Here is a 48863-nt window from a genome sequence, read left to right as displayed (position 1 = left end):
CCCCGCCCGCCGCGGCCCCCCCCGCCCCCCCCCGCGCCGCCCGCCGGGGGGGGGGCCCGCCCCCCCCCGGCGGTACGGCGGGAGCAGCCGACGGGCGGGCGGGGTCAGCTGACGCTGACGGCGCTCCAGGCCGCGGCGACCGCGTTGTACTCGGCGCTGCCCGACCCGTACAGGTCCTTGGCGGCGCTGAGCGAGGCGACCCGCGCACCCTTGTAGTTCGTGGTGGAGGTCATGTAGACGGTCAGCGCGCGGTACCAGATCGCCGCGACCTTCTGGTTGCCGATGCCGGTCACCGTGGAGCCGTTGCAGGTCGGGCTGTTGTACGCGACACCGTTGACGGTCTTGGCGCCGCTGCCCTCACTGGCGAGGTAGAACCAGTGGTTGCCCACGCCCGAGGAGTTGTGGACGTCCAGCTGGGCGACCTTCTTCGACCAGCAGTCGGCCGAGGCGCCGTCCAGCGAGGGCTTGTCGAACCGGCGCAGCCACGGCGGGGTCGACTGGTCGCTGAACAGGTAGTCCGGGGTGTCGACGGCGTTGGCGGCGTACCACTCCACCATCGTGCCGAAGATGTCGCTGGTGGCCTCGTTCAGCCCGCCGGACTCGCCGCTGTAGCGGAGGTTGGCCGTGGCGCTGGTGACACCGTGGGTCATCTCGTGGCCCATGGTGTCGAGGTCGACCTGCTCGGGGTCGGTCACGCCGTCACCGTCGCCGGTCATCATGCAGAAGCAGCTGTCGGACCACTGGGCGTTGTCCCACTTGGTGCCGACGTGCACGAAGACGGTGGCGCCCTTGCCGTCGTTCTTGATGCCGCTGCGGCCGAAGGTGTTCTTGTAGTAGTCGTACGTCCAGGCCGTGTTGGCATGGGCGTCGACGGCGGCCGTGGCGCGGTCGGTGGAGAACTTCCGCCCGTCGCCCCAGGTGTTGTCCGCGTCGGTGAACAGCACTCCCGAGCTCGCGTTGATGGAGTTCGCCGAGACGTTGCGCGCATCCTTGGTGGTGTGCTTGCGGACGGGGTCGATCAGCGCGTAGCCGCCGCTCTGCGCGGTGGTGTCGATGCCGACGGTGCCGGTGTACTCCGAGCGGCCGGTGCCGGTGGCCTCCTGCTCGGAGTCGTACGCCTCGATCTGCTCGCCGGTGGTCGCGTCGGTGACGACGACCCGGCCCGCGGGCTGGCCGTGCTCGCCGACGCCCGCGACCGTGGTCCGCCAGGCCAGTCGGGGGGTGCCGTCGGCGGCCCAGACGACCAGTTCGGGGGTGCTGGTGGCGGCCGTGATGCCCGGGGCGCTCTGCAGCGCGCGGCCGGCGCTCAGCTCGGCGGGGACGCCCGGGACGGTGGACCGGACGGCGGCGTCGTGCGCGGCCGCCCGGGAGGAGTCGGTGAGGCGGCCCTTGGCGCTCTGGTGCACCACCAGGTCGCCGCCGACGACGGGCAGTCCGCGGTAGGTGCGGTCGAAGCGGACGTGCTGGGTGCCGTCCTGGTCGATCACGACGTCCTTGACCTGGAGGTCCTGGTCGGCACTGAACCCGAACAGGGACGCGTTGTGGGTGACGTTGGCCCTGGCGTGGGCGATCGCCGTGTCGCGGGTGGTGACGGGGGCGGCCGATCCGGTCTGGACGGTCGCGGCGAGAAGCGCCGCGGTGGCTGCGACCGCTATCGCTCCGGGTACGGGGCTACGGCGGCGCGCGGAGGTGGGGCTCACTCGGACTCCTGTGGGGGGTAGCTGCAGGGATGGAGCTGCGTCCGAGCTTGACGATGAGCAGACAATTTGCGCTATCCACCGGAGCGAATCTTGACCATTTCGTAGCCAGGAACGGTCACATTCGGTCAAGAAGACGCCAGCGGACCGGACCTGACGCCCGACCGGCAGCCGACCGCGCCCCGAGGTCCGCCGCCACGGGAACAGGAGGTGCCGCCGCCGCCACGGGAGGGGACACCGCTGCGGAAGGGCACGGCGGCCACGGGCGCGGCGCCGCCGACACGGGCGCGCCCGCTACCGGAACCGCCTGACGTAGCGGCGCTGCCAGGGCGTCTCGACGGCGTGCGCCGAGTAGTGCTCACGGACGTACCCGACCGCATCGCGGGGCGCCACCCCGTCCAGTACGGCCAGGCAGGCCAGTGCCGTGCCGGTCCGGCCGCGCCCGCCCGCGCAGGCCACCTCGACCCGCTCGCCGGCGGCCCGCTCCCACAGCTCGCGCAGGGCCTCGGCGGCCTCGACGCGGTCGGCCGGCAACCGGAAGTCGGGCCACCGCAGCCACCGGGCCTCCCAGGCGACCGCGGGCGGCGGGTGGCCCAGCAGGTACAGCCCGAACGCGGGCACCGACCCGGGCGGCAGCGGGCGGCTCAGCCCCCGGCCGCGGACGAGCCGGCCGGAGGGCAGGAACAGGACACCGGTCGCCGAGCGGTCCCAGGTCGTGGTCACCGGGTGAGCGTAGCCCCCGTCACCGCCCTCGGGTCGCCGTCGGAGCGCTCGGACGCCGGGCCGGCCTCCGACCGCCGCCGGCGGCGCTCCCGGACGGTCCGGACCACCTCCCGGTGATGTTGACCCGTCAGTAACGCCTCCCTATGCTCGTCGGCGTTCACCGTCCGGTGCCCAGGCCCGGCATCAGCGGGAAGGCCCCTGCGATCCGTACCAACACCGCCCACGGCGAGCCCGTCGGGCGCCGCAGGTTCCTCACCTACCTGCTCGCCGCACCCACCCTGACCGTCGCCGCCCGGCTCGGGGCCGACGCCGCCGAGCCGTCGGTCGCGGCGGCGGCCGAGCCCGCCGCCGGCGCGCTGCCCGGCCTGCCGGGGGTGCCCGACGTCGTCGACCTCGGCGACGCGCTCATCCTCGCCGGACTGCCCACCGCCCACCTGCTGGTGCTGGAGGTCACCGCCGCCGGGCGGGTGGTGCTGCACCTGCCGCGGGCCGAGGTGGGCCAGGGCCTGACCACGGCCGTCGCGATGCTGGTCGCGGAGGAGCTGGACGCCCGGCTCGGCGACGTCGACGTGCCGCTCTCGGACGCCCGGCCGGACCTGCTCTTCAACCAGCTGACCGGCGGCTCCAACTCGGTCCGCTCGCTCTACGACCCGGTGCGCGCGGCGGCGGCCGCCGCGCGGGCACGGCTGGTCACGGCCGCGGCCCTGCTCTGGGACCTGCCGGCCGGATCGCTGCGGACCGAGGACTCCGCCGTCCTCGCGCCCGACGGACGCCGCGCCGGCTTCGGCTCGCTGGCCGCGGCGGCGGCGGCCGTCACCGTCCCGGCCGTACCGGGCACGCCCAAACCGCCGGACCGGCAGCGTCTCGTCGGCACGCCCACCGGGCGGATCGACGCCCGTGACATCGTCACCGGGCGGGCCCGGTACGCGGGCGACCTCGACGTCCCCGGCGCAGTGCCGACCGTGGTGGCACGGCCGCCGACGATCAACGGCGGTGTGCAGTCCTTCGACGCCTCGGCCGCCCGCGGCATGCCCGGGGTACTGGCCGTGGTGCCGCTGCCCGGCGGGGTGGCGGTGCTCGCCGAGACCTTCGACCAGGCGATCAGGGCCCGCGACGCGCTCCAGGTCTCCTGGCGGCCCGGCCCGCTGGCCGCCCTCTCGGACGCCGACATCCGCGGCCGGCTGCGGGCCGCCAACCTGCCGTTCCTGGTACCGCCGCTGCTCACCCTGCACGTGGACGGCGAGTTCGACTTCGCGTTCGTCAGCCACGCCCCGATGGAGGTGCTGACCGCCGTCGCCGACGTCCGGCCGGACCGCGCCGAGCTGTGGTTCTCCTCGCAGTCCCCGATCGTCGCCCAGCAGGGCATCGCCGCCGCCCTCGGCCTGCCGCAGGACGCGGTCACCGTCCACGTCGTGCGCGGCGGCGGCTCGTTCGGCCGCCGACTGTTCTTCGACGCCGCCCTGGAGGCCGCGCGGATCTCCCGGGCGGCCGGCCGGCCCGTCAAGCTGATGTGGACCCGCAACGACGACATGCGGCACGGCCGGATGCGCCCGGCGAGCCACCACCGCGTCCGCGCCACCCACGCGCTCGGCCAGGTGCTCACCTACGAGCACCGGGTGGCGACCGTGCAGACCGACTTCCGGCACGGGCTCGGCGAGGCGCTGACCGCCGCCGGCTTCGGTGTCCAGGTCGGCGGGCTGACCCTGAGCCAGGGCTTCTTCCTGCTCACCGAGAAGAACCCGTACCAGCTGGGGGTGACCACCCAGCTGCTCGCCGAAGTCCCGCTCGACGTCCCCACCGGGAGCTGGCGCTCGGTGTACTCGGGCACCGTCCGGGTCGCGGACGAGATCATGGCGGACGAGATCGCCCGCGCCCTCGGACAGGACCCGGTCGCCTTCCGCCGCGCCCGGCTGGGCAGTGCGGGAGCCCGCGCGGTGCTGGACACCGTCGCCGCCGAGGGCCGTTGGGGCCGGCCGATGCCCGCCGGGCACGCCCAGGGCGTCGGATTCCACGAGGAGCACCGCTCCTGCGCGGCCTACCTGGTCGAGATCGACGCCACCGACCCGGCGCAGCCGCGCGTCACCAAGGCCGTGATCGCCGCCGACGTCGGCCGGGCCGTCAACCCGCGCGGGTTGGAGGCCCAGTTGACCGGCGCGCTGATCGACGGCATCTCGGTGATCCTGCAGGCCGGCAACCACATCGACCGCGGCGCCGTCCGGGAGGGCAGCTTCGCCGACTTCCGCTACGCCCGTCAGCGGCACAGCCCGCCGGTCGTGGAGGTGCACCTGATGCCGCCCAGCGGCCCGCCGGGAGGCGCCGGCGAGCTCGGCGTCCCGGCCGCGTCGGCCGCCGTCGCCAACGCGTACGCGCGGGCCACCGGCCTGCGCCCCCGTTCCTTCCCGATCAGCTTCTGAGGGGCCCGAACCGATGCCCAGTCACACCTTCGTCCTCAACGGCCGACCGGTCACCGTGGACGCGCCCGACGACATGCCGCTGCTCTGGGTGCTGCGCGACAAGCTGGGCGTCACCGGCCCCAAGTACGGGTGCGGGGTGGGCGTCTGCCGGGCCTGCACCAGCCACCTCGACGGCGAGGAGTTCCAGCCCTGCACGGTGGCGGTCGGGGCGTGCGCCGGGCGGCGGGTGACCACGATCGAGGGGCTGGCGGACGGTGACGTGCTGCACCCCGTCCAGGAGGCCTGGCTGGAGTGCGACGTGGCGCAGTGCGGCTTCTGCCAACCGGGGCAGATCATGACGGCCGTCGCCCTGCTGCGCCGCAACCCGGCGCCGACGGACGCGGACATCGACCAGATCCAGAACATCTGCCGCTGCGGGACGTACCCGCGGATCCGCGAGGCGATCAGGAGGGCAGCGGCGGCGGGCTGAGCCGGCCCGCGGTCAGCGGCCCTGCGGACGGCGGCCGAACCAGGCGGCCAGCCGGTCGTACAGCGGGGCGTCCGGCGCGATCGGGACTTCGGGGCCGAAGGCGTGTCCGTCGCTCTCCGCGCCCCGGAACTCCGGACGCAGCGCGCCCCGGCCCCAGTCGAGGACCGCCCGGCCGACCGTCTCGTCCAGCTCGTCGGTGGACTGCCCGGTCGCCGTGGCCAGGTCCCAGGTGTGGACGGCGAACTCGGCGGTCTGCTGGTCGACCGCGAACCGGGCGGGCAGCTCGCCCGCACCAGGGACCTCCACGACCCCGTCGAGGTCGCCGGCCCGGCGCCAGGCGGCGAGCAGCTCCGCCGCGCCGGCCGCGAAGGCCGGCTGCCAGCCCGCGGTGACGCGCTCCGCGGGCGCCTTCCAGTCCGGAGTGCCGCCGTTCGCCCGGACGGTGGACTGCTTCAGGTCGTCGAGCAGGTGGCCGACCAGGTCGGTCACGTCCCAGGACGGGCACGGGGTCGGCAGGCCGCCCTGCTCGGGGGTGGTCGCGGCGACGACCGCGCCCGCCTGGCGCAGCGCCCGGGCGAGGAGCTCGACCGGGTCGTCGGAGTCGGGCATGGCTGACCTTTCGAGGCGGTTCGGTGCCGGCCCCACGATGCTGCCACCGCGGCGCCCGCCGGCGGTGGAACGACAGGCCCATGGCGCCGTGGCGCCGCCCACCGCCTACGGCCGACCGGCGGCCGGTCGGTGCCGGGCGTCGAGGGTCGGCCGGGCGTGAGGGGTCAGCCGGCCGTGCGGCGACGGCGTGCGCGCAGCGCGACCACGGCGGCGGTGCCGAGCACGAGGGCGGCGACGGCGGCGACGCCCCGGCCGATCGTCGCGCCCTTCGCCGGCCGCTCCGACGCCGTGGTGGTCACCGCCCGGGCGGTGGCGCCCGCGGGATCCGCCCCGGAGGTGACCGCGGCGGGCCCGACCGGCCCGGCCGTCGCCACCGGGGGCTGCGCCGAGCCCGGGGGCGCGGTCGCGGTCGGCGCCGGGTCCTGGACCACGTCCACCGTCAGCTCCGCCTCGCCCCGCCCCAGCGCCGGGAACCCGGACTCCACCGTGACCGTCCACCGGCCCACCGGCAGCACCTCGCGGGTGCTGAAGGTCGCCGGACTCCCCTGGACCGGCACCAGCCGCCACGGGCCCAGCGTGCGCCCGTCGGGGGACACCGCGCTGAGCGTGGCACCGACCTCCTCGTCCACCGGGTCGCCGTCGTGCTCCCAGCTGGCGACCGCCCGGGGGTGCCCGTCGGGAGCGCCCGCGATCCGGAACCGGATGGTGTCGCCGTGGGCCGCGGCCGGACCGGCCGGGCCGAGGACGGCGAGGGCGGCCAGCAGGGCGGCCGCGGGAAGGGCGGTGAAGCGCTTGCGCGTCGGCAAGGTGACTCCTCGTCGAGTGGTCAGGGGGCAGGGCCCGCCGGGGGTCGGGCCCTGCCGGATCGGACGCCGGCCGTACGGAGGGGGAGCCCCTCCGTACGGCCGGGTGGTGCGTCGGCTCAGGAGGCCTGCTGCACGGTCCAGTTCTGGTAGCCCTGGCTGTCGGGCTGCTGGAGCTCCAGCAGGCGGCCGCCGTAGTACCAGCGGCTGCTGACGCCGAGGACGAGCGGGCCGCCGTCGGCCGTCAGGGTGTAGCTGCTGCCGGCGGCGGTCAGCTTCCACCGCTGGGAGGTCGCGGCCGTGTTGCAGGTCTGCTGCATCACGTACTGGCCCGGCACCAGCCGGCCGCCGGTCTGCAGGCACTTGCCGGAGACGGCGGACTTGATCCGCACGAAGCCGTCACCGGCGTCGTCGAAGAGCCAGCGCTGGTTGGCGTAGCCGGTGCGCTGGTAGCCGATCAGTACGGCGCCGTCGTTGGTGGAGCTGCCCCACATGTCGGCCGACTGGCCGGTGAGGCTGTTGAGCAGCAGGTAGGACTTGCCGGGCACGGTGGGGCCGGTGCCGCCACCGCCGGCGGCCGGGGTGCGGAAGGCCGCCGGGTGGCCGGGCTTGGTGGTGGCCCCGCGCTGGTCGCGCACGGCGACCGCGAAGGAGTAGGCGGTGTCGGGACGCAGCTGGACGACCCGCACCACGGTGGAGCGGACGGTGGCCAGCGCCTTGCCGTTCAGCTGGATCTCGTAGCCGGCGGCGGAGGCCACGGCGGGCCAGCTGAGGACGGCCGAGTTCTGGGTGATCTGGCTCGCGGTCACGTCCGGACCGGCCGTCGGCGCGGGCGAGGAGGTGGGGCTGGGCGAGGCGGTCGGCGTCGGCTTGAGGGTCGGCGACGGGCTCGGGCTCGGCTTCGCGCTGGTGCTCGGGCCGGGGCTGGGCTGGGCGCTGGTCGAAGGGCTCGGCGAGGGGCTGGGGCTGGGGTCGGGCTTGGTGCCGCCGCCCGCGATCAGGAACTGGTTGTTGGCGACGTTCCAGTGCGTGGTCAGGTAACTACCGGGCTGCGGAGCCGTGTTGTAGTAGTCGTCGTGGTTGCAGTCGAGCCGGTCGTCCTTGGCGCGGTCCGGGCAGACCGTCTGCATCTTCGGGTAGTACGGCGCGTCCGAGTAGCACATGATGTCCCACTCGTCGACGCAGTGTCCGGCCTTGCTGGTGTGCGGGGCGCTGTTGTTCACCGCGCCGAGGTTGTGGCCGAGTTCGTGCGCGGCGGTCGATCCGCCCCAGCACCCGGTGTCCGTACGGCCGTACGAGGGGCCGAAGTTGCTGCGGTTGTCCTGGCCGGGCCGCTCGTCCCCGTTGAAGGTGCCGATGCCGCAGTAGACCTGGGCGTCCGCGAAGATCATGTACTTGCGGTCGCGGCGGTTGTAGCCCTGGGCCGCGAGCGCGTCGTTGGCGGAGCCGAACTCGTGCAGCGCCGCCGCCGAGATCTCCACGTCGAGCACCGACACCGTGCAGTCGGCGGCGGTCACGTACCGGACGTGGCGCACGCCGCCGGTCTCCCCGGCACTGGCGTTGTAGATCGCGTCGGTGTCCGCGGCCCACTTCTTGAACGAGGGCAGGTACTGCGCGAAGCGGTCCTGGCCCGGTGCGTGCAGGTAGAGCACCTGGACGCGGTTGCCGGTGGTCCCGTCGCCGTCGCAGACCACCGCGGTGCCCGCCGGGGCGGCGGCGGGAGCGGAGCCGGCGGCCGGAGCGGCGGCGGCAGCGGCAGCGGCGGGCTGGCCGGTCGGGGCCGCGCCCAGCACGCTGCCGGTCTGCGCGTCGATCACCGGGGGCTCACCGGCCAGCAGGTCGGCGGCGGACGGCGCCTTGGCGTCGCCCTCCCCCGGCACCGCCGGTGCCGGGTCGACGGCGGCCACCACCGGCGCGGTGTCCTTGTGGACGTCCACGCCGGCCGGCGGGGCGTCGGGGCCGTGCGTGCAGAGCGCGGCCTCGGAGACCGTGTACACGCCGACGCACGGGTCCTCCTTCGGCGCCGGGCTGAGACCCGTGTAGACCAGGCCACGGGCCGGGTCGTCCTTGGGTATCTCCTTGATCGGCGTGGGCGGCTCGTTGTGCTGCGGCTTCGACGCCGGGGAGGGCGCCGCGGTGCCGTTCGCCGCCTGCCCCACGACGCCGGCGTCCGCCAGCGCGTCGGCGGAGGCCGCCGCGGGGCGCTGAGCGTCCGTCACGGTGTTGACACCGATCACGCTCGCCGCCACCGCGGCGGCCAGGGCCGCGGCGGTGACCAGCAGGGTGCGCGGACTGCGTTTGGGAAGGGCGCGCCTTCGTGACATCTCGATCGTCCTGTCTGCTTGTGCGGAATCGGCTCAGGGCATGCCTGAGCGGGGGTTCGCCGACGAAGGGGTCTGGCGTGGGGGAAGTCGGCCTTGCGGCCGGAGGGTCGAGGGTGTGGTTCGGCCGAGGGTGTGGTTGGGGGGTGCCGTTCGGGCGGAGTGGTCCGGGCGCCGGCCGTCGGTCAGCGGGCCGCCCCGAAGTCCTGCGTCCACCACGGCCCGCCCGGGCCGAAGCGGGCGCCGACGCCGATGTCCTTGAACGCGCAGTTCAGGATGTGCGCCCGGTGGTCGGGGGTGTTCATCAACTCGCCCACCACCACGGCGGCGTCGTCCCGGCCGAAGCCGATGTTCTCCGCGTAGGTGGTCCAGCGGTAGCCGGCGGCGGTGATCCGCTGGGGCGCGGTGACGCCGTCGGGGTCGGTGTGGTCGAAGTACCCGCGGGCGGCCATGTCGTCCGAGTGCCGCTGCGCGGCCTCGCTCAGCCGCGGGTCCACCCGCAGCGGGGCGCAACCCTGCTTCACCCGCTCGCCGTTGAGCAGATCGACGAGGGCGCGCTCGAACGGGTCCAGCGCCACCGCCGGCGCCGGCGCGGCGACGACCGGCGCCGGTGGCGGCACGGTGGCGGGGGTTCGCACCGGCTTGGGACCGGGCGGGGCGGTCGGCGGCACGGTGGCGGGTGCGGACTCGGCGGCGGGTGCCGGGCCCGCGGTCTGCGCCGGCACGGGCGAGGGCTGCGCGGGGGACGGGGTCCCGGGTGCGGTCGGTGGCACGCTGAGGGACGGCTGCGGCTCGGCGGGCGCGGCCACCGGCCGCACCTCGGCGGGGCGCGACCCCTCCGGCACCACGTACGCGAGGCAGGCCACGGCCGCCACCGCGGCGATGCTGCCGAGCACCGCGGGCGAACCGGGCACCTGCCGCAGCGACCGTCGGGCCGCCTGCCGGGCCGCCGTGGCGCCCGCGGTCGGCGCCGGCACGGGGGCGGGCGGTGCTGCGGGGGTGGGCACGGGCGGCGGTGCTGCGGGGGTGGGCGTCGGGGCGGACGGGATCGGGTCGCCGCCCGGGGTCGGCGCCGGGCCGGCGGGCCCGGTCCCGGGGGCCGCGCTCCCGGCCGACCCGAACCCGGTGGGCAGCGCCCCGCCCAGGTGCTCCGGCACCGGGACGAAGGCCAGGCCGGCCAGCAGCCCCTCGGCGGGGACCAGGCCGTTGCGGTGCCCGCCGCAGGCCACGCAGTCCCGGGCGTGACGGGCTATCCGCTTGCGCCACAGCGGGCCGGGCGCGCCGTCCCACGCCTCCGTCAGCGACTCCAGCTCCGCGCAGGCCGGCGCCGCCGACAGCGCCCGGACCACGACCCGGGCCACCTCCAGCTGGGTCTTCATCCGCTGCACCCGGACCGTCACATGCTGCTGGGACAGCGCCAGAGCACTGGCCACGTCCGCCCGGGTCAGCTCGCCGGCGGCCTCCAGCCACCAGAGCGACAGCAGCTCCCGGTCGGTCTGGTCCAGCCAGCGGGTCGCCTCGGTCACCTCCCGGCGCTGGCCGGACAGGCCGAGCCGGACGATGGTGAGCCCCACGAAGTCGGCGCCCGGGTCGGCGACCTCCTGGGCCTCGTGCAGGCCGTCGCAGAACGCGGCGGAGCTGTACGCCCGCTGGTGGCGGCGGACCTCGTTCATGGCGATGGCCACCAGCCAGGAACGGAAGCAGGTCGCGTCGCGCAGGCCGCCGAGCCCGTCGACGACCCGCAGCATGGTCTCCTGCACGACGTCGTCGACATCGGCGTGCCCGCTGAGCGCCCGGCCGACGATGTTGTACACCAACGGCAGGCACTCCGCGATCAGTTCGCCCTGCGCCCGCGCGTCCCCGGCCTGCGCCGCCGCGACCGTGGCGGCTCCGTATGCACTGTTCACCTGCGTCCGCTCTCCCCGTGGACCTGCCCGAAAATGCTCCGACACCTAGGAGACCCGGGGCCGTCGCACGGATAACAGAAATCCCGAACGAGTTCTCGGAGGATCGGGATCCTGCCTTCGGGCAGCCGTCGACGGGAGGCGGGAGGTGACGAGGAGGAGGGCTCGGAGGGGGCGACGAGGGAGGCGGGGAGGCACCCGGCCGGGACCGTCAGGACACTGACGGGGCGCCGGAACGCCGAAACGGCCGCCCCCTCCGAGGAGGGGGCGGCCGCCGGGTGCGGGTGGGATCAGACGGTGATGGTCTGGCCCGGGTAGATCAGGTCGGCGTTGGCGCCGATGACCTGGACGTTCTTGGCGTGCAGGCTCGACACGGAGGTGCCGAACTTGGCGGCGATCTCGCCCAGGGTGTCACCGCTCTTGACGGTGTAGCTGCCCTTGGCCGCGCCGCTGTGACCGGTCGACTTCCACGACTTCACGGCGTCGGTGGAGGTGGACTTCTGCTCGGCGTCCGCCTTCGGCGCCTGCTTGGCGGCCGAGTTGGTGGCGGCCGCGTCCGAGGAGGGGGCGACCGGCTTGACGTCCTTCTTGGCCGGGGCGGCGGGCGCCTCGGCGGCGGTGTCGACAGCGGCGGCCGCGCCACCGGCGGTCAGGCCGGCCTTGACGGAGCAGACCGGCCAGGCGCCGGGGCCCTGCGAGGCGAGCACCTTCTCGGCGATGGCGATCTGCTGCGCCTTGGTGGCCTGGTTGGCCTGCGGCGCGAACGCGGTACCGCCGAACGCGGCCCAGGTGGAGGAGGTGAACTGCAGACCGCCGTAGAAGCCGTTGCCGGAGTTGATGCTCCAGTTGCCGGTGCTCTCGCACTGCGCGACCTTGTCCCAGGTCGACACCGAGGCGGCGGAGGCCGAGTTGGCCGTGACGAGGCCGGCCACCGGCAGGGTCACGACGGCCCCGCCGATCAGGGCCATCCGCACGCGGTTGCGCTTGGTGGCGGTCTTGGTGGCAGCGGCGGTCTCGTTACGGAAGCTCATGTAGGTCCTCTCGACAGTCCCGGGCAGGCATGCGGAACCAGACCCCGGAAGGGCCCGTCTCGCTCGCCTCACTCGATGGGCGGCCGGACACGCAGGAGCGTGCCGCGCCGCCCCGGCAACCCTCCGCACACCTGCGACCCGTTCGATCCGGTCGCTACGGCGGGCACGTTCCGCGCCGGGTGATCCGGCGGGCCGTGCGGTGGGGGTGAACCCGGGTGGTGCTCGTTGCACCGACTCCAATGAAGCTACGGTTCCCGGAGGTTTGGTTCAACCATTGAGGTGTTTCCCCAGGTCAGCCCGACGTTACCGGCGGTATCGATCAAGGAATCATGTCCGAATTAAGGCTATTCGCCATCATTTGCATGATCAAAACGGACATTTCGGTGCCCCGGCTCACAGCGGAACCCCTGTGAGCCCGCCCACACGCACGACACAGAGCCATCACCGGTCGACGGACCGTGGCATTCCGGCCGCCGATCCGCCCGCCGACGGCGGCCCCGGGTGGCGCCCGCCACACCCTCCCCCGCGCCCGACGGACTCTCAACACCCGCAACCCCCGGGAGGACCCGGTGGCACCGGACGTCCCGTCGCCCCGAACACCGCCCCGATCGCCGCACACCGCCCGAGTCACTCCACGGCTCCCGGGGTGGAGAGGAACGCGGCCCGCTCAGACCGGCATCGCGGACCGCACCGCGTAGTACGCCACCAGCCCGTACCCGACGCCGTACGTCAGCGTCCGCGCCCGGCGACCGACCAGGCGGGCACCGGCCAGCGCGCCGAGCCCCGCCAGCGTCTGCTGCCACACCAGCGAGGCTGCGAACACCCCGAGGGCGAACGCCGCCCCCGCCGGGGCACCGACCACGGGCGCCCCCGCTCCGGAGCCGCCCGGACCGGAGCCGCCCGGACCGCCGGCCGAGACCAGCGCGACGAAGTAGAGCGCCGTCGTGGGATTCACCAGCGTCAGCAGCAGGAAGCGGACGAAGGCCGGGGCCGCCCGGGCAGCCCGGGAGCGATCACCGCCGGCGGGCGGGACGACGGCCCGCACGACGGGCGGAACGACGGGCGGAACGACGGCCGAGCGGCGCAGCGAGAGCAGCCCCCTGGCCGCGATCAGGCCGAGCAGGGCGGCGGAGGCGGCCCGCGTCCACACCTCCCAGTCGGCGAGGGCGGTGGCGACCCGGGAGCCGACGGTCACCGCCAGTGCCGCGTACAGGAGGTCGGCCAGTGCGACGGCACTCGCCGCGCTCGCCGCCGGGCGCCAGCCGCGCCGGCCCTCCTCCAGCAGCAGGACGCCCACCGCGCCGAGCGGCAGCGCCACGCCCAGCCCGGCCGCGCCGCCGGCCAGCGCCGCGTGCGCCACCGGTCCGTCCGTCAGAGTGAAGTAGTCGGTCATCGGGCCACCGTCGCGGGTCGGCGGGTGGTTACCCGGCCGAACGGCGCCCGCGGCCGCGATAATCGCGGTATGGACGAACTGGACAGTGAGATCCTCGGTCAGCTGCGGGCGGACGCGCGGATCTCCTACCGCGATCTCGGGGCCCGGGTCGGCCTCAGCTCCAACGCGGCGGCGGACCGGGTGCGGCGACTGATCCGGACGGGCGTGATCCGCGGCTTCACCACGCTCGTCGACCCCGCCGCCGACGGCCGCCCGGGCCTGACCGTCTTCATCGACGTGACGCTCCGGCCGGAGACCGACAGCGACGCCTTCGAGACGGCGGTGCTGCGCCTGCCCGGTGTCACCGAGGCGGTGCACGTCACCGGTGCCCACGACTACCTGCTCCGGGCGCGGGCCGCCGACGCGGCGGCCCTCGACCACCTGCTGCGGCGGCTCAAGCACGAGGCGGGGGTGGCCCACTCCAGCACCCGGCTGGCGCTGCGGATCGCCGCCCGCTGACCGGCGCCCGGCCCCGGCTCACGCTCGGGCGGGGTGGCGGGGTGGCACGGCGGCGTCCCTTCGCCCCGGCCCCGCTCACCCGGCCCCGCTCACCCGTCCCCGCCCGCCGGGCTCAGCCGGCGGCGTCCAGCCCGGCGTCCCTGGCCAGCAGCGCCGCCTGGACCCGGTTGTCGCAGCCCAGCTTGGCCAGGATCCGGCTGACGTACGTCTTCACGGTGGCCTCGCTCATGTGGATCCGCGCGCCGGCGTCCGCGTTGGAGAGGCCCTCGCCGAGCAGGGCGAGCACCTCCAGTTCGCGCGGGGTGAGGCCCTCCAGTCGCCGGCGGGCGGCCTCGGTCCTCGCCACGGCCGGGCCCGCCGGGCCGGCGGCCAGGCTGTCCACGATGAACCGGGTGGCCACCGGTGAGAGGAAGGCGTTGCCGCCGGCCGCCGCCCGGACGGCCTGGATCAGCTCGGCCGGCGCGGTGTCCTTCAGCAGGAACCCGGCGCCGCCGGCGGCCACCGCCCGGAGCACGTTGTCCCGCTCGCCGAAGGTGGTGAGGATCAGCGCCCGGGCGCCCGGCGCCGCCCTCGGCAGTTCGGCCAGCGCGGTGAGGCCGTCCATGACGGGCATCTGGATGTCCAGCAGCACCACGTCCGCGCCGTGGGCGCGGGCGAGTTCCAGGGCCTCGCGGCCGTCGGCGGCCTCGGCCACCACCTCGATGTCCTCGGCCGAGGAGAGGATCATCCTGATCCCGGCGCGGATGAGCGGCTCGTCGTCGGCGACGAGGACTCGGATCACTGCTGGTCCTCCTGGACGGGCAGGGGTCGGCGGGGCGGCTGCGGGTCGGCCCGGCCCCGGCCGCACGGCGGACGGCTCGGTCATACCTTCGCACGGTAGTGCTGCTTGTCGATCAACGTGCCGTCCTTGAAGCAGAACCGGGCCACGTACTCGTCGTCGAAGCCGTCGTGGCCCGGTTCGTCGGAGACGAACCAGAGGCAGGTGGCGCCCTGCGGCGGCGTGGGCCCGGTGCCCTGGTAGCCCTGGGTCAGCAGGCGGCTGCCGGCCGGGAGCTTCGCCCGGACCTCGGCCTCGGAGCCGCCGACGGTGATCGACTCGTAGGTCTTCTTGCTGACCGTGGCGTCGTCCAGCGCGTGGACGAATCCGACGACGCCCCAGACCAGCAGCCCGAGCACGGCCAGCACCACCACCAGGGCGCCGACGGCGCAGCCGACCGCCGGGCTGCGCCGGCCCCGCGGTGCGAGGGCCGCGGTCGGCCCGGTGGCAGCGTCCGGGCCACCGGTCGGGCCGTCGACGCCGTCGTCACCGCCCTCGACGCCCGCCGGCACGCCGTCCTGCTCGTAGGGCAGGACGGCGGCCAGCCGCCAGCCGCCGCCGGCGCGCGGCCCGGCGTGCACCATCCCGCCGACCAGTCGGGCCCGCTCGCGCAGCCCGGTCAGGCCCTGGCCCCCGCTGACCACCGGGGCGTCGGCGGGGCGCTCGGGTGCCGGGCCGTTCGCGACCTCGACCACCAGCGCGTCCGGCTCGTACCGCAGCGCGACGGTGATCGGCGCGCCCGGCGCGTGCTTGTGGGCGTTGGTCAGTGCCTCCTGCACGATCCGGTACGCGGCGTGCTCCGCGGCGGCCGGGAGCGCTCGCTCCTCGCCGCTGCGGCTCAGCTCGACGTCCGCCCCGGCCGCCCGGGACTTCGCGGCGAGCGGCTCGATGCCGTCCAGCCCGCCGCCGGCGCCGCCGACCGCCCGGGCCCCCGGGGGCGCGGACTCCTCGTGCAGCACCCCCACCACCACCCGGAGCTCGCGCATCGCGGCGACGGCCGCCTGGCGCAGCACCCCGACGGCCGCGCGCTGCGGGTCGCCGAGCGAGCGGTCCACCTCCAGGGCGCCGGAGTGGACGGAGATCAGCGCCAGCTGGTGGCCGAGGCTGTCGTGCATGTCCTGCGCGATCCGGTGCCGCTCCCGCAGCCGGGCCTGGTGGGCGATCATCACGCGCTCGCGCTCCAGCTGGCGGTTGCGCTCCTGGAGGGCTTCGAGCAGGGTCCGGCGCTGCGCCCGGTAGCGGCCGGCCAGTGCGGGCAGCGCGGCGATCAGCAGGAAGCCGCCCACGGCCAGCCCCGCGACACCCTTGGCCGGCACCACGTCGTCGCCGCGCCAGACGGCCGTCGCCGTGACCAGCACGAAGGAGGCGGCCATCGCGCCGAGCATGGGCAGCGCCCGGGTGACCCGGTAGCCGGCCGACCAGGCGGCGCAGACCAGCAGCGGGGCGAACCCGTCGATCGCCCCGGCGCCGGCCGCCGTCACCAGCAGGACGGGCACCGGCAGGCCCCGCCGCACGGCGAACAGCAGCGCGGCGGAGGCGGTGAAGCCGATCAGCTCGGGCGGGCCCTGGTGGCCGAGGGACACGATCAGCGCGGTGAGGCCGGCGACGACGAGCAGGCCGACGCCCTCGCGCACGGCCGTCCGACCGCCCCACGGCCCGGGGAGCACCCGGTGGAGGACCCTGCCGCCCAGACCGCTGATCCCGCCGAGACCGCCGAGACCGGTGAGACCGGTGAGCGCCGGGCCGCGGCCGGGCTTGCGGGGTGCCCGTCCGCCGGGCGCCGACGCCGAGGCACCGTCCGCGGCCGGACCCGGACCGGCCGTACCGCCTGCCGTCGTCCCCGAGTCCGCCGTACCGTCCGCTGCCCGCGTCGTCGCTGCCACCCGGCGAGGCTAACCGGCGCCGGGGCCGGCCGGCCGCCCCCCTTCGTCTCGGGCCGCCGCGACGAAAGTCGACGCCGGCCGGGGCGGGGGGACCGGTACCGGGCCCGGCGCCCGCCCCACCGCCCCGGTCAGCGCGGCTGGTAGCGGGCCAGCAGCAGGGCGACGTCGTCCGCGCGGTGGGCCGAGCGCCTGGCGTCGCGCAGCAGCTGGTCGGCGAGGTCGTCGAGGCCGGCCGCCTCGGCATGGGCCAGGGTGGTGCGCAGCCGGTCGATGCCCTCGTCGATGCCGCTGCCCGGCTCCTCCACCAGGCCGTCGGTGTAGAGGGCGAGGACGGAGCCGGGGGCGAGGACCAGTTCGGTGACGGGGAACTCGGCGTGGTTGTCGATCCCGAGCAGCGGCCCGCCGGGCAGGTGGAGCACCTCGGTGTGCCCGTCGGGGTGCTTGACCAGCGGCGGCAGGTGGCCGGCCCGGGCGGCGCAGGCGCGGCCGGTGGCGGGCTCCAGGTAGAGCAGGCAGCAGCTGGCGAGCAGGCCCGGGTCGAGGTCCACCATGAGCCGGTTGGTGCGGCTGAGCACCTCGCCCGGCGGGGCGCCGCCGCTGGCGAAGGCGCGCACGGCGCTGCGGAGCTGGCCCATGGTGGCGGCGGCGCCGACGTTGTGCCCCTCGACGTCGCCGATCACCAGGCAGGCGCCGCAGCTGGTGGTGATCGCGTCGTACCAGTCGCCGCCGATCTCCATGCCCTGGGTGCCGGGCAGGTAGCGGGCGGCGATCCGGATCGACTCGATCCTGGGCAGCCGGTGCGGGAGCAGTGCCTGCTGCAGGCCCCGGGCCAGGGCGAACTCGGCGTCGTACAGGCGGGCGCGCTCCAGCGCCTGGGCGATGAAGCCGCCCAGGGCGGTGAGCAGGCCGCGCTCCTCGCTGGTGAACGGCCGGGACTCGTCGAAGCCGAGGATGCAGCTGCCGACGGGGTGCCCGGAGGCGATCAGCGGGAGGAACGCCCAGGCCCGCATCTCGTCGAGCGGGATGCCGGGGTAGGCGGCGGAGAGCTGGTGGACGGACTCGAAGAAGATCGGGGTGCCCGAGCTGAGTGCCTCGACACCGGGCAGCCGGGTGCCCATCGGGGTGCCCTCGAAGCGGTCGAGGAAGCCGTCCGGGTAGCCGGTCTGGGAGACCAGGTGGAGCCGTTTGTCCCGGACGGTGTAGATGGCCAGCTGCTGACCGCCGAAGGCGGGCAGGATCTGATCGGCCACCGCCCGGCAGACCTCCTTGACGCTGACGGCCTCGGTGAGCGCGCTGGCCAGCTGGAGCAGGTGGTAGGTGGAGCCGATGCCGGGCCGGGCGAGGACCGGCGGTTCGGCGATCGGCGCGCTGCCGCCCGGCGGCGGCTCGGCGGCGACCACCCGGCCGGTGACGCCGTGCGCGTCGGGGTAGAGGGAGAACGCCAGCCAGGTGTCGGGCGGGCGCAGCGCGAGGAAGGCGGTGGGCTGCTGGGAGAGCATCGCGGCCCGGTAGCGGTCCTCGTACACCGGGTCGGCGAGCCAGGGCAGCACGTCCCAGGGGTGGTGGCCGATGAGGTCCTCGCGGCGGGCGGCGAGGAGCAGTTCGCAGCTGCGGTTGACGTAGCCCACCACGCCGTCGGGGTCGAGGGAGAAGACGCCGTCGCGCAGTCGCTCCACGGCGGCCGCGGCGGCGGTTCCGGTCCGGCTGTCCAGGACGGCGCCGACCAGGTGGGAGCGGCCGACCGGCCCGGTGGCCGGCACCCGGCCCCAGAGCTCGACCGGGTACGCGTGGCCGTCCCGCTCCAGCACCCGGACCCGGGTCGCCAGCACCCGGCCGTGGTCGAGGGCGGCCCGGGCGGCGGCCCGGAACTCCGGCAGGTCGGCGGGAGCGATCCGGCCCATCAGGGTCACCGCGCGGCCGTCGAAGTCGGCCGGAGCCACGCCGAACAGCTCGCACATCTCGTCGTCGGCGGCGAGCCGGCCGGTGGCGAGGTTCCAGTCGAAGAGTCCGACCCGGGTGACGGCGACGGCCGGGGTGGGCAGCTCGACGACGGCCGTGTCCCCCGCCGCCTCGATCCGGTGGCCGCCGGCCTCCAGCTCGGCGAGGGCGGCGCCGAGCCGGTTCACGATGGTCCGCAGGTGGCGCCGGGCCCGGTCCGGCACGCCGTGCTGGGAGGCCGGCCAGAGGGCGGTGAGGACGCCGAAGGTGTGCCCGTCCGCGGCGATCGGCACGCAGGCGGAGGAGAAGTCGTAGGGCATGCCGACGGCGAGCTGCGGGAAGCGCCGCATGGTGTCCTCGGTGTCGGCCAGGGTGACCGTCCGACCGGTGCGGTAGCTGACGGCGGCGGGCAGCGGCCCGGCGACGGCGATCCGGCGCATCGGGCTGAGCAGCGACAGCGGCACCCCGGCGACCGTGGTGAGCACCAGCGAGCGGCGGTCGCGCGAGTGCAGGTGGATCGCGCCGCCGTAGGCCTGGGTGGTGCCGAGCGCCTTGCGTACGGCGGCGGCGAGGAGGACGTCGACCTCGTGCCCGGCGGGCCCGGCGACGTTCGCCCGCGGGCGGTGCGCGTCGCCGCGCTCCGCCCTGGTACCGCCGGTCTCGGGCGGGCCGTGCTGGTCCGCCGGTACACCTTGGCGCATCTCTTCTTGCTACGCCGGGGGCCGGGGCCTGTCAAGGCGGACGGCGGGCGGACGGCGGCGTCCTCCCTGCTCCGACCGGTCCGGGCCGCGGTCGGCGTCACCGGCGGGTCACCGGCGGGTCACCGGCGGTCTGACCGTTGGCGACTCCGGGCGGGCGACTGCGGGCAGGCGTGGCGTCCGGCCTCCGGCCCCGGGTTTCCGGCGGGGCGGCGCAGGCACGGGCCGTCCGTCCGACCGCTCCGGGTTGCGGGCCGCCGGGGCTGCGTCAGCATGACAGAGTGACGGCCCGCGCCCCCTCCCGAGAACGGCGGTCCCGATGAGGTTCACGCCCTGGTGGTCCCGTGTGTCCTCGTACCTGGTCGACTACTTCCTGGTGAGCCTTCCGTCCGGCGTGGCGGCCCTGGTCGCCCCGGGGAGCACCGGGCCGGCGGTCGCGCTCGGCGTGGTGTCCCTCGCCCTGCTGGTCCACAACCGCTGGTACCTCGGCGGCCGCGGGCAGAGCTGGGGCAAGAAGCTGCTCGACACCCACCTCCACCGGGCGGCCACCGGCCGGCCGATCGGCACCTGGAAGTCCTTCCTGCGGGACGTCTGCCATCTCCTGGACGCGCTGCCCTGCCTGCTCGGGTTCCTCTGGCCGCTCTGGGACGGCCGCCGGCAGACCTTCGCGGACAAGATCATGAAGACCGTGGTGACCCCGGCCGAGCCTCCGCTGCCCGAGCCGCTGGCCCGCGACTGGCAGCCCCCCAGCCGGCAGGAGAGCACCGGATGACCGCCGACCGCCCCACCACGGTGGTCAACCTCAAGGGCCACCGGGACGATCCCGACTACGCGGACGTCGTCTACGTGGGCCGTGCGATGCACCGCGGCGGCTGGCACCTGGCGACCTCGCCGTTCTCCAGCCCGTTCCGCCCCGGCCCGGACGGCACCCGGGAGGAGGTCGTCGCCCGGTACCGCGCCTGGCTGCTGGAGCAGCCGGAGCTGCTGGCGCGCCTCCCCGAACTGCGCGGGCACCGGCTGGGCTGCTGGTGCGTACCGGAGGCGTGCCACGCCCAGGTGCTCGCCGAACTCGCCGACGCCGGGGACTGACGACCCGACGGGCACCTCGCCGACACAGCGCCCCGCACCGCCCGGCAACGCGGTCGGGATGGGGCCCCGGGCCGTCGGAGGCGGACGGCCGGCAGGGCAGGATGGCGGTGTGCAGGTACACCCCATCTCGCCCGAGCGGCTGGCCGAACACCTCGCCGACCGCATCACCGACCTCGCCGGCGCGCTCCCCGAGGGCGGCCGGCTGCGCGCCGCCCTCGACGGCGCCCCCGCCGCCCGGCCCGGGGAGCTCGCGGACGCCGTGGCCGGGGCGCTGCGGCTGCGCGGACTGCCGGCGCTGCGGGTGTCGGCCGCCGACTTCCTGCGCCCGGCCTCGATCCGGCTGGAGTACGGCAGGCAGGACCCGGACGCGTACCACGACCTGCGGCTCGACGAGGGCGCGCTGCTCCGCGAGCTGCTCGACCCGCTGGAGCCCGGTGGCAGCGGCCGGGTGCTGCCGACCTTCTGGGACGCGGCGGCCGACCGCGCCACCCGCGCCGCGTACACCCACCTGGCGCCGGGCGGCGTGCTGCTGCTCGACGGTGAGCTGCTGCTCGGGCGCTGGCTGCCGTTCGAGCTGACCGTCCACCTGGCGATGACACCGGCCGCGCTGGCTCGCCGGACGCCGCCCGAGGACCGGTGGACGCTGCCCGCCTTCGCCCGCTACGAGGCCGAGACCGGGCCCGCGGACGCGGCCGACCTCACCGTGCGGGTGGACGACCCCCGCCACCCCGCTCTGGTCGAGCGGCCATGAGCGGGCGGGCCGCCCCCGGCGGGGCCGGGCCGCGCTGGCAGGTCGGACACCAGTAGGCCACCCGGTCCTGCGGCGGGGTACCCAGCCGGGCGGTCAGCACCAGGGTGCCGCAGCGGCGGCAGGGGCGCCCGGCCCGGCCGTACACCCAGTGCGCGCGGCCCGGCCGGGCGTCACCGGTGGTGACGTGCCCCGGGCGCAGCTTGTTGGACTCCAGCAGCTGCCGGGCGCGCGCCACCAGCCGGTCGGGGGCGGGGAGCTCGCCCACCGGCGTCCAGGGGGTGCGGCCGGCCAGGAAGCAGAGTTCGGCGGCGTACACGTTGCCGATGCCCGCCAGGTTGCGCTGGTCGAGCAGGGCCTCGGCGAGCGGCCGGGCGGGCTCCGCGAGGAGCCGGCGGACGGCCTCCGCCTGGTCCCAGCCGGGGCCGAGCAGGTCGGGCCCGAGGTGGCCGACGGCCCGGTGTTCGTCGGCGGTGCGCAGCAGCTCGACGACGGGCAGGCGGTACCCGACGGCGGTCACCGACTCGGTGCCGAGGACGGCCCTGATCTGCCAGGCCGGGCCGCCGGACCAGCGCTCGCCCGGGCGGTAGAGCGCCCAGCGGCCGTCCATGCGCAGATGGGTGTGCAGGGTGAGGCCGCCCTCCAGGCGGGCGAGCAGGTGCTTGCCGCACGGGGTGACGTCCAGGACCAGCCGGCCGGTGAGGTCGGCGGCGGCGTGTGCGGGAACCCGCAGGTCGGCGGTGCTGAGCACCAGGCCGGCCAGCGCCTGGTGCAGGTCGTGGGCCACGCGGTAGACGGAGTCGCCTTCGGGCATGGGTCCATCCTGACGCGTCGGCGTGCGGGTGTCAGGCCCGGCTGCCGGCCGGCTCGCGGGCGGCGAGCCGGCCGGGTGGCCCGGGTGGTCGGGGACGGGTCGCGGCCCGGGGCAGGCCCGGCGCGCGGACGAGGCGCGGGCCGGCGCGCAGGCGGGCGGGCACGGCCCGGTGCGCGCCGGTGTCAGGCCTCGGCGCGCTCCTGACCCTCCCGGATCACCACCACCGGGCAGGGCGCGTGCTCGGTGAGGTGGCGGCTGACCGAGCCGAGCAGGGCGCCGGTGAAGCCGCCCAGGCCACGGCTGCCGACCACCAGCAGGGTGGCGCCGACGGCGGCGTCCAGCAGGGCCCGGGCGGCGTTCCCCGGGATCACCAGCTGGGAGATCTTGACCGGCGGCTCGGCGCCGGCGACCTCGGTGACGGTCTCGGCCAGCGTCCTGGTGGCCAGCTCCTGCGGGTCGAAGCCGTCGGCGACCGGCACCGAGCCCACCCAGCCGTAGTAGGCCGGGTACTCCCAGGCACTCAGCGCCTCGACCACCGCGCCGGTCACCCGCGCCTGCTCGACCGCCCACCGCAGCGCGCTCCGCGACGCCGCCGAACCGTCCACGCCGACCACGATCCGGCCACCCGCACCGTTGCCCATGCCGTCCTCCTCGCTCGCCTTCAGGTACTCCCCTATATATAGATCAATCAGACATTTCTCCGACCGCCGCCACACGGCCCACCGCGACGCCGGGTACCCCTCTGTCCCCGCAGCGGCGCGCCCGACGAACCGCCGACGCCTTACGAACCGCTGACGGCGTGCCGTCGGTGCGGCCCGTGGCCGGCCGGCCGCCCTAGCGTCGACGGCATGGATGTTCTGCTCACCGGCGGTGCCGGTTTCATCGGGTCCGCCGTCGCCTCCCGCCTGCTCGCCGACGGCCACGCCGTCCGGGTGCTGGACGCGCTGCTGCCCGCCGTCCACCCCGGCGGCCCGGACCGGGTCGACCTGCCGGAGGGCGTGGAGTTCGTGCACGGCGACGTCCGGGACGAGGCCGTGGTGGAGCGCGCCCTGGACGGGGTGGACGCGGTCTGCCACCAGGCCGCGATGGTGGGGCTCGGGCTGGACCTCGGCGACGCCCCCGACTACGTGGCCTGCAACGACCTCGGCACCGCGGTGCTGCTCGCCGCGATGGACCGCGCCGGTGTCCACGACCTGGTGCTCGCCGGGTCGATGGTGGTCTACGGCGAGGGCCGCTACCGCTGCCCCGAGCACGGTGACGTGGCACCCGGCCCCCGGGTCGTCGCCGAGCTGGACGCCGGCCGCTTCGAGCCGCCCTGCCCGCACTGCGGCGCCGCCCTCGCCCCCTGGCTGACCACCGAGGACGCCCCGGCCGACCCGCGCAACGTCTACGCGGCGACCAAACTGGCCCAGGAGCACCTGGCCGCGGCCTGGGCCCGTGCCTGCGGCGGCCGGGTGCTGACCCTGCGGTACCACAACGTGTACGGACCGGGGATGCCGCGCGACACCCCGTACGCCGGGGTGGCCTCGCTGTTCCGCTCGGCGCTCGCCCGCGGCGAGGCCCCGGCGGTGTTCGAGGACGGCCGCCAGCGCCGGGACTTCGTGCATGTCGGGGACGTCGCGGCGGCCAACTCCGCCGCCCTGCGGGCGCTGGCCGGCCGGCCGCCGGGCAGCGCGCGGGCGTTCAACGTGGGCAGCGGCGAGGTCCGTACCGTCGGCGAGATGGCGGCGGCGCTGGCCCGGGCCCACGGCGGCCCGGCCCCGGTGGTGACCGGCCGCTACCGGCTGGGCGACGTCCGGCACGTCACCGCCGACTCGTCCCGGCTGCGGGCCGAACTGGGCTGGCGGCCGGAGGTCGGCTTCGCGGCCGGGATGGCCGCCTTCGCTGTGGCACCGCTGCGGGGTGACGGACAGTCGGAGTGACGGGGGTTGTCGGCCGGGCGGGGTGACGGGCGGGCGGAGTGACAGGCGGGCGGGCCGGGGTGGCATGCTGGGCGGATGGCCCGCAAGCACGCTCCCGCCCGGAGCTTCGCCCGGCTGCTGGAGTCCGTGGGGCCGCCGGCGGAGCCCGCCGAGCGGTACGGCCCGGCCCACCTGGACCCGGTGCACGACGGCGGGTTCACCGACGCCGAGGGGTGCCGGTGGGCACTGTCCCGGGGCCCGATCGACACCCGGCGGGCCAAGCGGCTGGCCCTGGGCGCCGACCTGTTGTGGACCGGCGACGACGAGTACGACGAGGACGGCGACCGCCTGGTGCCGGTGTACGTACCGGCGGCCGACCGGGCCGCCGCCTGGCAGGAGATCCGGCCACGGCTCAACGCCGCCGACGGGCACCTGCCGTTCCACCACGCCTTCGAGTTCGTCTCCGCCGGCCGGGTGCTCCTCTACGTCGAGACCTACTGCTGAGACCGACCGGCACGTGGGGGCGGCGGCGCGGCGCCCGGGCTCCCTCCCCCACGGACGGCGTTGTCGTCAGGCGCCGCAGCTCCGCTGCCACTCCGCCCCCGGCCTCCGGCCGGGAGGTGCCCCCACCTCCGCCGTGCCGGACTCGGCCCGGACCCCGCTCCATCACCCACCCCCCGGTTGCCGGTCCGTCCGAGTCCACGGAGTGAAATTGCCCCCGCCGGCCCGAACGCCGCTGCGACGATCGGCCCATGACTCGTGACCTGCGCATCTGCTTCGTCGGGGACTCCCTGGTCGCCGGCGTCGGTGATCCCCTCTGCCTGGGCTGGCCGGGGCGGCTGACCGCACGGGCCTTCGCCGCCGGTCAGCCGGTGACCCCCTACAACCTCGGCGTCCGGCGGCAGACCTCCGCCGACATCCTCGCCCGCTGGGAGGAGGAGTGCGCCCGGCGGCTCGCGGAGGGCACCGACCGGCGGGTGGTGTTCTCCCTCGGCGTGAACGACACCACCCTGGAGGGCGGCCGCCCGCGGGTGGCGCCCGAGGAGTCGACGGCCAATCTGGCGAAGATGCTCGACGGGGCCGCCGGACGCGGCTGGCAGGCCCTGGTGGTCGCCCCGCCGCCGGTGGCCGACCCCGGGCAGAACCTCCGTACCGCGCGGCTGGACGAGCGCTTCGCGTCGCTCTGCCGGGAGGCGGGCGTCCCGTACGTCGCCGCGCACCGGCCGCTGAGCGGGAACGCGGTGTGGATGCACGAGGTACGCGTCGGCGACGGCTCGCACCCGGGCGCGGCCGGCTACGAGGAGTTCGCCGCCCTGCTGGCGCCGCACTGGGCCGCCTGGCTGTGCCTCGCCGAACAGCGGCGGCCCGGCTGACCGTACCCGGCTGTCCGGCCCCGGGTGGCGGGCGCGGTGGGGCCGGGAGGGCTACCGCAGGACGGCGGCGGCCGGCAGGGCGATCTCGAAGCAGCAGCCGCCGGCGACGTTGTGCACGCTCGCCCGGCCGGCGTGCGCCTCGACGATGCCACGGACGATCGCCAGCCCGAGGCCGGCGCCGCTGTCGCCGTGCCGGGCGTCGCCGGGCGCGGACCCGGTGCCGATCCCGACGGGCTCGCGCGGGGTGCGGGCGCTCACGCCGCGCCAGCCGGTCTCGAAGACCCGCGGCAGGTCCGGTTCGGGGATGCCGCCGCAGCCGTCCGTCACCGAGAGCACCACCTCGCCGAGCTCCTGACGGGCCGCGACGGCCACCACGCCGTCGATCGGGGTCGAGCGGATGGCGTTGACCAGCAGGTTCCCCAGCACCCGGGTGATCTCGCGGCCGTCCACCTCGACCGGCGCGGGCTCCACGCTGCCACCGAGCAGCCGGACCCCGCGCTGGCGGGCCAGCGGGTGGGCGCCCGCGATGGCGTCCCCGACGAGGTCGTACACCGAGACCCGGGCGAGCGAGAGGGTCAGTGCGCCGGCCTGGATCCGGGAGAGCTCGAAGAGGTCGTCGACCATGCCGGTGAGCCGGTCCACCTCGGTGCGGATCTGCGCGTGGTAGCGGCCCGGGTCCTCGGCGACGCCGTCCTCCAGGGCCTCCGCCATCGCGCGCAGCCCGGCCAGCGGGGTGCGCAGGTCGTGCGAGATCCAGGCGATCAGCTCCCGCCGGGAGGACTCCAGGGTCTGCTCGCGCCGTCGGGACTCGGCGAGCCGGGCGCTGGTGGCGGCGAGTTCCGCGCTGAGCGCGGCGAGCTCGGCGCCGAGCGGCCGGTCGGGCGCGGTGAAGCCGTCGTCGCTGCCGACCGTCCGGGCGGCGAGCGCCAGCGCCCGGCTGCCGGCCACCACCTGACGGCCCAGCAGCGCCGCGGTCGCGAGCGAGACCACCGCCGCCATGCAGAGCACCGTTATCACCACGCCCAGGTCGTGGTGCGAGAGGAACATCGCCTGCGCGACGACCAGCGTCCCGGTGGTCATCGCGAGGACGGTGACCACCGCCACGCAGAACAGCGAGAGCGCGACCGAACGCCGGCGCAGCAGCCGGACGGCCGGCCAGCCGAGGAGGCCCGCCCCGCCCGCGCCCAGCGCGGCGAAGGCGGTGATGAGCAGGAGGTCTTTCACAGGACGGGGCCTTTCCCGGCGGGGTCGAAGCGGTAGCCGACGCCCCAGACGGTGGTGATCAGGGCGGGTGCGGCCGGGTCGTCCTCGACCTTCTCGCGCAGCCGCCGGACGTGCACGGTGACGGTGGACAGGTCGCCGAACTCCCAGCCCCAGACGCGCTGCATCAGCTCCTCCCGGCCGAAGGCCGTCCCCGGATGCCGCAGCAGGAAGGCCAGCAGGTCGAACTCGCGCAGGGTGAGGGCCAGTTCACGGCCGGCCCGGAAGGCCCGGCGGGCCGACGGGTCGAGCGTGAGGTCGCCGGCCGAGAGCCGGGCGGGCGGCGCCGCCGGGCCGGGGCGCGCGGAACGGCGCAGCACGGACTGCACCCGCAGGACGAGCTCGCGGGGGCTGAAGGGTTTGGTGACGTAGTCGTCGGCGCCCAGCTCCAGGCCGAGGATCCGGTCGGACTCGTCGCCCCTGGCGGTGAGCATCACCACCGGCAGCCGCGTGCCACCGGCGCCGGCGCGCAGCCGGCGGCAGACCTCCAGCCCGTCCAGGCCGGGCAGCATCAGGTCGAGGACGACCAGGTCGGGCCGGGTGGCGGCGGCCACGGCGAGCGCCTCCAGCCCGTCGGCCGCGCGGTCGACCCGGAAGCCCGCGCGCAGCAGGTAGCCGGTGACCACCTCGGCGACCGTGGGATCGTCGTCGACGACCAGGACGCGGCCGGCCGACCCCGGCGCCGCGGGCCCGGCGGGGGCGGCGGCCGGCCGGGCGGTCTCGGCGCCGGCGGAGCCCGGCGGGGTGGGGCCGGCCGGGGGAGGTTCGGGGATCGTCACGCCTTCGAGGATAGGAAGCCCGGACCGCCGGTCGGGGCCGCCGGAGCCACCCGTACGACTTCCGTAAGGTGGCGATGCGGCTTTCGTCCCGATTCCGCTGGGTAGCGTGAGCCGGGTGACTACCACTCCCCCTCCCCCGCCCGTCGACGTGGTGCTGCCCTGCCTGGACGAGGCCGAGGCGCTGCCGTGGGTGCTCGCCCGGATCCCGGACGGCTGGCGGGCGATCGTCGTCGACAACGGTTCGACGGACGGCTCCGCCGAGCTGGCGCGCTCCCTCGGGGCCCTGGTGGTGAACGAGCCGCGGCGCGGCTTCGGCGCCGCCTGCCACGCCGGGCTGCTGGCCGCCACCGCGGAGACGGTCTGCTTCCTGGACTGCGACGGCTCCCTCGACCCCGCCCAGCTGCACCGCGTGCTCGCCCCGCTCGACGACGGATCGGCGGACCTGGTGCTCGGCCGGCGCCGGCCCACCACCCCGGGGGCGTGGCCGGTGCACGCGCGGCTGGCCAACCGGGTGCTGGCCCGCCGGCTGCGCGCGCACACCGGCGCGCCGCTGCACGACCTGGGCCCGATGCGGGCGGCCCGCCGCGAGCGGCTGCTCGCCCTGGGCCTGGGCGACCGCCGGTCGGGCTATCCGCTGGAGATGGTGCTCGCCGCCGCGGCCGCCGGGATGCGGATCGCCGAGCGGGACGTCGCCTACCGGCCCAGGGCCGGCCGCTCCAAGGTGACCGGCACCCTGCGCGGAACCCGGCAGGCCGTCCAGGACATGCGGGCCGTCCTGGCGGCCCCCGCGCCGACCCTGCTGGTGATCGCGAAGGCGCCGGTGCCCGGGCGGGTGAAGACCAGGCTGACGCCGCCCTGCACGCCGGAGCAGGCGGCCGCGCTGGCCGAGGCGGCGCTGACCGACACCCTGCGCGCGCTCGGCTCGGTGCCGGCCGGGCGGCGGCTGCTCGTCCTGGACGGCGAGCCCGGGCCGTGGCTGCCGGCCGGCTGGCAGGTGGTGCCGCAGCCGGCGGGCGGGCTGGACGTCCGGCTGGCCGCCGCCTTCGCGGCGGCCCCGGCCGGCGCGCCCGCGATGCTGGTGGGGATGGACACCCCGCAGCTGAGCGCGGCGGCGCTGGCCGCGCAGCTCTCGCCGGCGGCCCGGGCGGGCGCCGACGCCTGGTTCGGCCCGGCCAGGGACGGCGGCTTCTGGGCGCTCGGGCTGGCCCGTCCGACGGCCGACCTGGCCCGCCGCCTGCTGGTGGGGGTGCCGATGTCGAGCCCGCGGACGGGCGAGGTGCTGCTGGAGCGGCTGGCGCTGGCGGGCCTGACGGTCCGCCGGCTGCCGCTGCTGACCGACGTGGACACCGCGCGGGACGCCGCCGAGGTCGCGGCGCTGGTGCCGGGCGGCGCGTTCGCGGCCTGCTGGCGGTCGGTCGGGGCGGTCGCCGGCACGGCCGGGGCCGCCGGGTGACGCCGGTCGCCGGCGCGCCGGCGCCGGCCCGCCCGTGGATCGACGACCCGTTCACGGAGGCGATCCGCACCGGCCGCGGCCCGCTCTGGCTGCGCACCCCGGACGGCGGCCGGATCCGGCTGGACGTCGAGCGCTGGTGCGCGCCGCCGGACGCGGCCGACCGCACCCTGCTGGAGCGCTGCGTCCGGCTGGGCCTGCCCGCGCTGGACGTCGGCTGCGGCCCGGGCCGGCTGGTGGCCGGACTGCTGGCCCTCGGCCTGCCCGCGCTGGGGGTGGACCTGACGGTGGCCGCCGTCGCCCGCACCCGGCTGCTCGGCGGCCCTGCCCTGTGCCGGTCGGTCTTCGAGCGCCTGCCGGGCGAGGGCCGCTGGGGGGCGGTCCTGCTGGCCGACGGCAATCTCGGCATCGGCGGTGACCCGGCGGCCCTGCTCGGCCGGATCGCCCAGCTGCTGCGCCCGGGGGGACGCCTGCTGGTGGAGGTGGAGCCGCAGGAGGTGGACGAGCGGCTGGCCGTCCGGATCGAGGACGGCCGCGGCCGCCTCGGTCCGCCGTTCCGCTGGGCCCGGCTCGGCGCGGCGGCGGCCGCCCGGTGCGCGGCGGGCGCGGGGCTGGCCGAGACGGAGCGCTGGACGGCGGACGGGCGCCGGTTCCTGGCGTTCGGCCCGGCGTGCGGCCCGGCGTGCGGCGACGACGCGGGCCGGCGGTGAGGCCGCGGTGTCGGGCCGGGCGTGCGGACGCCGCGGCGGGCGGGCCGGGGGCGCGGCAGGCACCGCCCCGGTCTCGCCGGCCGCGGCCGGGTGCGGGCCGCCGCACGGGTGCCCGCTGGTACTGACGGGTGCGCGGACGCGCCGACCACGCACCCGTCAGGGTTGTCAGGCCCGGTAGGAGGCCCAGGAGTTGGACATCCTGGTGACCTGGCCCGGGGTGAACTGGGTCATGCAGGAGTCGTAGGTGTAGTCCATGAAGTTCTTGATCGGGTCGAGCCCGGCGGCGGTGCAGGTGTCGCGGCCGGTCGGGCACTGGTAGGCGGCGCTCTTCTCGGCGGGGGTGTCGGAGACGTAGTCGCCGTTGCCGCTGCAGCCGCCCTGGAAGGTGTGGTAGAGGCCGAGCCAGTGGCCGACCTCGTGGGTGGCGGTGTCGCCCTCGTTGTAGTTGGTGGACGATCCGCCCGGCAGCGAGGTGTCGAGGATGACGACGCCGTCGTCCTTGGGGTTGGAGCTGTAGGAGCTGGGGAAGGTCGCCCAGCCGAGCAGGCTCTGCCCGAGGCTCGCGGTGTAGAGGTTGAGGGTGCCCGCGCCGCCCTTGCGCAGGGCGGTCTTCATGGCCTTCTCGGCGGACGACCCGGGCGCGAGGCCGTTGTACCAGGCGGCCTTGTCGGTGTAGTCGGTGCCGGCCAGCGTGAAGGTGAACGGGGTCGCGGTGTTGCCCGAGCCCTGGCCGCCGTAGGCCGCGTTCAGGACGGACAGCTGCTTGCTGATGTCCGAGGCGGTCAGCTTGCCGGTCGTCCCCGAGTGGATGACGTGCACGTACACCGGGATCGAGGTGGCCGCGACGGCCGGCGAGAGCAGCGCGCTGCCCTGGGCGGACTTGCTCAGCTGCTTGACCCGGGCGTTCAGGTCGGCGTCCATCGCCCCGGCCTGCGCCTCGGTGACGGCGTTGGGCTCGTGGGCCTGGCTGCCGGCCGCGCGGCGGGCGGCGGAGTCCTGGCCGTCCTCGCCGACGCACTGGCCGGCGGCCGTGGGGGCGGAGGCGGCGGTGACGGACGAGGGGGCGGCGAACTGGGTGAGGGCGAGGGTGGCGACGAGGGCGGCGGCGCTGAGGAGTCTGCGGGGGACACGCGTGTGGACGTGGGCAGAACGACGCATCTGCTCTCCTGTGGAGAAGTGGGGGTTGGCGGTGGGGAGCCGTCGAGCCGAGGCTACGCATGCGCGACGTGTACGCGTCATACTGTTACCGGCCGCAAAATCCTGACGACAAATCGGGCGAACTCCGGAAGTTCACCCGATCAGAGCTGGTCGATGTGGAGAATTTACCGCTCGGCAACATGGCTGCCCTGTCCGAAAGTTGATTGGCCATCCCTTCCCCGGCCCAACCGTGCGCATGCCCACTGCCACCCGTACGCCGGTCATTCGCCCCTGAGCGCCCCCGCGCCGGGCCTGGAACGACCGGCCGTCGGCCTACGCCGCGACGAAGGCGATCTCCCCCAACTGCCGGGCCGCCGCCCGGTCCAGCACCACCACCGAGGCGCACCCCGCCGGCGGCGCGCCGGTACCCGCCAGCCGGGTGCGCAGCCGGCCGGCCGCCCGGCAGTGCCGGGCGAAGGCGTACGCGGACACGGCCTGACCCCGTGCCAGCTGGCCCTCCCGCGCCTCCGCACTGCTCGCGTCCAGCAGCACCAGGTGCAGCCGGCGCCCCTGCCGGGCCGCCGAGCGGGCCAGCCAGTGCCGCACCCAGGGCAGCGCCCCGCAGTCGTGCACCGCCAGCGGACCGCCCGCCAGCAGCGCCCGCCGCAGCCGCCGGTAGTGCGCCAGCCGGACGAACGGCCGGTACACCGCGTAGGGCAGCCAGGCCGGCACCCTGGCCGCGTACTCCTCCCGGACCTGTTGGGAGTCGATCACCCTCGTCCGCACCGAGCGCCGCAGCAGGGTGCTCTTGCCGCTGCCGGGCAGGCCGGAGACGACCAGCAGGTCCTGCGGCGGGTAGTGCAGCGCGGTCGCGCCCCGCCCGCCTCGCAGATCGTGCAGCGCGCGCGGGCGCAGCACCGCCGGCCGCGGCGCCCGCCGCGGCGGCGGCACCCGGACCGGCTGCGCCGACAGCTCGGTCTCCATCGACTCGGACACCAGTACTCCCTCCGGACCCCGGTGCCTGTCACCCCCCGGGCCTGCTCCGACTTCTCAAAGAGACAGTAAAGAGTAGTGGTCAGGGGCGGTCCCACTGAACCCTTTTCACGGAGGGGGACGAAATCGGGCGGGCGGCCGGTTCCCCGCCCGCCGGGGCGCGAGGGCGCCGACCGCCGGCTCACCCGCCCGGGCCGGGCGCCCGGACACCCTCCGCGCGCCGCCGGTTCGCCGTCGAAGGACCCGCCCGCCCGCCGGTCCGGCGCCGCACCGCCCGACGCAGCGCCGCGCCCGCCAGCACGGCGACCAGCGCCGCCGCGTACGCGGGCCGCTGCGCCGGCCCGCCCAGCAGGTAGACCAGCTGCCCGGCGACCGGCACCGCCAGCCACTCCCACCTGCCGTCCAGCCCGACCAGGGCGACCACCAGCAGCCCGTACCAGGGGTAGCCGGGGGTGGCCGCGAGCAGGGCGCCGCCGGTGACCAGCAGGGCGCCCCGCCAGGGCCGCCCGGGATCGCCCCGGCGCAGCACGTGGAGGACCAGTGCGAGCAGGACGAGCGCCGCGCCGTACGGCGCCGCCCGGTCCGGCAGCAGCAGGCGGACCAGCGCGAAGCGGTCGATCCGGTCCTGGTCGTAGCCCTCCTCGCGCAGGTACCCGGGCAGGTAGCCGACCACCCCGGTGCCGGAGGCCAACACGTACGGCAGGTAGCCGAGGGCGAAGGCGGCCAGCGCGGCGAGCGGCAGCACCAGGTCCCGCGGGCGCGGACGGCGGGCCAGCAGGCCGGACATCGCCCCGGGCAGGGCCAGGGCCGGCAGCAGCTTGGTCGCGGTGGCCGCGCCGAGCAGCGCCCCGCGCACCGCGGCGCGCCCACGCCCCGCGAGGGTCGGGGCGAGGCCCAGACCGGCGACCGTCAGCAGGGCGCCGAGCACGTCCACATGGGCGTCGTTGACGGCCCACACCGCGACGCCCGGACACCAGCCCCAGAGCGCCGCCCGCCACAGGGCACGGCCGGGCGGCCCCGGCCGGCGCCGCAGCACCGCCAGCAGGACGGCGGTGGTGGCGACCGCGAGCAGCGCGCCGCCGACCTGCGCCGCGCGCACGCCCCAGCCGCCCGCCGCCCGGTAGAGGCCGGCGAACCACAGCTCGGCGACGGGCGGATAGACGGTGCGCACCGCCGGTCGGTTCAGGTGGCTGCAGAAGCCGCCCACCGCGCGGCGCTCGTCCCAGCCGGCGCAGTCGCCGCCGACCGGGAACAGCTCCGGCGCCCGGGCGCGCAGCGCGGCCAGCGCCGGATCGTCCGGGGCGTGGGCGTACGGCGAGATGCCGGCCCACTGCACCCGGCCGTCCCAGAGGTAGCGGTACGCGTCGTCGCTGGTCCGGGGCGGGGCGAGCAGCCCGACGGCGGCCACCAGCACACCGCCGGCCAGCACCAGCCCCCCGGCCCGCCGCGCCGGCACCCGTCGCAGCAGGCCCACCGCGAGCGCGAACAGCAGCGCGTCCGCGGCGTACCAGGCGTGGAGCGGGCGGCGCGCGCCGAGCGTCCCGCCGCCGGTGACGGTCAGGGCCAGGGCGACGACCAGGGCGGCGAGCGCCAGGCAGCAGACCGCGGTGGCGGCCGAGCGGCGGGCGGGCGGGGTCTCGGGCATGGCCGTCAGCCTGCCACCGCGCCGAGCGCGGGCGGCGGATCGGCGGGCCGGCGTCCGACTTCCGTAAGCAGCGCCTCCGGTCACGGGGCGGCCCGACCGGGAGGCGCTCCCGGTACTCGGCGGCGCGGCTGCGGACGGCTCCAGGTCTCCGGGCGGCCCGGTCGCCGTAGGACTTCCGTAAGCACGTCGAAGCCACCGCGGGCGCCCCGCCCGAGGTCTGATGACGGGGTGGACGAAGACACCCCCCGCCGCCGCCCGTACGACCTCACCCTCCCCGCTCCGCCGGACGCGCTGCGCCGCGGCCCGCTGCGGGAGGGCACCTTCAGCTCGGTGCTGCACGAGCCGCGCACCGCCGTGGTGATCGGCCGCTGGCTCGGCGCCGCGCTGCTGGTCTGCTTCGGCACCGGGCTGGTCAGCCACCTGCTCCAGCAGCCGCCGCACTGGCTGGCCGGCGCCCTGCCGAGCCGGCCGGCCGACGGCTACCGGATCACCCAGGGGCTGCACGTGATCAGCGGGACGGCCGCGATCCCGCTGCTCGGCGCGAAGTTGTGGACGGTGTACCCGCAGCTCTTCGCCTGGCCCCCGGCCCGCAGCGTGCTGCACCTGCTGGAGCGGCTCGGGATCGCCGTCCTGGTCGCCTCGATGCTGCTGGAGCTGTTCACCGGGCTGCTGAACACCCTCCAGTGGTACCCGTGGCCGTTCCCGTTCCGCCAGACGCACTTCTGGCTGGGCTGGCTGGCCACCGGCGGCCTGCTGCTGCACGTCGCGGCCAAGGCCCCGCTGATCGCCGCCCACTGGCGGCGCGTCAGGCCCGGTCTGGCGCAGCGCCGGGCCTTCCTGACGGCGGTGACCGCCTCGGTCGGCGCGGTCACCCTCACCACGGCCGGCCAGACCGTGCCCTGGCTGCGCCGCACCGACCTGTTCGCCCCGCGCCGCCCCGACCTCGGCCCGCAGGGCCTGCCGGTCAACCGCACCGCCGTACAGGCCGGCACCGCCGTCACCCCGGCCGGCTGGCGGCTGCGGCTGGACGGCCCGCGCCCGGCCCTGCTCTCCCTCGCGGACCTGCAGCGACTGCCGCAGTTCACGGTGGAGCTGCCGATCTCCTGCGTGGAGGGCTGGAGCGCCTCGGCGCACTGGTCCGGGGTCCGGGTGCGCGACCTGCTGGACCTCGCGGGCGCCCCCGCGGACGCCGGGGTGCGGGTCACCTCGCTGGAGGCGGACGGCCCGTACCGGGTGACGGAGATGCCGTCCGGGTACGCCGGCGACCCGCTGACCCTGCTCGCCCTGCGGGTCAACGGCGAGGTGCTGGCCCCCGACCACGGCTACCCGGCCCGGATCATCGCGCCGAACCGGCCCGGCGTCCTGCAGACCAAGTGGGTCGACCGGATGGAGGTCCTCTGATGCGCACGCTGCGGACCGTGCTGGCCGGAGCCGGCCTCGCCCTCACCGGCTACGGACTGTACGGGTTGCTGACCGACCCCTACATCCGGCACCCGTCGGACGTCCTGACCTGGGCGGCGGGCGCGGTGGTGCTCCACGACGGCCTCTGGGTGCCGCTGCTCTGCCTGCTCGGCGCCCTGCCGGCCCGCGCCGCCCTCGACCGGAGGGCCCCGGACCTGACCACTCCCGTCCGGACCTGCCTGATCGTCGCCGCCGCCGTCACCGCCGTGGCCCTGCCGGCCGTGCTGCGCTCCGGGGCCGACCGGGGCAACCCGAGCGTGCTCGCGCTGCCCTACCTCCGGAACTGGCTGCTCGTGCTGGCCGCGATCGCGGTCGTCGCCGTGCTGTGGACCGCGCTGGCCTCGGTGGCGCGCTCCGCCCGCCGAACCGGCCGGCGGGGGCGGTCGGACGGCTGACCGGGGACACCGTCCGTACCCGGGTGCGGGCGGCCCGCGCCACCCGCACCCGGGTACGATGGCGCTCGGCCGCGACTGGCGAAGGTGGAGAACCACCGGGGAGCGGTCGCTTTCCCGCGTGAGCGTCGACCGCCTGGGCGCCTGCGTCAGTGACGTCCCGCTGACACAGGAGGCACGACATGGATCTGCGTTACGGAACCAACCCCCACCAGCAGGCGGCCGGCGCCCTGCCCGCGCACCCCGGCCGATGGCCGGCCAGAGTGCTGCGCGGCAGCCCGTCCTACGTCAACATGCTGGACGCCCTCAACAGTTGGCAACTGGTGAGGGAGGCGAGCCGGGCCCTCGGCCGACCGGCTGCCGCCTCCTTCAAGCACGTCTCGCCGGCCGGTGCGGCGCTCGCCGGGGCGGTCGACCCGGTCACGGCCGAGCTCTACGGCGTCGACCCCGACCGGGTGGGCGCGCTCACCAGTGCCTACCTCCGGGCCCGCGACGCCGACCCGAAATCCTCCTACGGGGACTTCGCCGCCCTCTCGCACCCGGTCGACGCCGAGCTCGCCGAACTGCTGACCCGGGTGGTCTGCGACGGCGTCATCGCGCCCGGGTACGCCCCGGGCACGGTGGAGAGCCTCGGCCGGAAGAAGAACGGCCGCTTCCTGGTGATGGAGGCGGACCCCGCGTTCGTACCCCCGCGGCGCGAGACCCGCGAGGTCTTCGGCCTGCAGCTCACCCAGCAGCGCGACGACCGGGAGCTCTCCGCCTCCCTGCTGGACGACCTCGTCTGCGGGGCGCTGCCGGCGGCGGCGTCCGAGGACCTCCTGCTGGGCCTGACCGTCCTGCGCTACACCCAGTCCAACTCGGTCTGCTACCTGCGCGGCGGTCAGACGCTGGGGATCGGCGCCGGCCAGCAGTCCCGGGTGGACTGCACCCGCCTCGCCGGCGCCAAGACCGACACCTGGTGGCTGCGCCGCCACCCCGCGGTGCGCTCCCTCGCCTTCCGGCCGGAGATCCGGCGGCAGGACCGGATCAACTGGCAGATCCGCTTCGTCGAGGGGGACCTCACCCCGGACGAGAACGCCCGGCTGTCGGCCGCCCTGGCCGCGCCGGCACCCGAACTGACGGATGACCAGCGGGCCCGGTGGCGTGCGGGACTGGACGGGGTCGCCTTCGTCTCGGACGGCGCCCTGCCCTTCCGCGACAACGTCGACCACGCCCACCGGCACGGCGTCGCCTACATCGCCGAGCCGGGCGGATCGATCCGCTCCGCCGAGGTCGCGGACGCCTGCCGTGAGCACGGGATCGCCCTCGCCCGCACCGGACTCCGGCTCTTCCACCACTGAGGCCGCCGGGGCCCCGGACCGGAGCGGCCACCGCTCGGGGCCCCGGCCCTGCGGTCAGGCCCGCGGCCGCCCGCACCGCGTCCGGTCACGGCGCGTCCCGGTCACGGGGCGTCCCGGTCACGGGGCCCGGAGGTCGAGCTGGTACAGCCGGGTCCGGTGCGTGGGCAGGTAGCCGAGCCCGTCGTTGACGGCGCGCATCCACCGGTTGCCCTCGGCCGTGTCGGTCAGCAGTCCCTCCAGCCCCGGGTGGCGCTCGACCGCCCGCCGGACGGACTCCGCCTTCATCCAGCGGGCCAGCCCGTGCCCGCGGTGCTCGGGCAGGACACCGGTGCCGTAGTGCTGGGCGTCGCCCCGCCCGTCGCCCGGGACGACCAGCTCGGTGAAACCGACGACCGCCCCGTCGGACGCGTCCACGGCGGCCACCGTGTGCAGCAGCTCGCCCCGCCGCTCGACCGCCTCGGCCACCGCCCGGACCCGGTCCACGTCCCAGACCACGACGCCGTGGTCCGCCTCGTCCATCGGCATGTCGTCCATCGCGCGGCGGGAGGCGGCGAAGGTCGCCGCCAGGTGCTCGGGGACGGTTCCGTCCCAGGAGACCAGTCGGTAGCCCGGGGGCTGCTGCCGGACGGCCTCCGCCAGGGCCGCGCGGTCCACGTCCGCGCATCCGAGCCGGGCGAAGGTGAGGGTCAGCACCGGGCGGAAGCCCCGGGCCGCGAGGAACCCGTCCCCCGGCGTGTCCGTCCCCGCCTGCGCCGTCACGCGGCGGCGCCCGTCCGCCCGGGCGGCGGCCAGCGCGGCGACCAGCAGTTCGGAGCCCACGCCGGTGCGCCGCTCGGCGGGATGCACCTCGATCTCCAGCTCGGCCAGGTGGTCCTGCCCGCCCGTGGTGAACAGGCGCAGGAAGGCCGATCCCACCGGGGCCCCGGTCGGGCCGGTCGCGAGCCACGCCAGGCGGTGGCTGCCGGCCGTGCGCTCGGGGTCGGTCAGGGCGGTGAGGCGAATCGACAAGTCGGCTCCACGATCGGAGGTGACCGCCGACCGGGGGGCCGGTCGGCCGCCGACGCCCCTGGACGTCCGCCGCGCACCCGCCCCCGCCCCCGCCGACGGCGCCGCTCCGGGCCGGAGGGCCCCGCGACGCTATCCACCGGGTCCGGCCCCCGCAAGCGGGTTTCGACGCCGCCCGGCCGGCCGGGCGAGACCGGTTCGTGACCGGGGCGGGGACATACTGGTGGTCGTACCCGAACCGGTTCCGGGCCCGGCGCCCCGAGCGGCCCGGCGTTCGGACCGATCGTCCCCGGCGCGGACCGTGCCCCGGCCCGCCGCCGATGCGGAGAGACCCACATGCGACGCAACCGAGTCGTCCCCGTCGCGCTCGCCGGCGCCGTCCTCGCGCTGCTCGCGGGCTGCGCGACCCCGCAGGCCGCCGACCCGTCGGCCGCGGCGAGGCCCGCCACGTCCGCCCCGACGTCCCCCACCGCACCCACGTCCCCGGCCGCCACCTCCCCGGCCGCCGCTTCGCCCTCGGCGCCGTCCCCGCCGCCGTCGGACAGCCCGACGCCGGCACCGGACACCCGCACCCTGACGGCGACGCTCGCCATCCCGTCCATCGGCGTCACCGGACTGCAGGTCGTCCCCTACGAGGGGACCACCGACGACCTGGCCGGCACCCGGATCCAGGACGGCGGAGTGGCGGCCAGCCCGTACGGGGAGACCGGCGGGGTGAGCCCCGGGCAGGTCGGCAACTACCTGGTGACGGCGCACCGGCTGTCGGCGGGCGGGCCGCTGCGGAACCTGCCCGAGCTGGCCCCGGGCGAGCTGGTCACCGTCACGGTCGGGGGCACGGTCTACACGTACGAGATCACCGCGAGCAGGACGACGTCCTTCCGCTCGGAGCGCTCGCTGGCCGAGCAGCGGGCCGCCGTGCCGGGATCCCCCGGGGTGGCTCCGACCGAGGCGATGATCACCATCTCCACCTGCGCCACCCCCGAGGACAACGCGGCCGGGAACCGCTGGCGCGACGACCGGGGGAACCCCGAGCACCGCATCGACAGGGTCGGCGTCCTGCGCGGCCGGGCCGACGCGACGACCGGGTGACGAGGCGGCGGATGACCGGAAACGGCCCCGGGGTTCGTCCGCCGCGCTCGTAGACTGGGTGCCATGAGCCGACGACGACATTGATCCTCCGCCGGATCCCCCGCCGAAGGTCCGGGGGGAACGGGCTGCCGGGGGCCACCGGGTGCGACGAGTGACCGTCGCCCCCGTTCGCCTCCCGCAGAAGGACCTTCCATGCCCTTCCCCGTCTTCGGCCCGCCCACCCGGGCCGGCCGGCCCGACCGCGCCGTGCGCCGCCTGGAGCGCACCCTCCTCTGCTACACGGGCTTCGAGGACTTCGTCCTGCTCTACCCCGTGTACGCGCTGCTGTTCGCCGACCACGGCCTGGGCACCGGCGAGATCTCCGTGCTGTTCGCCGTCTGGTCGCTCACCGGCGTGCTCCTGGAGGTGCCGTCCGGCGTCTGGGCCGACCTCGTCTCCCGGCGCCTGCTGCTGGTCCTCGGCCCGCTGCTGTCGGCCGCGGGCTTCGGCCTCTGGGTGGCGCTGCCCACCTTCCCGGCCTTCGCCGCCGGCTTCGTGCTCTGGGGCGCGGGCGGCGCGCTGCGCTCCGGCGCGCTGGAGGCGCTGGTCTACGAGGGGCTCGACCGGCACGGCGCCACCGCCCGCTACCCCCGGCTGATGGGCCGCGCGAGCGCCGTGGGCACCGCCGCCACGGTGGCCGCCACCGCCCTGGCCACGCCGGTCTTCGCGCTGGCCGGGTACCCGGGCCTCGGGGTGGCGAGCGTCGCGGCCTGCCTGCTCTGCGCCGCCACCGCCACCCGGTTGCCCGAGCACCGGCCGGCCCCGGCGAAGGGCACGACCGTCGGTACGAAGGACGGCCCGGCCGACGGCGCGACCGACGGCGGGGCAACGGACGGCGGGTCCGCCGGCGCGGCCGGGCCGGCGCGGCCCGCGGGCGGCTACCTGCACACCCTGCGCGAGGGGCTGTCCGAGGTCCGCGGCCACCCCCGCGTCCGGAACGCCCTGGTGCTGGCCGTAGCCGTCACCACGGTGTGGGGGGCGCTGGACGAGTACGTCCCGCTGCTCGCCGCCGAGGCCGGCGCCGGCACGGCGGAAGTCCCGCCGCTGTCCCTCCTGGTCTGGACCGGCGTCACCGCCGGCGGCCTGCTGGCCGGACGGGCGGAGCTGCTGTCCGGCCGCGCGCTCGGCGCGGCACTCGCGCTCGCGGCCGGGGCGCTGGCGGTCGGCGCCCGATGGGGGATTCCGGGCGGCTTCGTCCTGCTCGCCCTGGCCTTCGCGGTCTTCCAGGCCACCGACGTGGTCACCGACGCCCGCCTCCAGGAGGCCGTCACCGGACGCAGCCGGGCCACCGTCACCTCCCTCGGCGGCCTCGGGACCGGCCTCACCACCCTGCTGGCGTACGCCGTCTACGGCGCCGCCTCCGGGCACGCCTCGCACGCCGCCCTGTTCGCCCTCTCCGCACTGCCGTACCTGGTGATCGCGGCCGTGCTGGCCCGCCGGAGCGGTCCGGCCGGCCGGACCGGCGACCCCGAGCACGGCGACCCCGAGCACGGTCGTCCGGGGACCGGCCACCCCCGGCACGGTCGTCCGGAGCACGCGGGGTGAGCGGTCGCCCGGCGGGGCGGGCGGCGGCCGCCCCGCCGGGCGGCGGCAGCCGGCCCGGGACGCCGGGTCCGCGGGCCGGGAAGGCCGGGATCACCGGATTTCCACCGCTTGACGGCAACTCAGGTGTTTCAACTAATATCGGCCCTCAGGGCATTGATGTCCTGGTCGGCGGAGCCGGACTCCTCGTCGACACCAAGAGTTCATGTTCTGGCGACGTAGCGGACACGGAGCACACCGGGTTCGGCGTTAGTCTCCGACCGATCACCCCGATGATCGGCCGCAGGGCCGGTCACATGCCCCTGACCGAAAGGCCCGCGGAGCCGATGGACCCCCGACTCTCCGTCGTCGTCCCGATCTACAACGTCGAGCGCTACCTCCAGGAGTGCCTCGACTCGATCGCGGCCCAGACCTTCGGCGCCTTCGAGTGCGTGATGGTCGACGACGGCTCGACCGACGACAGCGCGGCCATCGCCAGGACGTACGCCGCCGGCGACCCGCGGTTCCGGTTGGTCCAGCAGGACAACCAGGGCCTCGGCGCGGCCCGCAACACCGGCCTGCGGCACCTGGGCGGCACCGAGTACCTGGCCTTCATGGACAGCGACGACACGCTGCCGCCCGGCGCGTACGAGCTGATGGTCAGCACCCTGGACGAGACCGGTTCCGACTTCGCCGCCGGGAACGCACTGCGCTTCCGGACGGCCGAGCACTACCAGTCGCACGCCCACCGCAAGCCGTTCCGCGAGACCCGGCTCAAGAGCCACGTGTCCGAGATCCCGTCCCTGGTCACCGACCGCACCGCGTGGAACAAGGTGTACCGCCGCAGCTTCTTCGACGAGGCCGGCATCCTCTACCCCGAGGGCATCCTGTACGAGGACGCCCCGGTCAGCGTGCCGCACCACTTCCTCGCGGGCAGTGTGGACGTGCTCTCCGAGCCGATCTACCACTGGCGGGTGCGCGACGCCGGGGACATGTCGATCACCCAGATGAAGACCGATCCCAAGGGTCTGATCGACCGCGTGCGGTCCATCGAGCTCGTCCGCGAGTGGCTGCTCGCCCAGCCCGAGCCGAAGTTCCGCGACTACCTGCGCCACTACGACCGGAACACCCTCGTCGAGGAACTGCCGATGTTCTTCTGGTCGGTGCCGGACGGCGACCGCGCCTACCGCGAGGCCTACCAGCAGCACGTCAGCCGGCTGCTGCGGACGATCGGCGTCGAGCAGGTCAACGCCCTGGGCGCCCCGCTGCGGGTGAAGTACCGCCTGACGCTGGCGAACCGGATGAACGAGTTCGTCACCCTGCAGCGGATGCACCGGCTGTACCGCCGCCGTGCCCAGGTGCTGCGCCTGCGCCGCCCGGCGGCCGCGGCCGCCTGACCGGCGAGCCGGTCGCCCGCCCGGCGGCGGCCCCCGTACGGTGGGCGGCGCCGCCGGGCGACCAGGTCGGGCGACCGCGGTTCGCGGTGCGGTGACCGCCAGCGTGGCGTATCGCATGGTGAAGGTGCCGCCCACCGCGTCGACGGCGGCACCCACGCCTGCCGGCACCTCGTCCCGTCGGCCCGGCGGGAGCCGGGTGTGACCGCCGGTGGTGGGCGGCTGGTCCAACCCCTCGTCGCGGCCGTAGGTCCGCTCCCAGCGGTCGTCGGCGCCGCCGTGCCCGGGGCCGGCCGCTGAGCCCGTCGGCCGCAGGCCGCCGCCGTCAGGGCGAGGGCACCCCGGCCAGACCGGTGCTGAGCCCGTCCAGGGCGTGCGTGCAGGCGCACTCGCGGGTGCCGGGCAGGCTCTCCAGCGCCTTGAACAGGACGGTGCGCAGCCGGTCGACGTTGCGGGCGAATTCCGCGAGCACCTCCCCGTGAGTCACCCCCGCACCGCTCTCCACGCCCGCGTCGAGATCGGTCACCAGGGCCAACGAGGTGTAGCAGAGGCCGAGTTCGCGAGCCAGGACGGCCTCCGGGTGCCCGGTCATGCCGACCACCGACCAGCCGTTGGCGGTGAACCAGCGGGACTCAGCCCGGGTGGAGAAGCGCGGCCCCTCGATCACCACCAGGGTGCCGCCGTCGACCGGCTCCCAGGCGGCGTCCCGGGCCGCGTCGAGGGCGGCCCGGCGCCCGTCGGAGCAGTACGGGTCGGCCATCGAGACGTGGACCACCTCGGGCACGGAGCCGTCGGGCAGCGGCCGACCGTCGTAGTAGGTCTGCACCCGGCCGGAGGTGCGGTCCACGAACTGGTCGGGGACGAGCAGCGTGCCGGGCCCGTACTCGGGACGCAGCCCGCCGACGGCGCAGGGGGCCAGCACCTGCCGGACGCCCAGCGAGTGCAGGGCCCACAGGTTGGCCCGGTAGTTGATGCGGTGCGGCGGCAGCCCGTGGCCCCGGCCGTGGCGCGGCAGGAAGGCCACCCGGCGGCCGGCCGCCTCGCCGACGAACAGCGAGTCGCTCGGCGGTCCGTACGGGGTGTCGACGACGACCTCGGACACGTCGTCGAGGAGTGCGTACAGGCCGGAGCCGCCGATCACGCCGAGTTCGGCGGGCGCGGGGCCGGTGCTTCCTGACATGGGGTCAGCCTTTCGGTCGGGTCCGGGTGGCGGGGCCCGCTCCGGGCCCGGCGGGGGCGGCGGGCGCCCGCCGCCCCACCCTAGGCCGCGGCCGGCGACCGCCGGGCCGGTCGCGGCCTTACGAATCGCGGACGGGCGGCGCCGGCCCCGGTGGCCCACCGGCCCCGGCCCGGGCGCCCGGGCGGTCCGGCCCCCGTACCGGCGCCGACACCGGCCGACGCCGCGGGGAGGTTCAGGCGATCTGCGGGGCGATCCGGTCGGCGATCAGCTCCAGGTGGTCGAGGTCGTCCAGGTCGAGGATCTGCAGGTAGATCCGCTCGGTGCCGGCCCGCGCGTAGCGGCCGATGCTCTCCACCACCTCGTCCGGGGTGCCGGCCAGGCCGTTGGCCTTCAGCTCGGCGACCTCGCGGCCGATGGCCGCGGCCCGCCGCGCCACCTCGGCGTCGTCCCTGCCGACGCAGGCCACCAGCGCGTTGGAGTACACCAGGTCCTCGGCGCGGCGCCCGGCCTGCTCGACCGCGGCGCGCACCCGGTCGAAGTGCGCCCGGCTCTCCCCCGCCGAGACGAAGGGCAGGTTGAACTCGTCGGCGTACCGGGCGGCCAGCTCGGGCGTGCGCCGCGGCCCGGTGCCGCCGACCAGCACCGGGATCCGCTGCTGGACGGGCTTGGGCAGCGCCGGGGAGTCCGACAGCTGGTAGTAGGTGCCCTGGAAGTCGAAGGTGTCGCCCAGCTTGGTCTGCCAGAGCCCGGTGATCACGGCGAGCTGCTCCTCCAGCCGGCCGAAGCGCTCCTTCGGGAACGGGATGCCGTACGCCGCGTGCTCCTGCGCGTACCAGCCGGCGCCGAGCCCGAGCTCGACCCGGCCGCCGCTCATCGCGTCCACCTGGGCGACCTGGATCGCCAGGACGCCGGGCAGCCGGAAGCTCGCCGCCGTCATCAGGGTGCCGAGCCGGATGGTGTCCGTCTCCCGGGCGAGGCCGGCCAGCGTGATCCACGCGTCGGTGGGGCCGGGGAGGCCGTCCGCGTCGCCCATGCTGAGGTAGTGGTCGGAGCGGAAGAAGGCACTGAAGACGCCGAGCTGCTCGGCCGTGCGGGCGACGCGCAGCAGCGTGTCGTAGGAGGCGCCCTGCTGGGGTTCGGTGAAGACACGAAGATCCATGACGGCATTCTTGTACGAACCGTGGCAAGGGTGAAGGGGGCCCCGCCGGTCCGACCGGATCCCCCGTACGCCGCCGCGCGACGCCGGGGGATCCGGCGGTCAGGTGCCGAGCGGGCCGCGGGCGGGTGGCCAAGGTCTCATCCCCGATTCCTCCGGCCCCGCCGCACCCGCGGGCCCGCTCGCCTACCCTCGACGGGTGATCGCCTTTCCCGACGAAGCAGCCGGCTGCCCGCTGACCGGCATCGTGGCTTCCTACACCCCGCGCCTGGCCGAGTTCGCCGCCGAGCCGGGCTTCGTCGCGGCCGTCGACCAGCACGCCGCCGAGATCCGCGAGCGGCTGTACGCCCAGGGTCCCGAGCTGATGCCGCGGCCGTTGCTGCGCGCCGAGCTCACCGACTACGCCCTGGGGTTCCTGGACGCGCTGGCCGAGGTCGGCTGGAACCAGCAGGTCGGGTACGACTACGCGGTGGACCGCCTGACGGCGATCTGCTGGCTGGTGCACCAGAACGGGCTCCTCGACTCCTGAGTCCCGGCTCCCGGGCCCCGACTCCTGCGTCCTGAGGCCCCGCCCCCGGGGGCCCGCCCGGACGGCGACTGCGCACCGGCGTGGACCCCGGCTGTTCACCCCCTGCACTCCCCTCTCGCGCCTTCCCCCGATCGGGCGATCGGGCGGAAACCCGCTGCCGCCGTGCGCCCGGCGCGTACAGTGGCGGTCCACGAAGCGATCGACGGCGGGAACGGTCAGGGTGAACACGCAGGTGTGCAGGGGCGGGGCGGAGGGCCACCAGGCGCTGGTGTGGCGGGTCGTGCCCGAGCAGCCGTCCGCGGCGGTGCTGGTGCTGCACGGGGGGCAGGAGCACGGGCTCGCCAGGCCGGGGAGGCTGAACCTGCCGGGCCTGCGGATGCAGGGTTTCGTCCGGGCCGTCCGGCGGGAGACGGCCGGCGCCGGCGTCGCGATCGGCGTGGTGCGCTACCGGCACCGGGGCTGGAACGGTGACCGGGCGGACGCCGCCCGGGACACCGTCGCCGCCCTCAACGACCTCGCCGAGGAGCTGGGCCACGTCCCGACCGTCCTGGTCGGCCACTCGATGGGCGGCCGGGCGGCCCTGCGCTCGGGAGGCCACCCCAGCGTCACCGGTGTCGTGGCGCTGGCCCCCTGGTGCCCGGCGAACGACCCCTGCGAGCAGCTGGACGGCCGCGACGTGCTGATGCTGCACGGCGACCGCGACCGGGTCACGGCGCCGGCCGACACCCGGCTGTTCGCAGCCCGGGCCCGGGCTGCGGGCGCCCAGGTCTGCGGCTACACGGTGACCGACAGCGGTCACACCCTGCTGCGCCGCGCGGGCGACTGGCACCGGGCGACCGCCCGCCTCACCGCCGGCCTGTTGGGCCTGCGGCCCCTCCCGGACGAGGTGGCGGCCGCTCTCGCCCTGCGCGGCGCGGACACCGCCGGGCTCGACCTGCCGCTGCCGTCGCTGCCCCGCACCCGGCCGGCCACCGACCGGCCCGCGCACCCGGTCGGCACCGAGCGCTGAACGGTCGACGGCGGGCGGCGCCGTCGGCACGCAGGCCCGGGGTCGGGTCGCACACGACCCTGACCACCGCTGCGGCCCCGCCCGGCTGACCGGCGAGGCCGTCCGACCGGTCGACCACCCCGTCGCCCCGCACCGGCACACGTCCCCGGTGGCGAGCACCCTCTGTGTCAGGTCGCTGCAGTTCACCGTGAGCTGAAACCGCATCGGGGGCGACGGTTCGACGACGCATCACCGCACTCCCGCAACGCCCGTGTCAGACGCGGGCGTTGTCCCGTACCAGGCATGATCCCCGACCGGCGTCCGGCCCCCGCACCGCGGCGGGCGCTCGCCCGTCCGGTGGCACGGTTACCCGTCCGCCGTGCCCCGATCACTCAGTGAGGCTAATCACTGCCTTGCGCTCTCGGCCCCGGAGGCCGACTCGGTGTACGTTCCTGCGACCAGCGGGTGGAGCACTCGCCGCTGTCGCAGATGCCCGGTCAGCAACGCCTCCGACGAGAGAGACACCAGACATGTCTGCACAGGTCCCGACCCACCATCCGCCCCAGCGCATCGGCGTGGTCGCCGAGTCGACCGCCGGGGAGACCCGCGTCGCGGCGACGCCCGCGACGGTACGGCAGTTGCTCGACCTCGGCTACGAGGTCGTCGTCGACTCGGAGGCCGGCGCGGCCTCCGACTTCACCGACCGGGCCTACACCGAGGCCGGTGCGAGCATCGGTGACGCCTGGGCGGCCGAGGTGGTCCTCAAGGTCAACGCACCGACGGGCGACGAGATCGCCAAACTGCGCGCGGGCGCCACCGTCATCGGCCTGCTCGCGCCGGCCCAGCGCCCTGAGCTGGTGCAGGAGTTGTCCGCGCGCGGTGTCACGGCACTCGCGCTGGACGCCGTCCCGCGGATCTCGCGGGCGCAGTCGATGGACGTCCTCAGTTCGATGGCGAACATCGCCGGGTACCGGGCGGTGATCGAGGCCGCCCACGTGTTCGGGCGCTTCTTCACCGGTCAGGTCACCGCCGCCGGCAAGGTGCCGGCGGCGAAGGTCCTGGTGGCCGGCGTCGGCGTGGCCGGGCTGGCCGCGATCGGCGCGGCGTCCAGTCTGGGCGCGATCGTCCGCGCCACCGATCCACGGCCCGAGGTCGCGGACCAGGTCCGCTCGCTGGGCGGCGAGTACCTGCCCGTGGACGTCGTGCAGGAGGCGAGCACCGACGGCTACGCCAAGGCGACCTCCGCCGACTACGACCTCGCCGCCGCCGCGCTCTACCACGAGCAGGCCAAGGACGTGGACATCATCGTCACGACCGCGCTGATCCCGGGCCGGCCCGCCCCGCGGCTGGTCACCGCCGCGGACGTGGCGGCGATGAAGCCGGGCAGCGTCATCGTCGACATGGCCGCCGCGCAGGGCGGCAACGTCGAGGGCACCGTGCCCGGCCGGGCGGTGGTCACCGACAACGGCGTCACCATCATCGGCTACACCGACCTGGCCGGCCGGCTGGCCACCCAGGCGTCGCAGCTGTTCGGCACCAACCTGGTGAACCTGCTGAGGCTGCTCACCCCGGGCAAGGACGGCCGGCTGGTCATCGACTTCGACGACGTCGTCCAGCGGGCCGTGACGGTGGTCCGGGCCGGCGAGGTCACCTGGCCCCCGCCGCCGGTGGCCGTGTCGGCCGCCCCCGCCCCCGGCGCCGCGCCCGCGGCCCCCGCCGCGCCGGCGGGGGTGAAGGAGTCCCGGCTCACGCCGGCGGTGCGGTTCGGCCTGATCGGTCTGGGAATGCTGGCGGTCTTCCTGCTGATCGCCTTCGCACCGACCCAACTCGCCGAGAACTTCACGGTGTTCGCGCTGGCGGTGGTCATCGGCTACTACGTCATCGGCAAGGTCCACCACGCGCTGCACACCCCGCTGATGTCGGTGACCAACGCGATCTCCGGGATCGTCGTGATCGGCGCCCTGCTGCAGATCGGGCACCAGAGCTGGGTCGTGACGACGCTGTCGTTCGTGGCGGTGCTGCTGACGAGCGTGAACATCTTCGGCGGTTTCGCCGTGACCCGCCGCATGCTGAACATGTTCTCGACTGCCCCCGAAAGGCGCTGAGCCCGATGACTTCCACGACGGCGTCCCACGCCGCGGACCTGGTCGCCGCGCTGCTCTTCATCCTCAGCCTGGCCGGGCTGTCCCAGCACCGGACCTCGCGTGCCGGCGTGATCTACGGCATCGTGGGCATGGCCCTCGCCCTGGTCGCCACCGTCGTGCTGGCGGCGCAGAGCATCACCGCGGGGGCGGTCGCCCTGATCGTCCTCGCGATGGTGATCGGCGGCGCCGCGGGCCTGTGGCAGGCGCGGCGGGTCGAGATGACGCAGATGCCCGAACTCATCGCCGTCCTGCACAGTTTCGTCGGTCTGGCCGCCGTCCTGGTCGGCTGGAACGGCTACCTGGAGGTCGAGGCCCACGGCGCGGCCCAGACGCTGGTCGCCGGCGACCTGCTGGGCATCCACCACGCCGAGGTCTTCATCGGCATCTTCATCGGCGGGGTCACCTTCACCGGCTCCGTCGTGGCCTTCCTCAAGCTGTCCGCCCGGATCGCCTCGCGCCCGCTGACGCTGCCCGGCAAGAACGCCCTCAACGTGGGAGCACTGGCCGCGTTCGCGGGGCTCACCGGCTGGTTCACGGCGAGCCCGGGCCTGGGGCTGATGATCGCGGTGACCGTCCTGGCACTGGTCCTCGGCTGGCACCTGGTCGCCTCGATCGGCGGCGGCGACATGCCCGTCGTCGTCTCCATGCTGAACAGCTACTCGGGCTGGGCCGCGGCCGCCGCCGGGTTCCTCCTCGACAACAACCTGCTCATCGTCACCGGGGCACTGGTCGGCTCCTCCGGCGCCTACCTGTCGTACATCATGTGCCGGGCGATGAACCGCTCCTTCCTCTCGGTCATCGCCGGCGGCTTCGGCATCGAGGCGCCGTCGGGCGGGGACGAGGAGCAGGGCGAGCACCGCGAGATCCGCGCCGAGGAGACCGCGGAGCTGCTCGCGCAGGCCAGGTCCGTGGTCATCACCCCCGGCTACGGGATGGCGGTGGCCCAGGCCCAGCACCCGGTGGCGGAGCTGACGCGCCGGCTGCGCGAGCGCGGCATCGACGTCCGCTTCGGCGTGCACCCGGTGGCCGGGCGCCTGCCGGGGCACATGAACGTCCTGCTGGCCGAGGCGAAGGTGCCGTACGACATCGTCCTGGAGATGGACGAGATCAACGACGACTTCGCCGAGACCTCGGTCGTCCTCGTCATCGGCGCCAACGACACCGTCAACCCGGCCGCCACCGACGACCCGTCGAGCCCCATCGCCGGGATGCCGGTGCTGCGGGTGTGGGAGGCGGAGCAGGTGATCGTCTTCAAGCGCTCGATGGCGTCCGGCTACGCGGGTGTGCAGAACCCGCTGTTCTTCCGCGAGAACAGCAGCATGCTCTTCGGTGACGCCAAGCAGAGCGTGGACGCGATCCTCCAGGCCCTCGGCGGCCAGGCCCAGGACGCGCCCGCCCGGCCCGCCCGTCAGAAGACGACGGCCGGCTAGCCGGCCACCCGCCCAGCGAGCGGACCGCCCGCGCCCGACGCCCGGCGGTCCGCTCGCGGGGCCCCGGCCGGCGCACCGGGCCGGCCGCCGAGCCGTCC

General features: G+C 76.0%; 42 protein-coding genes, 1 pseudogene and 1 riboswitch. Of the genes and pseudogenes, 22 read left to right on the top strand and 21 right to left on the bottom strand.

The window, feature by feature from the left end:
* Positions 1 to 104: 104 nt before the first annotated feature.
* Together ACFTWP_RS15655 and ACFTWP_RS15650 are read right to left on the bottom strand one after the other, a co-directional pair.
* Positions 105 to 1700: a M4 family metallopeptidase gene (locus ACFTWP_RS15655; RefSeq protein WP_380265064.1), complete on the bottom strand. Its 1596-nt coding sequence runs from the start codon at positions 1698 to 1700 to the stop codon at positions 105 to 107.
* Positions 1701 to 1991: 291 nt separating this feature from the next.
* Positions 1992 to 2420: a protein-tyrosine phosphatase family protein gene (locus ACFTWP_RS15650; protein WP_380265063.1), complete on the bottom strand. Its 429-nt coding sequence runs from the start codon at positions 2418 to 2420 to the stop codon at positions 1992 to 1994.
* A gap of 143 nt (positions 2421 to 2563) precedes the next feature.
* Between ACFTWP_RS15650 and ACFTWP_RS15645 the strand changes: the two genes are divergently transcribed.
* The gene (locus ACFTWP_RS15645; protein WP_380265062.1) at positions 2564 to 4834 is read left to right on the top strand and encodes a molybdopterin cofactor-binding domain-containing protein; all 2271 of its coding nucleotides are present in this window, start codon (positions 2564 to 2566) and stop codon (positions 4832 to 4834) included.
* A gap of 13 nt (positions 4835 to 4847) precedes the next feature.
* Positions 4848 to 5303, top strand: coding sequence for a (2Fe-2S)-binding protein (locus ACFTWP_RS15640; RefSeq protein ID WP_380265061.1), 456 nt, complete (start codon positions 4848 to 4850; stop codon positions 5301 to 5303).
* A gap of 12 nt (positions 5304 to 5315) precedes the next feature.
* Here the strand turns inward: ACFTWP_RS15640 and ACFTWP_RS15635 are convergent, their stop codons facing one another.
* The 6 genes from ACFTWP_RS15635 to ACFTWP_RS15610 form a co-directional block, all read right to left on the bottom strand.
* Complete coding sequence (locus tag ACFTWP_RS15635) at positions 5316 to 5912, bottom strand: TIGR03086 family metal-binding protein (protein ID WP_380265060.1); 597 nt, start codon at positions 5910 to 5912, stop codon at positions 5316 to 5318.
* Between the two features lie 164 nt (positions 5913 to 6076).
* Positions 6077 to 6718 (bottom strand): hypothetical protein, encoded by a 642-nt coding sequence (locus ACFTWP_RS15630; protein WP_380265059.1) that lies wholly within the window; start codon positions 6716 to 6718, stop codon positions 6077 to 6079.
* A gap of 116 nt (positions 6719 to 6834) precedes the next feature.
* Entirely contained in the window at positions 6835 to 9039 is a 2205-nt protein-coding gene (locus ACFTWP_RS15625) for an RICIN domain-containing protein (RefSeq protein WP_380265058.1), read from the bottom strand.
* A 182-nt stretch (positions 9040 to 9221) separates the two neighbouring features.
* Positions 9222 to 10943, bottom strand: coding sequence for a sigma-70 family RNA polymerase sigma factor (locus ACFTWP_RS15620; protein WP_380265057.1), 1722 nt, complete (start codon positions 10941 to 10943; stop codon positions 9222 to 9224).
* A gap of 287 nt (positions 10944 to 11230) precedes the next feature.
* Positions 11231 to 11971 (bottom strand): transglycosylase family protein, encoded by a 741-nt coding sequence (locus ACFTWP_RS15615; RefSeq protein WP_380265056.1) that lies wholly within the window; start codon positions 11969 to 11971, stop codon positions 11231 to 11233.
* Positions 11972 to 12638: 667 nt separating this feature from the next.
* Positions 12639 to 13364: a lysine transporter LysE gene (locus ACFTWP_RS15610; RefSeq protein ID WP_380265054.1), complete on the bottom strand. Its 726-nt coding sequence runs from the start codon at positions 13362 to 13364 to the stop codon at positions 12639 to 12641.
* Between the two features lie 69 nt (positions 13365 to 13433).
* Between ACFTWP_RS15610 and ACFTWP_RS15605 the strand changes: the two genes are divergently transcribed.
* Entirely contained in the window at positions 13434 to 13862 is a 429-nt protein-coding gene (locus ACFTWP_RS15605) for an Lrp/AsnC family transcriptional regulator (protein ID WP_380265053.1), read from the top strand.
* 112 nt (positions 13863 to 13974) lie between these two features.
* Here ACFTWP_RS15605 and ACFTWP_RS15600 read toward each other — a convergent pair whose 3' ends face one another.
* The 3 genes from ACFTWP_RS15600 to ACFTWP_RS15590 form a co-directional block, all read right to left on the bottom strand.
* The gene (locus tag ACFTWP_RS15600) at positions 13975 to 14643 is read right to left on the bottom strand and encodes a response regulator (protein ID WP_380265052.1); all 669 of its coding nucleotides are present in this window, start codon (positions 14641 to 14643) and stop codon (positions 13975 to 13977) included.
* An 80-nt stretch (positions 14644 to 14723) separates the two neighbouring features.
* A complete protein-coding gene (locus tag ACFTWP_RS15595; RefSeq protein WP_380265051.1) occupies positions 14724 to 16562 on the bottom strand; it encodes a sensor histidine kinase in 1839 nt (612 codons plus the stop codon).
* Positions 16563 to 16690: 128 nt separating this feature from the next.
* A complete protein-coding gene (locus tag ACFTWP_RS15590) occupies positions 16691 to 19201 on the bottom strand; it encodes a SpoIIE family protein phosphatase (protein WP_380265050.1) in 2511 nt (836 codons plus the stop codon).
* A 316-nt stretch (positions 19202 to 19517) separates the two neighbouring features.
* On the opposite strand from ACFTWP_RS15590, the gene ACFTWP_RS15585 reads away from it, so the two are divergent.
* From ACFTWP_RS15585 to ACFTWP_RS15575, 3 genes are all read left to right on the top strand, one after another.
* Positions 19518 to 19970 (top strand): RDD family protein, encoded by a 453-nt coding sequence (locus ACFTWP_RS15585; RefSeq protein ID WP_380265049.1) that lies wholly within the window; start codon positions 19518 to 19520, stop codon positions 19968 to 19970.
* Positions 19967 to 20287 (top strand): DUF4326 domain-containing protein, encoded by a 321-nt coding sequence (locus ACFTWP_RS15580; RefSeq protein WP_380265048.1) that lies wholly within the window; start codon positions 19967 to 19969, stop codon positions 20285 to 20287. The genes ACFTWP_RS15585 and ACFTWP_RS15580 overlap by 4 nt, the downstream gene beginning before the upstream one ends.
* A 109-nt stretch (positions 20288 to 20396) precedes the next feature.
* Positions 20397 to 21038 carry a uridine kinase gene (locus tag ACFTWP_RS15575; RefSeq protein ID WP_380265047.1) on the top strand — a complete coding sequence of 214 codons (642 nt, stop codon included), beginning with the start codon at positions 20397 to 20399 and terminating at the stop codon, positions 21036 to 21038.
* On the opposite strand, the gene ACFTWP_RS15570 is transcribed toward ACFTWP_RS15575, so the two are convergent.
* Positions 20986 to 21849 (bottom strand): DNA-formamidopyrimidine glycosylase family protein, encoded by an 864-nt coding sequence (locus ACFTWP_RS15570; protein ID WP_380265046.1) that lies wholly within the window; start codon positions 21847 to 21849, stop codon positions 20986 to 20988. The two genes, ACFTWP_RS15575 and ACFTWP_RS15570, sit on opposite strands and share 53 nt — an antisense overlap.
* Before the next feature lie 182 nt (positions 21850 to 22031).
* Entirely contained in the window at positions 22032 to 22490 is a 459-nt protein-coding gene (locus ACFTWP_RS15565; protein ID WP_380265045.1) for a universal stress protein, read from the bottom strand.
* A 207-nt stretch (positions 22491 to 22697) separates the two neighbouring features.
* Here ACFTWP_RS15565 and ACFTWP_RS15560 point away from each other — a divergent pair, with 207 nt between their 5' ends.
* The 3 genes from ACFTWP_RS15560 to ACFTWP_RS15550 all read left to right on the top strand — a co-directional run bounded on the left by ACFTWP_RS15560 (position 22698) and on the right by ACFTWP_RS15550 (position 25123).
* Positions 22698 to 23771: an NAD-dependent epimerase/dehydratase family protein gene (locus ACFTWP_RS15560; protein WP_380265044.1), complete on the top strand. Its 1074-nt coding sequence runs from the start codon at positions 22698 to 22700 to the stop codon at positions 23769 to 23771.
* A gap of 75 nt (positions 23772 to 23846) precedes the next feature.
* A complete protein-coding gene (locus ACFTWP_RS15555) occupies positions 23847 to 24254 on the top strand; it encodes a hypothetical protein (RefSeq protein WP_380265043.1) in 408 nt (135 codons plus the stop codon).
* 248 nt (positions 24255 to 24502) lie between these two features.
* Positions 24503 to 25123 carry a GDSL-type esterase/lipase family protein gene (locus ACFTWP_RS15550; RefSeq protein WP_380265041.1) on the top strand — a complete coding sequence of 207 codons (621 nt, stop codon included), beginning with the start codon at positions 24503 to 24505 and terminating at the stop codon, positions 25121 to 25123.
* Positions 25124 to 25174: 51 nt separating this feature from the next.
* Here ACFTWP_RS15550 and ACFTWP_RS15545 read toward each other — a convergent pair whose 3' ends face one another.
* Both ACFTWP_RS15545 and ACFTWP_RS15540 read right to left on the bottom strand, forming a co-directional pair.
* Positions 25175 to 26347, bottom strand: a complete 1173-nt coding sequence (locus ACFTWP_RS15545) for a sensor histidine kinase (RefSeq protein WP_380265040.1) — start codon at positions 26345 to 26347, stop codon at positions 25175 to 25177.
* On the bottom strand, positions 26344 to 27162 hold the full coding sequence (locus ACFTWP_RS15540; protein ID WP_380265039.1) for a response regulator transcription factor: 819 nt from the start codon (positions 27160 to 27162) through the stop codon (positions 26344 to 26346). The genes ACFTWP_RS15545 and ACFTWP_RS15540 overlap by 4 nt, the downstream gene beginning before the upstream one ends.
* 115 nt (positions 27163 to 27277) lie before the next feature.
* Here ACFTWP_RS15540 and ACFTWP_RS15535 point away from each other — a divergent pair.
* The 3 genes and pseudogenes from ACFTWP_RS15535 to ACFTWP_RS15525 form a co-directional block, all read left to right on the top strand.
* A pseudogene (locus tag ACFTWP_RS15535) lies at positions 27278 to 27952 on the top strand (glycosyltransferase family 2 protein); the annotation flags it as partial.
* A complete protein-coding gene (locus ACFTWP_RS15530; protein WP_380265147.1) occupies positions 27926 to 28615 on the top strand; it encodes a DUF2064 domain-containing protein in 690 nt (229 codons plus the stop codon). The pseudogene ACFTWP_RS15535 and the gene ACFTWP_RS15530, both read left to right, overlap by 27 nt.
* Complete coding sequence (locus ACFTWP_RS15525; RefSeq protein ID WP_380265038.1) at positions 28612 to 29322, top strand: methyltransferase domain-containing protein; 711 nt, start codon at positions 28612 to 28614, stop codon at positions 29320 to 29322. The genes ACFTWP_RS15530 and ACFTWP_RS15525 overlap by 4 nt, the downstream gene beginning before the upstream one ends.
* A 165-nt stretch (positions 29323 to 29487) precedes the next feature.
* Here ACFTWP_RS15525 and ACFTWP_RS15520 read toward each other — a convergent pair whose 3' ends face one another.
* The 3 genes from ACFTWP_RS15520 to ACFTWP_RS15510 all read right to left on the bottom strand — a co-directional run bounded on the left by ACFTWP_RS15520 (position 29488) and on the right by ACFTWP_RS15510 (position 33097).
* Positions 29488 to 30480, bottom strand: a complete 993-nt coding sequence (locus ACFTWP_RS15520) for a zinc metalloprotease (protein ID WP_380265037.1) — start codon at positions 30478 to 30480, stop codon at positions 29488 to 29490.
* Between the two features lie 312 nt (positions 30481 to 30792).
* Positions 30793 to 31455, bottom strand: coding sequence for an AAA family ATPase (locus tag ACFTWP_RS15515; RefSeq protein WP_380265036.1), 663 nt, complete (start codon positions 31453 to 31455; stop codon positions 30793 to 30795).
* Positions 31456 to 31633: 178 nt separating this feature from the next.
* Complete coding sequence (locus ACFTWP_RS15510; protein WP_380265035.1) at positions 31634 to 33097, bottom strand: hypothetical protein; 1464 nt, start codon at positions 33095 to 33097, stop codon at positions 31634 to 31636.
* A gap of 306 nt (positions 33098 to 33403) precedes the next feature.
* On the opposite strand from ACFTWP_RS15510, the gene ACFTWP_RS15505 reads away from it, so the two are divergent.
* The 3 genes from ACFTWP_RS15505 to ACFTWP_RS15495 all read left to right on the top strand — a co-directional run bounded on the left by ACFTWP_RS15505 (position 33404) and on the right by ACFTWP_RS15495 (position 36290).
* The gene (locus ACFTWP_RS15505) at positions 33404 to 34498 is read left to right on the top strand and encodes a molybdopterin-dependent oxidoreductase (protein ID WP_380265145.1); all 1095 of its coding nucleotides are present in this window, start codon (positions 33404 to 33406) and stop codon (positions 34496 to 34498) included.
* Positions 34498 to 34953 carry a hypothetical protein gene (locus tag ACFTWP_RS15500; RefSeq protein WP_380265034.1) on the top strand — a complete coding sequence of 152 codons (456 nt, stop codon included), beginning with the start codon at positions 34498 to 34500 and terminating at the stop codon, positions 34951 to 34953. Before ACFTWP_RS15505 ends, ACFTWP_RS15500 begins: the two co-directional genes overlap by 1 nt.
* A gap of 61 nt (positions 34954 to 35014) precedes the next feature.
* Positions 35015 to 35099, top strand: a riboswitch (ZMP/ZTP riboswitch).
* 33 nt (positions 35100 to 35132) lie between these two features.
* Positions 35133 to 36290 carry a phosphoribosylaminoimidazolecarboxamide formyltransferase gene (locus ACFTWP_RS15495; RefSeq protein ID WP_380265033.1) on the top strand — a complete coding sequence of 386 codons (1158 nt, stop codon included), beginning with the start codon at positions 35133 to 35135 and terminating at the stop codon, positions 36288 to 36290.
* 117 nt (positions 36291 to 36407) lie between these two features.
* Here ACFTWP_RS15495 and ACFTWP_RS15490 read toward each other — a convergent pair whose 3' ends face one another.
* Positions 36408 to 37298, bottom strand: coding sequence for a GNAT family N-acetyltransferase (locus ACFTWP_RS15490; protein WP_380265032.1), 891 nt, complete (start codon positions 37296 to 37298; stop codon positions 36408 to 36410).
* A 333-nt stretch (positions 37299 to 37631) separates the two neighbouring features.
* Between ACFTWP_RS15490 and ACFTWP_RS15485 the strand changes: the two genes are divergently transcribed.
* The 3 genes from ACFTWP_RS15485 (at position 37632) to ACFTWP_RS15475 (ending at position 41341) form a co-directional block, all read left to right on the top strand.
* Positions 37632 to 38384 carry a class E sortase gene (locus ACFTWP_RS15485; protein WP_380265031.1) on the top strand — a complete coding sequence of 251 codons (753 nt, stop codon included), beginning with the start codon at positions 37632 to 37634 and terminating at the stop codon, positions 38382 to 38384.
* A 192-nt stretch (positions 38385 to 38576) separates the two neighbouring features.
* The gene (locus ACFTWP_RS15480) at positions 38577 to 39968 is read left to right on the top strand and encodes an MFS transporter (RefSeq protein WP_380265030.1); all 1392 of its coding nucleotides are present in this window, start codon (positions 38577 to 38579) and stop codon (positions 39966 to 39968) included.
* Positions 39969 to 40261: 293 nt separating this feature from the next.
* The gene (locus tag ACFTWP_RS15475) at positions 40262 to 41341 is read left to right on the top strand and encodes a glycosyltransferase family 2 protein (protein ID WP_380265028.1); all 1080 of its coding nucleotides are present in this window, start codon (positions 40262 to 40264) and stop codon (positions 41339 to 41341) included.
* A gap of 322 nt (positions 41342 to 41663) precedes the next feature.
* Here the strand turns inward: ACFTWP_RS15475 and ACFTWP_RS15470 are convergent, their stop codons facing one another.
* Positions 41664 to 42518 carry an S-methyl-5'-thioadenosine phosphorylase gene (locus ACFTWP_RS15470; protein ID WP_380265027.1) on the bottom strand — a complete coding sequence of 285 codons (855 nt, stop codon included), beginning with the start codon at positions 42516 to 42518 and terminating at the stop codon, positions 41664 to 41666.
* A 232-nt stretch (positions 42519 to 42750) separates the two neighbouring features.
* The gene (locus tag ACFTWP_RS15465; RefSeq protein WP_380265026.1) at positions 42751 to 43677 is read right to left on the bottom strand and encodes an LLM class F420-dependent oxidoreductase; all 927 of its coding nucleotides are present in this window, start codon (positions 43675 to 43677) and stop codon (positions 42751 to 42753) included.
* A 196-nt stretch (positions 43678 to 43873) separates the two neighbouring features.
* Between ACFTWP_RS15465 and ACFTWP_RS15460 the strand changes: the two genes are divergently transcribed.
* From ACFTWP_RS15460 to pntB, 4 genes are all read left to right on the top strand, one after another.
* The gene (locus ACFTWP_RS15460) at positions 43874 to 44203 is read left to right on the top strand and encodes a DUF6401 family natural product biosynthesis protein (RefSeq protein ID WP_380265025.1); all 330 of its coding nucleotides are present in this window, start codon (positions 43874 to 43876) and stop codon (positions 44201 to 44203) included.
* 220 nt (positions 44204 to 44423) lie between these two features.
* Positions 44424 to 45212, top strand: coding sequence for an alpha/beta hydrolase (locus ACFTWP_RS15455; protein WP_380265024.1), 789 nt, complete (start codon positions 44424 to 44426; stop codon positions 45210 to 45212).
* Between the two features lie 509 nt (positions 45213 to 45721).
* On the top strand, positions 45722 to 47296 hold the full coding sequence (locus ACFTWP_RS15450; RefSeq protein ID WP_380265023.1) for a Re/Si-specific NAD(P)(+) transhydrogenase subunit alpha: 1575 nt from the start codon (positions 45722 to 45724) through the stop codon (positions 47294 to 47296).
* 5 nt (positions 47297 to 47301) lie between these two features.
* Positions 47302 to 48765 carry a Re/Si-specific NAD(P)(+) transhydrogenase subunit beta gene (gene pntB, locus ACFTWP_RS15445; RefSeq protein WP_380265022.1) on the top strand — a complete coding sequence of 488 codons (1464 nt, stop codon included), beginning with the start codon at positions 47302 to 47304 and terminating at the stop codon, positions 48763 to 48765.
* The last annotated feature ends 98 nt before the right edge of the window (positions 48766 to 48863 follow it).

This window comes from Kitasatospora sp. NPDC057015 (assembly GCF_042673745.1).
In the GTDB taxonomy this organism is placed as follows: Bacteria; Actinomycetota; Actinomycetes; order Streptomycetales; family Streptomycetaceae; genus Kitasatospora.
This window is presented reverse-complemented; position numbering and strand designations above follow the sequence as displayed.

Bases quoted from the DNA above. Each gene is read 5' to 3' on its own strand.
- pntB (WP_380265022.1), top strand. From the start codon at position 47,302: ATGACTTCCACGACGGCGTCCCACGCCGCGGACCTGGTCGCCGCGCTG.
- ACFTWP_RS15470 (WP_380265027.1), bottom strand. From the start codon at position 42,518: ATGTCAGGAAGCACCGGCCCCGCGCCCGCCGAACTCGGCGTGATCGGC.
- ACFTWP_RS15615 (WP_380265056.1), bottom strand. From the start codon at position 11,971: ATGAGCTTCCGTAACGAGACCGCCGCTGCCACCAAGACCGCCACCAAG.
- ACFTWP_RS15580 (WP_380265048.1), top strand. From the start codon at position 19,967: ATGACCGCCGACCGCCCCACCACGGTGGTCAACCTCAAGGGCCACCGG.
- ACFTWP_RS15560 (WP_380265044.1), top strand. From the start codon at position 22,698: ATGGATGTTCTGCTCACCGGCGGTGCCGGTTTCATCGGGTCCGCCGTC.
- ACFTWP_RS15495 (WP_380265033.1), top strand. From the start codon at position 35,133: ATGGATCTGCGTTACGGAACCAACCCCCACCAGCAGGCGGCCGGCGCC.
- ACFTWP_RS15570 (WP_380265046.1), bottom strand. From the start codon at position 21,849: ATGCCCGAAGGCGACTCCGTCTACCGCGTGGCCCACGACCTGCACCAG.
- ACFTWP_RS15585 (WP_380265049.1), top strand. From the start codon at position 19,518: ATGAGGTTCACGCCCTGGTGGTCCCGTGTGTCCTCGTACCTGGTCGAC.
- ACFTWP_RS15480 (WP_380265030.1), top strand. From the start codon at position 38,577: ATGCCCTTCCCCGTCTTCGGCCCGCCCACCCGGGCCGGCCGGCCCGAC.
- ACFTWP_RS15605 (WP_380265053.1), top strand. From the start codon at position 13,434: ATGGACGAACTGGACAGTGAGATCCTCGGTCAGCTGCGGGCGGACGCG.
- ACFTWP_RS15530 (WP_380265147.1), top strand. From the start codon at position 27,926: ATGCGGGCCGTCCTGGCGGCCCCCGCGCCGACCCTGCTGGTGATCGCG.
- ACFTWP_RS15555 (WP_380265043.1), top strand. From the start codon at position 23,847: ATGGCCCGCAAGCACGCTCCCGCCCGGAGCTTCGCCCGGCTGCTGGAG.
- ACFTWP_RS15450 (WP_380265023.1), top strand. From the start codon at position 45,722: ATGTCTGCACAGGTCCCGACCCACCATCCGCCCCAGCGCATCGGCGTG.
- ACFTWP_RS15565 (WP_380265045.1), bottom strand. From the start codon at position 22,490: ATGGGCAACGGTGCGGGTGGCCGGATCGTGGTCGGCGTGGACGGTTCG.
- ACFTWP_RS15635 (WP_380265060.1), bottom strand. From the start codon at position 5,912: ATGCCCGACTCCGACGACCCGGTCGAGCTCCTCGCCCGGGCGCTGCGC.
- ACFTWP_RS15550 (WP_380265041.1), top strand. From the start codon at position 24,503: ATGACTCGTGACCTGCGCATCTGCTTCGTCGGGGACTCCCTGGTCGCC.
- ACFTWP_RS15485 (WP_380265031.1), top strand. From the start codon at position 37,632: ATGCGACGCAACCGAGTCGTCCCCGTCGCGCTCGCCGGCGCCGTCCTC.
- ACFTWP_RS15465 (WP_380265026.1), bottom strand. From the start codon at position 43,677: ATGGATCTTCGTGTCTTCACCGAACCCCAGCAGGGCGCCTCCTACGAC.
- ACFTWP_RS15510 (WP_380265035.1), bottom strand. From the start codon at position 33,097: ATGCCCGAGACCCCGCCCGCCCGCCGCTCGGCCGCCACCGCGGTCTGC.
- ACFTWP_RS15500 (WP_380265034.1), top strand. From the start codon at position 34,498: ATGCGCACGCTGCGGACCGTGCTGGCCGGAGCCGGCCTCGCCCTCACC.
- ACFTWP_RS15610 (WP_380265054.1), bottom strand. From the start codon at position 13,364: ATGACCGACTACTTCACTCTGACGGACGGACCGGTGGCGCACGCGGCG.
- ACFTWP_RS15590 (WP_380265050.1), bottom strand. From the start codon at position 19,201: ATGCGCCAAGGTGTACCGGCGGACCAGCACGGCCCGCCCGAGACCGGC.
- ACFTWP_RS15645 (WP_380265062.1), top strand. From the start codon at position 2,564: ATGCTCGTCGGCGTTCACCGTCCGGTGCCCAGGCCCGGCATCAGCGGG.
- ACFTWP_RS15520 (WP_380265037.1), bottom strand. From the start codon at position 30,480: ATGCGTCGTTCTGCCCACGTCCACACGCGTGTCCCCCGCAGACTCCTC.
- ACFTWP_RS15625 (WP_380265058.1), bottom strand. From the start codon at position 9,039: ATGTCACGAAGGCGCGCCCTTCCCAAACGCAGTCCGCGCACCCTGCTG.
- ACFTWP_RS15640 (WP_380265061.1), top strand. From the start codon at position 4,848: ATGCCCAGTCACACCTTCGTCCTCAACGGCCGACCGGTCACCGTGGAC.
- ACFTWP_RS15475 (WP_380265028.1), top strand. From the start codon at position 40,262: ATGCCCCTGACCGAAAGGCCCGCGGAGCCGATGGACCCCCGACTCTCC.